The sequence below is a fragment of the Streptomyces spiralis genome (genome assembly GCF_014654675.1).
GTDB lineage: Bacteria > Actinomycetota > Actinomycetes > Streptomycetales > Streptomycetaceae > Streptomyces > Streptomyces spiralis.
This window is the reverse complement of the sequence record NZ_BNBC01000063.1, coordinates 1-49,329: the sequence shown is the minus strand read 5'-3', so window position 1 is coordinate 49,329 and position 49,329 is coordinate 1. Positions and strand designations below refer to the sequence as shown.

At 72.8% G+C, this 49,329-nt stretch carries 45 protein-coding genes and 1 rRNA gene; 11 read left to right on the top strand and 35 right to left on the bottom strand.

All coding sequences use genetic code 11. The annotated features are described in order from the left end of the window. Positions 1-143 precede the first annotated feature (143 nt). Positions 144-1,451: a DUF5685 family protein gene (locus IE318_RS39620; RefSeq protein WP_189907732.1), complete on the bottom strand. Its 1,308-nt coding sequence runs from the start codon at positions 1,449-1,451 to the stop codon at positions 144-146. 289 nt (positions 1,452-1,740) lie between these two features. Between IE318_RS39620 and IE318_RS39615 the strand changes: the two genes are divergently transcribed. Further along, positions 1,741-2,178: a cell division protein SepF gene (locus IE318_RS39615; RefSeq protein WP_030178967.1), complete on the top strand. Its 438-nt coding sequence runs from the start codon at positions 1,741-1,743 to the stop codon at positions 2,176-2,178. A gap of 36 nt (positions 2,179-2,214) precedes the next feature. Here IE318_RS39615 and IE318_RS39610 read toward each other — a convergent pair whose 3' ends face one another. Both IE318_RS39610 and IE318_RS39605 read right to left on the bottom strand, forming a co-directional pair. Continuing rightward, positions 2,215-3,411, bottom strand: a complete 1,197-nt coding sequence (locus IE318_RS39610; RefSeq protein ID WP_030178969.1) for an acyl-CoA dehydrogenase family protein — start codon at positions 3,409-3,411, stop codon at positions 2,215-2,217. 143 nt (positions 3,412-3,554) lie between these two features. Then, complete coding sequence (locus tag IE318_RS39605) at positions 3,555-5,165, bottom strand: MFS transporter (RefSeq protein WP_189907731.1); 1,611 nt, start codon at positions 5,163-5,165, stop codon at positions 3,555-3,557. Positions 5,166-5,424: 259 nt separating this feature from the next. Between IE318_RS39605 and IE318_RS39600 the strand changes: the two genes are divergently transcribed. Then, a complete protein-coding gene (locus IE318_RS39600) occupies positions 5,425-6,699 on the top strand; it encodes a putative hexosyltransferase (RefSeq protein WP_189907730.1) in 1,275 nt (424 codons plus the stop codon). Positions 6,700-6,959: 260 nt separating this feature from the next. Then, a complete protein-coding gene (locus IE318_RS39595) occupies positions 6,960-7,985 on the top strand; it encodes a phosphatase PAP2 family protein (RefSeq protein WP_030178973.1) in 1,026 nt (341 codons plus the stop codon). A gap of 28 nt (positions 7,986-8,013) precedes the next feature. Here IE318_RS39595 and IE318_RS39590 read toward each other — a convergent pair whose 3' ends face one another. Together IE318_RS39590 and IE318_RS39585 are read right to left on the bottom strand one after the other, a co-directional pair. Further along, positions 8,014-8,229 (bottom strand): I78 family peptidase inhibitor, encoded by a 216-nt coding sequence (locus tag IE318_RS39590; protein ID WP_030178976.1) that lies wholly within the window; start codon positions 8,227-8,229, stop codon positions 8,014-8,016. Between the two features lie 386 nt (positions 8,230-8,615). Beyond that, the gene (locus tag IE318_RS39585; protein WP_189907729.1) at positions 8,616-9,365 is read right to left on the bottom strand and encodes a LysM peptidoglycan-binding domain-containing protein; all 750 of its coding nucleotides are present in this window, start codon (positions 9,363-9,365) and stop codon (positions 8,616-8,618) included. Positions 9,366-9,907: 542 nt separating this feature from the next. Between IE318_RS39585 and IE318_RS39580 the strand changes: the two genes are divergently transcribed. Both IE318_RS39580 and IE318_RS39575 read left to right on the top strand, forming a co-directional pair. Then, positions 9,908-10,846, top strand: a complete 939-nt coding sequence (locus IE318_RS39580) for a DUF8842 C-terminal domain-containing protein (RefSeq protein WP_189907728.1) — start codon at positions 9,908-9,910, stop codon at positions 10,844-10,846. A 37-nt stretch (positions 10,847-10,883) separates the two neighbouring features. Next, complete coding sequence (locus IE318_RS39575; RefSeq protein ID WP_030178983.1) at positions 10,884-11,258, top strand: hypothetical protein; 375 nt, start codon at positions 10,884-10,886, stop codon at positions 11,256-11,258. Between the two features lie 96 nt (positions 11,259-11,354). On the opposite strand, the gene der is transcribed toward IE318_RS39575, so the two are convergent. The 5 genes from der to aroH all read right to left on the bottom strand — a co-directional run bounded on the left by der (position 11,355) and on the right by aroH (position 16,015). Beyond that, positions 11,355-12,839, bottom strand: coding sequence for a ribosome biogenesis GTPase Der (gene der, locus IE318_RS39570; protein WP_189907727.1), 1,485 nt, complete (start codon positions 12,837-12,839; stop codon positions 11,355-11,357). 74 nt (positions 12,840-12,913) lie between these two features. Beyond that, positions 12,914-13,597 carry a lysophospholipid acyltransferase family protein gene (locus IE318_RS39565; RefSeq protein WP_189907726.1) on the bottom strand — a complete coding sequence of 228 codons (684 nt, stop codon included), beginning with the start codon at positions 13,595-13,597 and terminating at the stop codon, positions 12,914-12,916. Beyond that, a complete protein-coding gene (cmk, locus tag IE318_RS39560) occupies positions 13,555-14,250 on the bottom strand; it encodes a (d)CMP kinase (RefSeq protein ID WP_189907725.1) in 696 nt (231 codons plus the stop codon). The genes IE318_RS39565 and cmk overlap by 43 nt, the downstream gene beginning before the upstream one ends. A gap of 320 nt (positions 14,251-14,570) precedes the next feature. Beyond that, the gene (locus tag IE318_RS39555) at positions 14,571-15,656 is read right to left on the bottom strand and encodes a prephenate dehydrogenase (RefSeq protein ID WP_189907724.1); all 1,086 of its coding nucleotides are present in this window, start codon (positions 15,654-15,656) and stop codon (positions 14,571-14,573) included. Then, a complete protein-coding gene (aroH, locus tag IE318_RS39550) occupies positions 15,653-16,015 on the bottom strand; it encodes a chorismate mutase (protein ID WP_030179002.1) in 363 nt (120 codons plus the stop codon). Before aroH ends, IE318_RS39555 begins: the two co-directional genes overlap by 4 nt. A 300-nt stretch (positions 16,016-16,315) precedes the next feature. On the opposite strand from aroH, the gene IE318_RS39545 reads away from it, so the two are divergent. Both IE318_RS39545 and IE318_RS39540 read left to right on the top strand, forming a co-directional pair. Next, the gene (locus IE318_RS39545; protein ID WP_189907723.1) at positions 16,316-16,804 is read left to right on the top strand and encodes a Rieske (2Fe-2S) protein; all 489 of its coding nucleotides are present in this window, start codon (positions 16,316-16,318) and stop codon (positions 16,802-16,804) included. Between the two features lie 22 nt (positions 16,805-16,826). Then, positions 16,827-17,552 carry a nucleotidyltransferase domain-containing protein gene (locus IE318_RS39540; RefSeq protein ID WP_189907722.1) on the top strand — a complete coding sequence of 242 codons (726 nt, stop codon included), beginning with the start codon at positions 16,827-16,829 and terminating at the stop codon, positions 17,550-17,552. 13 nt (positions 17,553-17,565) lie between these two features. Here IE318_RS39540 and IE318_RS39535 read toward each other — a convergent pair whose 3' ends face one another. The 12 genes from IE318_RS39535 to pyrG all read right to left on the bottom strand — a co-directional run bounded on the left by IE318_RS39535 (position 17,566) and on the right by pyrG (position 30,794). Then, positions 17,566-18,591: an ADP-ribosylglycohydrolase family protein gene (locus IE318_RS39535; protein WP_189907721.1), complete on the bottom strand. Its 1,026-nt coding sequence runs from the start codon at positions 18,589-18,591 to the stop codon at positions 17,566-17,568. Beyond that, positions 18,588-19,307, bottom strand: a complete 720-nt coding sequence (locus tag IE318_RS39530; RefSeq protein WP_189907720.1) for an NUDIX hydrolase — start codon at positions 19,305-19,307, stop codon at positions 18,588-18,590. Before IE318_RS39530 ends, IE318_RS39535 begins: the two co-directional genes overlap by 4 nt. A gap of 113 nt (positions 19,308-19,420) precedes the next feature. Then, on the bottom strand, positions 19,421-20,488 hold the full coding sequence (locus tag IE318_RS39525) for a pseudouridine synthase (protein WP_030179012.1): 1,068 nt from the start codon (positions 20,486-20,488) through the stop codon (positions 19,421-19,423). After that, positions 20,488-21,189, bottom strand: a complete 702-nt coding sequence (scpB, locus tag IE318_RS39520) for an SMC-Scp complex subunit ScpB (RefSeq protein WP_051844769.1) — start codon at positions 21,187-21,189, stop codon at positions 20,488-20,490. The genes IE318_RS39525 and scpB overlap by 1 nt, the downstream gene beginning before the upstream one ends. After that, entirely contained in the window at positions 21,186-22,211 is a 1,026-nt protein-coding gene (locus IE318_RS39515; RefSeq protein WP_189907719.1) for a segregation and condensation protein A, read from the bottom strand. The genes scpB and IE318_RS39515 overlap by 4 nt, the downstream gene beginning before the upstream one ends. A gap of 18 nt (positions 22,212-22,229) precedes the next feature. Further along, entirely contained in the window at positions 22,230-22,829 is a 600-nt protein-coding gene (locus IE318_RS39510; RefSeq protein WP_078917384.1) for a hypothetical protein, read from the bottom strand. Next, positions 22,814-23,950 (bottom strand): ParA family protein, encoded by a 1,137-nt coding sequence (locus tag IE318_RS39505; RefSeq protein ID WP_078917385.1) that lies wholly within the window; start codon positions 23,948-23,950, stop codon positions 22,814-22,816. Before IE318_RS39505 ends, IE318_RS39510 begins: the two co-directional genes overlap by 16 nt. A 411-nt stretch (positions 23,951-24,361) precedes the next feature. Next, the gene (gene ald / locus IE318_RS39500; protein WP_189907718.1) at positions 24,362-25,486 is read right to left on the bottom strand and encodes an alanine dehydrogenase; all 1,125 of its coding nucleotides are present in this window, start codon (positions 25,484-25,486) and stop codon (positions 24,362-24,364) included. A 134-nt stretch (positions 25,487-25,620) separates the two neighbouring features. Continuing rightward, complete coding sequence (locus IE318_RS39495; protein ID WP_189907717.1) at positions 25,621-27,729, bottom strand: tetratricopeptide repeat protein; 2,109 nt, start codon at positions 27,727-27,729, stop codon at positions 25,621-25,623. Positions 27,730-27,915: 186 nt separating this feature from the next. Next, positions 27,916-28,389, bottom strand: a complete 474-nt coding sequence (locus IE318_RS39490) for a hypothetical protein (protein WP_189907716.1) — start codon at positions 28,387-28,389, stop codon at positions 27,916-27,918. Continuing rightward, complete coding sequence (locus tag IE318_RS39485; protein ID WP_189907715.1) at positions 28,386-29,012, bottom strand: NUDIX domain-containing protein; 627 nt, start codon at positions 29,010-29,012, stop codon at positions 28,386-28,388. Before IE318_RS39485 ends, IE318_RS39490 begins: the two co-directional genes overlap by 4 nt. A 114-nt stretch (positions 29,013-29,126) precedes the next feature. After that, positions 29,127-30,794, bottom strand: a complete 1,668-nt coding sequence (pyrG, locus tag IE318_RS39480; protein ID WP_030179033.1) for a CTP synthase — start codon at positions 30,792-30,794, stop codon at positions 29,127-29,129. Positions 30,795-31,310: 516 nt separating this feature from the next. On the opposite strand from pyrG, the gene IE318_RS39475 reads away from it, so the two are divergent. Beyond that, positions 31,311-33,113: a glycoside hydrolase family 15 protein gene (locus IE318_RS39475; RefSeq protein WP_189907734.1), complete on the top strand. Its 1,803-nt coding sequence runs from the start codon at positions 31,311-31,313 to the stop codon at positions 33,111-33,113. A gap of 59 nt (positions 33,114-33,172) precedes the next feature. Next, entirely contained in the window at positions 33,173-34,804 is a 1,632-nt protein-coding gene (locus IE318_RS39470; RefSeq protein WP_030179038.1) for a PucR family transcriptional regulator, read from the top strand. Between the two features lie 40 nt (positions 34,805-34,844). Here the strand turns inward: IE318_RS39470 and IE318_RS39465 are convergent, their stop codons facing one another. The 6 genes from IE318_RS39465 to IE318_RS39440 all read right to left on the bottom strand — a co-directional run bounded on the left by IE318_RS39465 (position 34,845) and on the right by IE318_RS39440 (position 41,061). Next, complete coding sequence (locus tag IE318_RS39465) at positions 34,845-35,990, bottom strand: glycosyltransferase family 4 protein (protein ID WP_189907714.1); 1,146 nt, start codon at positions 35,988-35,990, stop codon at positions 34,845-34,847. 388 nt (positions 35,991-36,378) lie between these two features. Continuing rightward, positions 36,379-37,131, bottom strand: a complete 753-nt coding sequence (locus IE318_RS39460; RefSeq protein ID WP_189907713.1) for a hypothetical protein — start codon at positions 37,129-37,131, stop codon at positions 36,379-36,381. Between the two features lie 36 nt (positions 37,132-37,167). Beyond that, a complete protein-coding gene (recN, locus tag IE318_RS39455; protein WP_030179050.1) occupies positions 37,168-38,910 on the bottom strand; it encodes a DNA repair protein RecN in 1,743 nt (580 codons plus the stop codon). 39 nt (positions 38,911-38,949) lie between these two features. After that, on the bottom strand, positions 38,950-39,867 hold the full coding sequence (locus tag IE318_RS39450) for an NAD kinase (protein WP_030179052.1): 918 nt from the start codon (positions 39,865-39,867) through the stop codon (positions 38,950-38,952). Then, the gene (locus IE318_RS39445) at positions 39,864-40,679 is read right to left on the bottom strand and encodes a TlyA family RNA methyltransferase (RefSeq protein ID WP_030179054.1); all 816 of its coding nucleotides are present in this window, start codon (positions 40,677-40,679) and stop codon (positions 39,864-39,866) included. The genes IE318_RS39450 and IE318_RS39445 overlap by 4 nt, the downstream gene beginning before the upstream one ends. A 7-nt stretch (positions 40,680-40,686) precedes the next feature. Beyond that, positions 40,687-41,061 carry a hypothetical protein gene (locus IE318_RS39440; protein WP_189907712.1) on the bottom strand — a complete coding sequence of 125 codons (375 nt, stop codon included), beginning with the start codon at positions 41,059-41,061 and terminating at the stop codon, positions 40,687-40,689. Positions 41,062-41,103: 42 nt separating this feature from the next. Between IE318_RS39440 and IE318_RS39435 the strand changes: the two genes are divergently transcribed. After that, entirely contained in the window at positions 41,104-41,451 is a 348-nt protein-coding gene (locus IE318_RS39435; RefSeq protein WP_030179060.1) for an SCP2 sterol-binding domain-containing protein, read from the top strand. Here the strand turns inward: IE318_RS39435 and IE318_RS39430 are convergent. The 4 genes from IE318_RS39430 to IE318_RS39415 all read right to left on the bottom strand — a co-directional run bounded on the left by IE318_RS39430 (position 41,435) and on the right by IE318_RS39415 (position 45,670). Continuing rightward, positions 41,435-42,388: an ABC transporter ATP-binding protein gene (locus IE318_RS39430; RefSeq protein WP_229904064.1), complete on the bottom strand. Its 954-nt coding sequence runs from the start codon at positions 42,386-42,388 to the stop codon at positions 41,435-41,437. The genes IE318_RS39435 and IE318_RS39430 overlap by 17 nt on opposite strands. Further along, positions 42,385-43,458: a FecCD family ABC transporter permease gene (locus IE318_RS39425; protein ID WP_189907733.1), complete on the bottom strand. Its 1,074-nt coding sequence runs from the start codon at positions 43,456-43,458 to the stop codon at positions 42,385-42,387. Before IE318_RS39425 ends, IE318_RS39430 begins: the two co-directional genes overlap by 4 nt. 65 nt (positions 43,459-43,523) lie before the next feature. Continuing rightward, complete coding sequence (locus tag IE318_RS39420) at positions 43,524-44,567, bottom strand: FecCD family ABC transporter permease (RefSeq protein WP_189907711.1); 1,044 nt, start codon at positions 44,565-44,567, stop codon at positions 43,524-43,526. 74 nt (positions 44,568-44,641) lie between these two features. Then, positions 44,642-45,670 carry an HAD-IIA family hydrolase gene (locus IE318_RS39415; RefSeq protein WP_189907710.1) on the bottom strand — a complete coding sequence of 343 codons (1,029 nt, stop codon included), beginning with the start codon at positions 45,668-45,670 and terminating at the stop codon, positions 44,642-44,644. Positions 45,671-45,743: 73 nt separating this feature from the next. Between IE318_RS39415 and IE318_RS39410 the strand changes: the two genes are divergently transcribed. Next, on the top strand, positions 45,744-47,036 hold the full coding sequence (locus IE318_RS39410; RefSeq protein ID WP_189907709.1) for a DUF1015 domain-containing protein: 1,293 nt from the start codon (positions 45,744-45,746) through the stop codon (positions 47,034-47,036). A gap of 96 nt (positions 47,037-47,132) precedes the next feature. Here the strand turns inward: IE318_RS39410 and IE318_RS44625 are convergent, their stop codons facing one another. The 3 genes from IE318_RS44625 to rrf form a co-directional block, all read right to left on the bottom strand. Then, positions 47,133-47,912 (bottom strand): tetratricopeptide repeat protein, encoded by a 780-nt coding sequence (locus tag IE318_RS44625; protein WP_229904065.1) that lies wholly within the window; start codon positions 47,910-47,912, stop codon positions 47,133-47,135. Then, positions 47,804-48,892, bottom strand: a complete 1,089-nt coding sequence (locus IE318_RS46225) for a hypothetical protein (RefSeq protein WP_194717507.1) — start codon at positions 48,890-48,892, stop codon at positions 47,804-47,806. Before IE318_RS46225 ends, IE318_RS44625 begins: the two co-directional genes overlap by 109 nt. 161 nt (positions 48,893-49,053) lie before the next feature. Then, positions 49,054-49,170: ribosomal RNA gene (rrf, locus tag IE318_RS39400) — 5S ribosomal RNA — on the bottom strand. Between the last annotated feature and the right edge of the window lie 159 nt (positions 49,171-49,329).

Genomic DNA, 49,329 nt, shown 5'->3' with positions numbered 1-49,329 from the left:
CACACCGGCATCAGCGGCCAAACACCAGCCAGCCGCGTCACCAACCTGTCCGGCCAGCACACCTAGGGGGTGTCTCGTCGATCAGGCCGGGCTCGCGGCGCCTGGCACCGCTCCCTGATCCGCCCTGATCGACGAGACACCCCCTAGCAATCGCAGCCGCAGTCGCAGCCGTCGCAACTGCAGCAGTTCCCGCAGCAGTCACAGCAGTCGCCGCAGCCGTCGCATCCACTGCAGTCGCAGTCGCAGTTGCTGCACCAGCCCTCACGTCGCCGCCGCGACCACGGCCCCTCGAACTCGTCGGCGCAGCACAGCCGGCAGGTGCAGCACAGCCCGAGGGCGGCCGCGCACCCGGCGAGGAAGCCGCGCTTGCCGGGCCGCGGGGGTTCTCCGCCGAAGGGGTTGCCGCCACCGGGGTGGGGGTGACCCGGGTCGTACGGGGTGTGCGGATCGTGGGGTGCCCTGGGGTCCTGGGGCGCGTACGGACCCTGGGGCGGACCGAAGGCGCCGCGTGCGGCGCCGGCCTCGGCGGCCCCGGGCGTGTGCCCGCACGTCGCGGTTCCGAAGGCGCGGTCCACGGAGCGCGGGAGTTCGTGGGCGAGCAGCAGATGGGCGAGCCGGCCGTCCTCGAACTCCACGTCGCGCAGGGCCAGCCGGATGCCGTGCACCGCGTCGTCGGCGAGCCGGCGGGCCTCGGTGAGCGAGGTGCCGGTCGCGGTGAGCGGGTTCCAGGCCCCGCGGGCGGCGTCGGCCTCGCGGTCCTCCACGGCGTCCAGGAGGTGGGCGAGCCGTCCGAACAGGCGCCCGACCTCGGCGAGCGGTTCGGCGTTGCCCGGCCGGCCGGCGAGGACCGCGGTGTGCGCGAAGGCGGCGGCGGTCGCGGTCTCGGTCGGCTCGGTGACGGTGAGGACCGGGGTGCCGGGCCCGGCCAGCGCCTCGAGGCCGACCTGCCGGTCCACCGCGTCGACCAGGACGGCGGTGTCGAAGCCGACGTCGGCTCCGGTGCGGGCGCCGGCGCGCCCCCAGCTGCCGGCCACCTTGCGCGCGGCGAGCGCCACCGGCCGGCGGGCCAGCAGCCCGTCGCCGTCGGCGACATGGTCGCCCACCTTGGCGGAGGCGAGCACCAGGGAGACGGCCGCGGCGAGCCGTGCGCCCTCACCCTGTGCGACGGACGCGGTGCGCATGCCGCGCAGCGGGCACGGTCCGGCCGTACGCCGCCCCACCCCGCGCCTGCCGTCCTTTCCGCCCTTTCCGCCCCTGCCGTCCTTGTCGGCCGATACGGCCTGAGCCTCCGTCAGAACGGATATGAGAAGGCCGTCGTAGTTCGTCACGACCCGCGCGAACTGGCCGTGGTCGCCGCGCAGCGCCAGGCACAACCCGCACAAGTGCGCCATCCATTGGGCCGCGAGACGGTCACCGAGCCGATGACGGCATGGCCTGACGATTCCGAACACGACGATCCCCCGTGGTGTGTACGACGCTGAGCTGCCGCATCGTATCGGCCGGTTCGTTCACCCGTACGCACTGTCCCTCACCCGTGTGCCGGGGACAATCATATTTCACTCTCAGTCAGCAGCCGTGTGGGTCATGACCCTTGGGGCACAAGGCTCTCGACGGATCCGCTGTGCACCAGTACCGTCACAAACCCCCCGCGCGGCGTCTATCCACTTGGCGCGCCGTCCGCATCATGGATGACCATAGGGACGCGGAAAGCATGAAAGACCGCTGTGAGAGGAGGCGTCCATGGGATCGGTACGCAAGGCGAGTGCGTGGCTCGGCCTCGTCGACGACAACGAAGACGAGCGCTACTACGACGACGACTACTCCGAGGGCACCGAGTCCGGGGACGCCTGGGTCACCGACCCCCGGGTGAAGGTGGCCACGGACACGGCCGAGGAGAAGGGCCGCCGGATCGGCACCGTGACCCCGGACAGCTTCCGGGACGCGCGTGCGATCGGCGAGCTGTTCCGGGAGGGCGTGCCCGTCATCATGAACCTGACGGCGATGGAGGCGGCCGACGCCAAGCGCGTGGTCGACTTCGCGGCCGGGCTCGTCTTCGGCCTGCGCGGCTCCATCGACCGGGTGTCCACCCGGGTGTTCCTGCTCTCGCCCGCCGACACCGAGATCGTCAGCGGTGACCCGGGGGCGCACCGCTCGGACGGCTTCTTCAACCAGAGCTGAGGCAGGGCCGCACGCCGGCCCTGCCCTGCCCGGGCCTCACCGGAAGGCGTCGAGACCGGTGAGCGCCTTGCCCAGCACGAGCTGGTGCATCTCGACGGTGCCCTCGTAGGTGAGCACCGACTCCAGGTTGGTCGCGTGCCGCATCACGGGGTACTCCAGGGAGATCCCGTTGGCGCCGAGGATCGTCCGCGCCGTACGGCAGATCTCGATCGCCTCCCGTACGTTGTTGAGCTTGCCGAAGCTGACCTGCTCGGGACGCAGGCGGCCGGCGTCCATGCGCCGCCCCAGATGGTGGGCGAGCAGAATCCCCTTGTGCAGTTCGACCGCCATGTCGGCGAGCTTGGCCTGGGTGAGCTGGAAACCGCCGATGGGCCTGCCGAACTGTTCCCGCGACCTCGCGTACTCCACGGCGGCCTCGAAGCAGGAGCGGGCCGCGCCCATGGCGCCCCAGACGATGCCGTAGCGGGCGTGGGACAGACAGCTGAGCGGTCCGCGCAGCCCGGTGACCTCGGGCAGTACGGCGTCGGCGGGCAGCCGTACGTCGTCGAGCACGAGTTCGCTGGTGACGCTGGCCCGCAGGGACCACTTGTGCTTGATCTCGGGGGCGGAGAAGCCGGGAGTGTCCGTCGGCACGACGAAACCGCGGATGCCGTCCTCGGTCTGCGCCCAGACGACGGCCACCCCGGCCACGGACCCGTTGGTGATCCACATCTTGCGTCCGTTGAGCACCCAGTCTCCGCCGTCGCGCTTGGCGTGGGTGCGCATGGAGGCGGGGTCGGAGCCGTGGTCGGGCTCGGTGAGGCCGAAGCAGCCGATGACCTCGCCGGCGGCCATACGAGGCAGCCACTGCTGCTTCTGCTCCTCCGAGCCGAAGCGGTGGATGGCGTACATGGCGAGGGAGCCCTGCACGGAGACCAGGGAGCGGATGCCGGAGTCGGCGGCCTCCAGCTCCAGGCAGGCGAGCCCGTACTGCACGGCGGTGGCCCCGGCGCACCCGTACCCGCTCAGCGACATCCCGAGCGCCCCGATGCTCCCGAGCTCACGGGCCAGCTCCCGGATGACCGGCAGTTCGCCCTTCTCGTACCACTCGGCGACGTGGGGCAGTACGCGGTCGGCCGCCCAGTCGCGCACGGTGGCGCGGACCGCGAGGTCCTCCGGGTCCAGCAGATCGTCGATCCCGAGCGGGTCGGTGGGGTCGAAGGGGGGCAACGACGACTTCGGGGACGGGGACATGCGGGCACCCTCCGGAACGGCGACTTAAAACTAGCAGCGCTAGTTATGTGGTTCTGGCCCGACGGTACGACGCGGTGTCCGCCGCGTCCACCCCGCAGGCGATCACGTCCACTGCGCCGGTGATCACATCGGCTTGCCGATGATCACACGGACACGCTCGACCGTGCGGCCTCCCGCTGGGCGGGCAGCTCCACCGCCGCCTCGTCCGCCTCGTCGCACTGCATCACCCGCGGCAGGCGCAGCGCCGCCGCCGCGCCCAGCAGCAACAACGCCGCGCTCACCAGCAGCGTCACATGCAGCCCGTGCACGAAGGAGTCCCGGGCCGCGCGCCGCAGGGACTCCCCCGCCGGCCCGCCGAGCCGCGCGGCGACCTCGTAGGCCTCCCCCAGCGAGTGCGACGCCGCCTCCGACTCCGCCGCCGGAACCCCCGGCACCTGCGCGAGTCCGGGCGCGTAGGCGGCGTTCATCACCGTGCCCAGCAGGGCGATGCCGATGCCCGCGCCGAGCTGGTAGGACGTCTCGCCGATCGCCGCCGCCCCGCCGGCCCGCTCGGCCGGCGCCTCGCTCAGCATCGACTCGTACGCCCCGAACAGGGTCGTCTCCAGGCCGAAGCCCAGCAGCACGAAGCCGGACAGCAGCAACCCGGCGTCGTCCCGGCCGCCCATCGCGGTCAGCACCACCACCGCGGCGGCCGTCAGGCAGAACCCGGCGCACACCATCAGCCGCGGCCCGAACCGCCGCAGGATCCGCGCCCCCAGCAGCCCGGCCGCCATCGCGGCGAACGTCAGCGGCAGCAGCCGCAGTCCCGTCTTCAGCGGGGACAGCCCCAGCACCAGTTGCAGATACTGCGCCGCGATCAGCTCCAGGCCGACCAGCGCCAGCATCGCCAGCACGATGCAGCCCACCGCCGTGCTGAACGCGGGCCGCGCGAACATCCCGAGGTCCACCAGCGGATGCGTCCGGCGCCGCTGCCGCCGGACGAACGCCACCAGCAGCACCACGCCCACCACCAGCGGTCCCAGGGTGAGCACGCTCAGCGCCGGTTCGTCGCCGCCGAGCCGCTTCACCCCCAGCACCGTCCCGAACAGCCCGGCCGCCGCCATCAGCGCGCCGACCACGTCCCAGGGCCCGTCCCGCTCGCCCGTCGACTCGGGCAGCAGCAGCCGGCCCACCGGCAGGCTCACCAGCATCAGGGGGATGTTGACGAGAAAGACCGAACCCCACCAGAAGTGCTCCAGCAGGAAGCCGCCGAGCAGCGGCCCGACCGCCGCGCCCACCGCCGCGACCGCGCTCCAGACGCCGATCGCCAGCGCCCGCTCGCGCCGGTCGGGGAAGACCTGCCGCAGGATCGACAGCGTGGCCGGCATGATCATGGCGCCGCCGACCCCGAGCAGCGCCCGGGCGAAGATCAGCGTCTGGGGGTTGGGCGAGAAGGCCGCCACGGCGGAGGCGACGCCGAATAGGGCGTAGCCGAGCAGCAGGATCCGTCTGCGGCCCACCCGGTCGCCCAGCGTGCCGAACAGGATCAGCAGCGACGCGCAGACGAGGGGGTAGGTGTCGACGATCCAGAGCAGTTCGATGGCGCCGGGCCTGAGGTCCTCGGTGACGGCGGGCACCGCCACGTGCAGGACGGTGGCGTCCACCGCGACCAGCAGCAGGCTGACGCAGAGCACGACCAGGACGACCCAGCGGTTGGCACCGGCCCCGGCCGCCCGACGGCGCAGCCGAGCGGCGGCCGCGGTCGTCCCGGACATGTACGTACCTCCCAGATGAACCCTCGCCGTCGGCGGGCCCGCGGGGTGGGGACTCCCCGCGGCGCGGCCGGAGAGGAGCGGTGGTCTCCGGCCCGCGCGACGATGTGCGAGTGACTCGTCAGCGTACGCCAGTCCGATCCGGTGCCGCGTGGCCCACCTCTCAGACTTCGCGGCCAACCCGTGTGGCGTACGCCACTGCCCTCCCGGCCGCCAGGGCCGGTTGTCCGATGCGCCGGGCGCCCGGTCGATAATCGAGTCCGTGACCGATCTTGCAACACGCGTGGCGGTGGCCCGTCCCACGGCCCTGCGCCGGGCCGCCCCGGCGCTCCTCGGGTACGCGGCCGTCCGCGCCCTGGGCCTCGTGGCCCTGGCCGTCTGGAGCGCGGCGCGCGGCAAGAGCGCGTACACCCTGCTGACCGCCCGCTGGGACTCCCTCTGGTACGCGAGGGTCGCCGGGGGCGGCTACGGCTACGAGGTGCGGCTGCCCAACGGCGACGTCCACTCCGACCTGGCCTTCTTCCCGCTGCTGCCGTGGCTGGAGCGGCTGCTCGCCTCGGTGGGGCCGCTGTCGTACGCGGACGCGGGCTTCGTGGTGAGCCTGCTCACCTCGCTCGCCGCGGCCTGGGGGATCTTCGCGGTGGTCGACCATGTGTACGGCCGAAAAGAAGAAGGCGCGAAGCACGGCCTTGGAAGGGCGGTGGCGGGAGACGGGCGGGCCGGAATGTGGGCGGTGCTGCTGTGGGCGGTGCTGCCGGTCGGGATCGTGCAGTCGATGGCGTACAGCGAGTCGCTGTTCACGGCGCTCGCCGCCTGGTCGCTGTACTGCGTGCTGACCGGGCGCTGGGTGACCGCGGGTGGCCTGGCGCTGCTGGCGGGGCTGACCCGGCCGGTCGGACTCGCCGTCGTGGCCGCGGTGTGGGCGGCCGCCGTCACCACGTTCGTGTGCAACCGGAGCACGTCCGTGCGCAACCGGAGTACGACGGCGGCGAACGGCGCACAGCAGGCAGCACACGCCCCCGCTGTCCCCGGCCACGCTCCCTCCCGTCTCCTCCTCGGCATGCTGCTCGCGCCGCTCGGCGCCGCCGGTTACGTCCTGTGGGTGGGTCACCGCACCGGCGGGGGCGTGCTCGGTTATCTCGATGTGCAGGCCGGCTGGCGCAACGGCTTCGACGGCGGATACGCCTTCGCCCGCTTCGTCGCCGACAAGTTCACCTCCTTTCCCTCTGCCTTGGCGGGGCTCGGGCTGATCATCGGGGTGGCCGCGGTGATCTGGCTGTACGTCATCGGCGTACGGCAGGGACAGCCGCTGCCGCTCCTGGTGTACTCGGGCGTCGTCACCGCGCTCGCGCTGTGCGCGTCCAGCTACTTCGGTTCCAAGCCGCGCCTGCTGCTGCCCGCCTTTCCCTTGCTGCTGCCCCTGGCCCTCGCGCTCGCCCGGGCACGGGCCTCACGGTCGGCGCTGGTGGTCGGCGCGGTCGCGGTGGCCTCGGCGCTCTACGGAGCGTTCTGGCTGAACGGCTCCGGCCCCCCGTGAACCGCCGCCGATCGCCCACCGGGTCGCCCGCTCGTCCGATGAGCAGATGGGTAATTACATCCGAGCTTCCGGTTAACGAATTCATAAGCGCGATATAAGCAACTGCCGGAATGATCAGAGCTAATGTGCTCCGGAAGGGGTCCCCGGATTGCGTAATCCGTGGAAATAAAGGCCCGTTGAGAGCAATCCCACATCACATCGTCATCACAAACCCCGTGATTCGTCAGGGAACTGAGCTCACCCGCTGTAACGTCGATTAGGTGCGTACCGAAGGAACCCTCACCCGCCTGGACCGGGTGTTCGCCAGGCTGGACCGTGAGCAGCAGCGGCCGGCGCACATCGACATGCCGAGAATGAGCAGGCACCGGGTCGTGCTCTTCTCGGCGACCCTGGCCTTCTACCTGGCGATCGTCTGGGCCGTGGTGACCACCTCCTGGCTGGTCCGCCTGGACTGGCAGGTCATGTTCTTCCGGCCGTACCAGCAGTGGCCGCAGATCCACGCGTTCCTCGACTACTACGTGGTGCTGGGCCAGCGCGGCCCCACCGCCGTGATGGTCGCCTCCTGGCTGGGCTGGCGCTCCTGGCGGCAGCACACCCTGCGCCCGCTGCTCACCCTCGCCGCCTCGCTGCTGCTGCTGAACCTCACGGTCGGCGCCGCGAAGCTCGGCATGGGGCGCCTCGGACCGCACTACGCCACCGTCATCGGCTCCAACGAGATGGGCCTGGGCGGCGATATATTCCCCAGCGGCCACACCGCCAACGCCGTGGTGACCTGGGGCATCCTGGCCTATCTGGCCTCCACCCCGAGAGCGCGCCGCTGGCTGTCCGCCCTGTCCGCGGTGACCGCGCTCGGGGTCGGCCTCACCACCGTCTACCTGGGCACGCACTGGCTCAGCGACGTGCTCCTCGGCTGGGCCGCCGGTGTGCTCATCATGCTGGCGCTGCCGTGGTTCGAGCCGCTGATCGCCAGGGTCGAGACGGCCCTGTTCGACCTGCGCGACCGCTGGCGCGCCCGCCGTGGCCGCCCCGCCCCGGTGCCCGTACCGGCCCACCCCGTGGGTTCCCCGGTGCTGCTCAAGCCGCGTGCCACCGCCGCGGACGAAACCGCCGCGGCCCGCGAGCCGGTCGGCGCGAGCCGCTCGGGCTCGCGGAGCCCGGTCCACCTCGCCCCGGGCCGCCCGCACCTGACCCGCTCGGAGCGCACACCGGTCACCCCGGCCGGCAGCCGCCGTCCGCCGCACCCCGAGCGTGTGCCCCGCGGCACGACCTCGGCGGCCCGCCCCTGACGGTCACGACGGCGCCCCGGCCGCCGCGTCAGCCCTTCCAGGCGCGGGCCACCCGGCCGTCCACCACCTCGAAGTTCAGCCGCCCGAACCGGTACTCCATGGTGATGATCGCGCCCGGCGACAGGGACCTGACCGTCGACCAGCCGCGTTCCCGCGCGAGTTGCTCGGCCCGCCCGGCCTCGAGGCCGACGTACGTCTCCGGATTGTCCTGGGGCTCCGCGGGCGGAGTGGGAATCGGTGCCATACGGCCACGCTAGGCGCCCGCCCCCGGCCGCGGAAGCCCAGGATGGCGGTAACAGCCACCTACGTCACTCCTGTCACATTTCTGTCACAGGATCACGACGGCCGGACGGAGGAACTCCGTCACCCTCAAGGGCGGTTCCGTTCCGCTTCCACAGGCATTCGAACGCAATTCCCGCGGGCTCGGCCGACGTCCGGAAAACCCCGGCGGAAAGCGCCACGACAACGGCCGCGGGTCCGCCCCCGGCACGCCCGGTAAGGATCCCGGAAGGCCATTCCCACCCCATTCGGGACCGGTGCGCGAGGGCCGCGGAGACACAGGCATTTCACAGCGAACGGCCCCGTCCGGTCGGTCGACCGGACGGGGCCGTCGCCTGGACGGGCCGTGGCTCACAGCGCGAGGCGCTGCCCGGGCACGATCAGGTCGGGGTCGTCCCCGACGACGGACGTGTTGAGGGCGTAGAGACGCTGCCAGGTGGTGCCGTGCCGGGCGGCGATGCCGCTCAGGGTGTCGCCCGCGCGGACGGTGTACGCGCCGCGTGAGGCACCGCGGTCAGTGTGCTCCGTCTCGCGGTCCGGCGCGGCGTTCCGCGCCTTGTGCTGTGCCGAGTCCTGCGCCGATCCGTGAGCCGACTCGTAGGACGAGCGGGACTTGTGGGACTCGGGGGCCTTGTAGGTCTTGTGCTCCGTGTGCGCCGACCCGCTCCCGGCCGGGCCCGCGCCCGGCGCGCCGCCGGACGCTCCGGCGCGGGCCGAGCAGACCGGCCACGCGCCCCAGCCCTGGGCCTGCTGGACCCGGGTGGCCACGGCGATCTGCTGGGCACGTGAGGCCTGGTCGGCGGTGGGCGCGTAGGCCGTGCCGCCGTAGGCGCGCCAGGTGCCGGCGGCGAACTGGAGCCCGCCGTAGTAGCCGTTGCCGGTGTTGATGTGCCAGTTGCCGCCGCTCTCGCACTGCGCGATGCGGTCCCACACCCCGCCGTCCGCCGCCCGGGCCTCGCCACTCGCGGCCAGCAGACCGAGGGGGGCGAGCAGGGCCGCCCCGGCGAGGGCCGCCGTCGTCCGGGCCCTACAGGCTCCGTCGCGCTTGGTGTCGGCGGGTGAGACGTGGGAAGCGGCGTAGGTATCGGCACATTCGGACATGGACATCCCTCTCGACGGACCCGGGGTCCCCCAGGGCGGGGCGCGCCTCCCACGCATGGACGCGGTCGGCGCGCTCGCCCCGTCCGCCGGTCGGGGTCGTGCTGGGTGCTGCTGGGATGGTGCGGTCGGCGGACGTGCCCGGGTGGTGCTCTGTGCACACGGCCGAGGAATGTAGGGAGCATGACCAGCGCGGATCAACCAATTGCCTGTTCTGGCAGGCCAGTTGCCAGTTACCGCGGGTATCGACTTTTTTCGGCCACCCACTTCATTCGCTGATTTCCTGATTTGTCGACCAAGGACACGGTCGGCGTGTGACTCACTTCACCCCGTCAACACCCCTTGACTTTTGGCGAGTTGACGGGGAGTGCCGGATTCCGCACCGGTCGTGACCGTGTGCGCAGGATGGTTCGATTCCGTTCTCCGGAAGGCGTGACTCCCGCCACAGATCGTCCGTTGTCTTCTTCATGAGCCGGGGGCCCTCCCGGTTCCCGGGCCGGGAGCCACCCGGTCCCGTCACGTACCGCATCCCCAGGGAGCCACCCGTGCCGCGCATGCTCGACGTCAGCGACGCCGTACGCGCCGAGATCGGCGACGAAGAAGCCGACCGGCTGCTCGCCGGAGAGAACGCCCCGGGCAGTTACGACTGCACGTCCTGCCGCACCCCCGGCGACTGCGAACAGGAGCGGACCAGCACCGTCCTGTTCGTCGGGGACGAGACCGCCGTCCTCGCCTTCGCCCACGCCACCTGCCTGCCCTCGCAGGTCGTCCAGGTCACCGAGGAACAGCTGCGGGGCGCGGTCCGCTCCATCAACGCCGACACGAGCGCCTTCGGCGGAGTGCCCGCGCAGGGCGCGCCGCAGCAGGGCGAACCCCAGCAGGCGGGGATCCAGGAGAACGGGTTCCAGCAGAACGGGTTCCAGCAGAACGGGTTCCAGGAGAACGGCTTCCGGGAGAACGGCTTCCAGGAGTCCGGGATCCAGCAGGGCGCGCCCCCGAACGTGGTGCCCGAGCAGGCGGTGCTGGGCGTGACCAGCGGACTGGTCCTGATCGCCGGCGAGTTGCACCCCGCCCTGGTCGTCGAGCCGACCGCGCCCATCGTGCGCCCGGGGACGACCGGCCCCGGCGACGACTTCCTGACGCTGCTCGTCGAGCAGGGCTACCGGCCCGTGGCCGACCTCGACTCCGTACCGCAGGTGCTGCACGGCTGGTCGGTGCTGCTTGCCATGGGCCAGCTGCACGCGGTCCTCCAGCCGGGCGGTGGCGCCGGCCGGCCGACGGCCTGGTGGCAGGCGCACCAGCCGCTCCAGGTCAGCGACGGCTGGCGGGCCGCCGCCAACAAGCACCAGCAGGTGCTCCTGTTCGCGGCGCCGGTCGGTTCCATCGGACGCCAGCCGCGGGAGGACCTGCTGCGCGACGCCCTGGACAAGGCCGCGGCCGCGGGCCGGCTGGTGGCGGCCACGCTGCCGCTGGCCGGGACCTGAGCCGCATCCCTTCCGGTCCGGGGTCGTTTGCACATACGTGCACGCATATGACGTTCCCCGCCGCCAGTCCTACTCGACGATCCGGTCCGCGCGGCCGGTCCAGGACCCCCATGGCGGCCCATCGGCCACGCCGATCTACGACGCGCTCTACGCCGAGTACGTCAAGTCCTACCGAGCGCTGCCGGGTGACCGCAGCGGCGAGGAGGATCTGGGCTTCGTCGCGTTCGGGAACCTCCCGCACAGTACGGGCTCCCAGGCGTACATCGCCTACAGCGCCGGGGCCTACAGCACCCGGCACGGCACCGGCCAGCAGCAGGCGCAGTGGCAGCGTGTGGGCGCGATCGGGCGGCAGGAGAACGGGACGCACCACGTCCCGGCGGCACTGCCGCCCGCCCCGCGCCGCGGCCTGTGAGAGCCGGCGGGCCCCACGCACCGGAAAGGGCGGCCCCCCTGACAGGGCCGCCCTTTCCGCCGTCTCCACCGCTGCCGGGTTTCCCCGGACCGACCGCTACTTCTTCTTCGAGCCGCGCTTCTCGCGCACCCGCACCGAGATGTGGATCGGCGTGCCCTCGAAGCCGAACTCCTCGCGCAGCCGGCGCTCGATGAAGCGCCGATAGCCCGCCTCGATGAACCCGGAGGCGAACAGGACGAACCGCGGCGGCTTGGTGCCGGCCTGGGTGCCGAAGAGGATGCGCGGCTGCTTGCCGCCCCGGATCGGGTGCGGATGGGCGGCGACCAGCTCGCCCAGGAAGGCGTTGAGGCGGCCGGTCGGCACCCGGGTCTCCCAGCCGGCCAGGGCGGTCTCGATGGCCGGGACCAGCTTCTCCATGTGCCGTCCGGTGCGCGCCGAGACGTTCACGCGCGGGGCCCAGGAGATCTGCGCGAGATCGGTCTCGATCTCCCGCTCCAGGTAGTAGCGGCGCTCCTCGTCGAGCGTGTCCCACTTGTTGTAGGCGACGACGAGCGCACGGCCCGCCTCGACGGCCATGGTGATGATCCGCTGGTCCTGCACCGAGACGGACTCGGAGGCGTCGATCAGTACGACGGCGACCTCGGCCTTCTCCACGGCTGCGGCGGTGCGCAGCGAGGCGTAGTAGTCGGCGCCCTGCTGGAGGTGGACACGCTTGCGGATGCCGGCGGTGTCGACGAACTTCCAGGTCACACCGCCCAGTTCGATCAGCTCGTCGACCGGGTCGCGGGTGGTGCCGGCCAGCTCGTTGACCACGACGCGCTCCTCGCCGGCCACCTTGTTCAGCAGCGAGGACTTGCCGACGTTGGGGCGGCCGATGAGGGCCACCCGGCGCGGGCCGCCGACGCCGGTCCCGCCGAACGTCTCCCGCGGCGCCTCGGGCAGCACCTCCAGGACGCGGTCCAGCATGTCGCCGGTGCCGCGGCCGTGCAGCGCCGAAACCGGGTGCGGCTCGCCGAGGCCGAGCGACCACAGGTACGCGGCGTCGGCCTCGCCGCTCGGGCCGTCCACCTTGTTGGCGCACAGCACCACCGGCTTGCCGGCCTTGCGCAGCAGCCGTACGACGGCCTCGTCGGTGTCGGTGGCGCCGACCTTGGCGTCGACGACGAAGACGACCGCGTCGGCGGCCTCGATGGCGTACTCGGCCTGGGCGGCCACGGAGGCGTCGATGCCGAGGACGTCCTGCTCCCAGCCGCCGGTGTCGACGACCTTGAAGCGGCGGCCCGCCCACTCGGCCTCGTAGGTGACCCGGTCGCGGGTGACGCCCGGCTTGTCCTCGACGACCGCCTCACGGCGGCCGATGATGCGGTTCACCAGGGTCGACTTGCCGACATTGGGGCGGCCGACGACGGCGAGGACGGGCAGCGGGCCGTGCCCGGCCGCCTCGATGGCGCCCTCGACGTCCTCGACGTCGAAGCCCTCTTCCGCGGCGAGCTCCATGAACTCCGCGTACTCGGCGTCGCCGAGCGCCCCGTGGTCGTACTCGTGCTCGGCCGAGCCCTCGGGCTGGATGTCGTCGTTCATGAAGTCCGTACCTCGTCGTTCGTGGTGATCGGTGGAGCGCCACGGTCCGTGGTGATCCACTACTCGAGTGTCGCTCAGCGCCCGGTCAGGCGCCTGGCGTTTTCCAGGTGGGCGGTGAGCTGCTTCTGGATGCGCTCGGTGGCCTCGTCCAGCGCCCGGCGCGTACGCCGTCCGCTGCCGTCGCCCGCGTCGAAGGGGTCGCCGAAGACGACGTCGATGCGCGAGCGCAGCGGGGGCAGTCCCTCTATCAACCGTCCGCGCCGCTCGGAACTTCCCAGCACGGCCACCGGGACGACCGGCGCCCCGCTGCGGACCGCGAAGTAGGCGAGCCCGGCGCGCAGGGAGGCGAAGTCGCCCTCGCCTCGGGTGCCCTCGGGGAAGATGCCGAGGACACCGCCCGCGTCCAGTACGCCGAGGGCGCGGGTGATCGCCGTGCGGTCGGTGGTGTGCCGGTCCACCTGGAGCTGGCCGATCCCGGTCAGGAACGGGCCGAGCGGGCCGACGAACGCCTCCTTCTTGATCAGGAAGTGCGTCGGCCGGGGCGCCACGCCCATGACCATCGGGCCGTCGATGTTGTGGGAGTGGTTCACGGCGAGGATCGCCGGGCCGGTCGCCGGGACCCGCCAGGCGCCGAGCACGCGCGGCCGCCACAGCCCGTGCATCAGGCCGACGCCGATGCGCCGCCCGACCTCGGCGCCCCGCTCGGACGGAAGGCTCACCTCGCGGCCCGCTTCTCCTCGACGAGGGTGACGACGCACTCGATGACCTGCGACAGCGTCAGGTCGGTGGTGTCCACCTCGACCGCGTCGCCGGCCTTGGCCAGCGGGGAGGTCTTGCGGCTGGAGTCGGCCGCGTCCCGCTTGATCAGGGCCTCGCGGGTGGTGTGCAGGTCGGCGCCCTTGAGCTCGCCGCTGCGGCGGGCGGCGCGGGCCTCCGGGGAGGCGGTGAGGAAGATCTTCAGGTCGGCGTCCGGCAGCACGGTGGTGCCGATGTCGCGGCCCTCGACGACTATCCCCGTCTCGGCCGAGGCGGCCAGGGAGCGCTGCAGCTCGGTGATCCGGGCCCGCACCTCCGGCACGGCGCTGACCGCGCTGACCTTGGAGGTGACCTCCTGGGTGCGGATCGGGCCGGCCACGTCCACACCGTCGACGGTGATCGTCGGGTGGGCCGGGTCGGTGCCGGAGACGATGTCGGCCTTGCCCGCCACGGCGGCGATCGCGGTGGGGTCGTCGATGTCGATCCCGTTGGTCACCATCCACCAGGTGATCGCCCGGTACTGGGCGCCGGTGTCCAGGTAGCTCAGGCCGAGCTGCGCGGCGACGGCCTTCGACGTGCTCGACTTGCCCGTGCCGGAGGGGCCGTCGATGGCGACAATCACGGGCTGGGCGGTCCGGGCGGCGCCGTTCTCCACAGCGGGGCACCTTCCTGGGTGAAGAGTGGTGGGTACACGGGACGCCGAATCCTCACAGCGCCCCGCACAAGGTTACTGGCTTCCCGGACCCCTCCATACGAGTGAGGCCCCGCCCCCGACAAGACGGCCGGGCACCCGCCCCGGCACGACAACCGAGGGGCCCGCCCCGGCACGACGGGCGAGGACCCGGCCCCGACATCCGGCCCCGTCGAGACGGACGGACGTCCGACCCCCGCGCCCCAGCCGCAGGCGCCTGGCCCCGGGGGGCCGTGCCCCGGCGAGGGCCGGGTTCCCGCACCGCGTGCGCGACGGGGCAGCCGCTACTGGCGGATGGCCCAGCCTCGCTCGCGCAGGGCGGCAGTGAGGACCGGGGCCGCCTTCGGTTCGACCATCAGTTGGACCAGGCCCGCCTGCTGGCCGGTCGCGTGCTCGATGCGGACGTCCTCGATGTTGACGCCGGCCATCCCCGCGTCCGCGAAGATCCGGGCCAGCTGGCCGGGCTGGTCGTCGATGAGGACGGCGACGACCTCGTACGTCCGCGGCGCGGAGCCGTGCTTGCCGGGGACGCGGACCTGGCCCGCGTTGCCCCGCCGCAGCACGTCCTCGATGCCCACGCTGCCCTCGCGGCGCTTGGACTCGTCGGAGGACTGCAGCGCGCGCAGGGCGCGCACCGCCTCGTCCAGGTCGGTGGCGACGTCGGAGAGGAGGTCGGCGACCGGCCCCGGGTTGGCGGACAGGATGTCGATCCACATCCGCGGGTCGGACGCGGCGATCCGGGTCACGTCCCGGATGCCCTGTCCGCACAGCCTTACGGCCGACTCCTCGGCGTGCTCCAGGCGCGCGGCGACCACGCTGGAGACCAGGTGGGGCATGTGGGAGACCAGGGCCACGGCACGGTCGTGGGCGTCGGCGTCCATGACGACCGGGACCGCACGGCAGTGCGAGACCAGCTCCAGGGCGAGGTTCAGCACCTCGGTGTCGGTGTCCCGGGTGGGGGTGAGCACCCACGGGCGGCCCTCGAAGAGGTCGCCGGTCGCGGCCAGCGGCCCGGACTTCTCGCGGCCCGACATGGGATGGGTGCCGATGTAGCGGTCCAGGTCCAGGCCGAGCGACTCCAGCTCACGGCGCGGGCCGCCCTTGACGCTGGCCACGTCCACATAGCCGCGGGCCGCCTCCCGGCGCATGGCGTCGGCGAGCACCCCGGCCACGTGCGCCGGCGGGGCGGCCACGATGGCGAGGTCGACGGGCCCGTCCGGGGCCTCGTCCGTGCCCGCGCCCAGTGCCGCGGCCGTACGGGCCTGCTGCGGGTCGTGGTCGGCCAGGTGCACGGTCACGCCGCGCTGGACCAGGGCCAGGGCGGCGGAGGTGCCGATGAGCCCGGTTCCGATGACAAGTGCGGTCCTCATTGGGCGATGTCCTTGCGCAGGGCGGCAGCCGCACCGAGGTAGACATGGGCGATCTCGGCGCGCGGCTTGTCGGACTCGATGTGCGCGAGGATGCGGACGACGCGGGGCATCGCGCCCTCGATGTCCAGCTCCTGCGCGCAGATCAGCGGTACGTCGACGATGCCGAGCCTGCGGGCGGCGGCCGCCGGGAAGTCGCTGTGCAGGTCGGGCGTGGCGGTGAACCAGATGCTGATCAGGTCGTCGGTGGTCAGGCCGTTCCGCTCCAGGACGGCGGTGAGCAGGGCCTCGACCTGCTCGCTCATGTGTCCGGCCTCGTCCCGTTCCAGCTGGACGGCCCCCCGGACCGCTCGTACCGCCACGGCGCTGCTCCTCGCTGACGTGCTGATCTGTCTCGCTGTCGACGTGTGTGTCGCTTCTCGGGCGTCCAGCCTAGTCAGAGCACGTACGAGGGGCGTGCGACCGCTCGCTCACTGAGACGGGGAGGCAGTGGACGGCACCAATCAGCGATGACGAGTACGCACAGAAAAACACCTTTTACAGCACTCACCCCCGATTTGCTTCGTCTTGATGCTCTTCGATGCGAAGATGCTCTTGCTTGCTCCGCCCCGGAGCTCGCCGCCTCTCCCATCCCCTTCCTCGGCAACCCCTGGAGTGATCCCATGACCCACGGCTCGACGCGGCGCACGGTTCTCGCCACGGGTGCGGCGGCACTCACGGCCACGGGGTGCGGCACCACGGGCAGCGGAACCGAGAACTCCACGGACGCGTCCCCGGCGGCCGAGACCACTCCCCCCGCCCAGGCCGAGGCGTCCCCTTCCTCCCACCCCGAGGCCGACGCCTCCCTCAGCGCCTCCGAAGTGGCGCAGGACCTGACGAGCACCAGTGACATCCCGGTGGGCGGCGGCAAGGTCTTCGCGGAGCAGAAGGTGGTGGTCACCCAGCCGGCGAAGGGCCGGTTCAAGGCCTTCTCGGCGGTCTGCACCCACCAGGGCTGCACGGTCGCCAAGGTCGCGGAGGGCACCATCGACTGCCCCTGCCACGGCAGCCGTTTCCGCATCACCGACGGCTCGGTGGCCGGCGGCCCGGCGACCCGGCCGCTGGCCGCCCGGAAGATCGAGGTGCACGGAAATTCGATCCGTCTGACGTGAGGATCCGCGTACCCTCCCGGGCATGCAGCCCGAGGACCCCGGCCACCGCCTGGTACGCGATCACACGATCTTCGCCTGTGTCATGGGCTCACGGGCCTTCGGGCTGGCGACGGACGGCAGCGACACGGACCGCCGGGGCGTCTTCGTCGCCCCCACCGAGCTGTTCTGGCGGTTCGACAAGCCGCCGACGCATGTGGACGGACCCCTGTCCGAACAGTTCAGCTGGGAGCTGGAACGCTTCTGCGAACTGGCGCTGCGCGGGAACCCGAACATCCTGGAGTGCCTGCACTCCCCGCTCGTGGAGTACGCCGACGACACCGGTCGCGAACTCCTCGCCCTGCGCCGGACGTTCCTCTCCCGCCGGGTCCATGCCACCTTCACCGGCTACGCCCTCGGCCAGCGCCGCAAGCTCGACGCCGACCTGCGCACCCACGGCGCCCCGCGCTGGAAGCACGCCATGCACCTGCTCCGCCTCCTGACGAGCGCCCGTGACCTGCTGCGCACCGGCGAGCTGACCCTCGACGTCGGCGACCAGCGGGAGCCCCTGCTGGCGGTGAAGCGCGGCGAGGTCCCCTGGTCCGAGGTGGAGTCCTGGATGGCCCGCCTGGCCACCGAGACCGAACAGGCCACCCACCGCACCCCCCTCCCCGAGGAACCGGACCGCCGGTGCGTCGAGGACTTCCTCATCCGCGTCCGCCGCGCCTCGGCACTCCCGAGGACGCCCGTGAGCAGTACCCGCGACGCGTAGAGCGGTGGCTCGGTCAGGCGTCCCAGAGGGCCCCGAGCGACAGCAGGTCGGTCCGGTACTCGATCCGGTCCGCCCATGCGGCCGGCCAGGCATCGGCGCCGAGGTGGGCTCCCGCGAAGGCGCCCGTCAGACAGGCGATCGAGTCGGAGTCGCCGGAGGTGCAGGCGGCCCGGCGCAGCGCCGTGAGCGGGTCGTCGACGAAGAGCAGGAAGCACAGCAGCCTGGTCGCCAGGGCTTCCTCGGCGACCCAGCCCGCGCCGGTGGCCAGGCACGGGTCGGTCTCCGGCGAGACGGTGCGCACGGCGTCCCGCAGCCGGCCGAGAACGTCCAGGCACTCGTCCCAGCCGCGCGCGATGAAGTGTTCCGGTGTCGGGTCCTGGGCGCGGGTCCACAGGTCGCCGAGCCACTGGTGGTGGTAGCGGGTGCGGTTGTCGTACGCGTACGAGCGCAACAGCCCGACCAGTCCCGTGGGCTCGGTGCCCCGGGCGAGCAGACGTACGGCGTGCGCCGTGAGGTCGGAGGCGGCCAGCGCCGTCGGGTGGCCGTGGGTGAGCGCGGCCTGCAGCTGTGCGGCGCCGGCCCGCTGTTCGTCGCTCAGCCCGGGGACGAGCCCGAGGGGCGCCACGCGCATGTTGGCCCCGCAGCCCTTGGAGCCGACCTGGCTGGCCTCCTGCCAGGGCCGGCGTTCCGACTTCAGGAGGCTGCAGGCGACCATGCAGGTGCGGCCGGGCGCCCGGTTGTTCTGCGGTGACCGGTACCAGTCCACGAACTCCTCGCGCACCGGCCGCTCCAGCCGCTTCGGTGTGAGCAGCCCCCGGTCCATGGCCGTCCGGAGCCCGCGCCCCAGCGCCAGCGTCATCTGCGTGTCGTCGGTGACGATCGCCGGCCGCGGCAGCTCCATCTCGCGCCAGGGCCCGCACTTGGCGAGGATCGAGGGGACGTCGTTGAACTCGGTCGGAAAACCGAGCGCGTCGCCGAGGGCCAGGCCCACCAGGGCCCCGGTGGCGGCGCGCTTGCGGACGGTCGTGGTGGTCGTCATTCGGGGCGTCCTTCCCGGGAAGGGCGGAGCAGGGGCGGCTGGAGGGCGGTGGCGGTGCCCGCTCGGTAGAGCGCGGCCGGTTTGCCGCGGCCGCCGGTGAGACGGGCGGCGCCCGGGACCGGCTCGACGAAGCCGGGGCTGGCGAGGACCTTGCGGCGGAAGTTGGGGCGGTCGAGTGCGATGCCCCAGACGGTCTCGTAGACCTGTTGCAGCTCGCCGAGGGTGAACTCGGGCGGGCAGAACGCGGTGGCCAGGCAGCTGTTCTCCAGCTGGGCGCCGATCCGGTCGTGGGCGTCGGCGAGGATCCGGTCGTGGTCGAAGGCGAGCGGCCCCGCGGAGTCGTACGGCAGCCAGCGGGCCTCGGCCGCGTCGCCGCCGCCACGTGGTTCGGGCGCGTCGGGCAGCAGCGCGGTGAACGCCACCGACACGACCCGCATCCGGGGGTCGCGGCCGGGCTCGCTGTAGGTGCGCAGCTGCTCCAGGTGGAGTCCGGAGACGTCCGACAGCCCGGTCTCCTCGGCGAGTTCGCGCCGCGCGGCCGTCTCCGCGGACTCGTCCGGCAGCACGAAACCGCCGGGCAGCGCCCAGTGTCCGGCGTACGGCTCCTGCCCGCGCTCGACGAGCAGCACGTGCAGGGCGCCCGCGCGGATGGTGAGGACGGCGAGGTCGACGGTGACGGCGAAGGGTTCGAAGGCGTACTTGTCGTAGCCCTGCATGCGCGCACCCACCCCCTTTTAGAGTCATCTCGACTATAAAAGGGGGTGGGTGCGGGTCACAAGCCCTGGGCGGCCCCTCGGACCGCCTCTTGGAGCGGACTCCCGACGGCCTCCTAGAGGTCGACCTCCTTCATCAGCATGCCGACCTCGGTGTTGGACAGGCGGCGGAGCCAGCCGGACTTCTGGTCGCCGAGGGTGATCGGGCCGAAGGCGGTGCGGACCAACTTGTCGACCGGGAAGCCGGCCTCCGCGAGCATGCGGCGGACGATGTGCTTGCGGCCCTCGTGGAGGGTGACCTCGACCAGGTAGTTCTTGCCGGTCTGCTCGACGACCCGGAAGTGGTCCGCGCGGGCGTAGCCGTCCTCCAGCTGGATGCCGTCCTTCAGGCGCTTGCCCAGGTCGCGCGGGATCGGGCCGACGATGGCGGCGAGATAGGTCTTCTTCACGCCGTACCTGGGGTGGGTCAGGCGGTGCGCCAGCTCGCCGTGGTTGGTGAGCAGGATGACGCCCTCGGTCTCGGTGTCGAGCCGGCCGACGTGGAAGAGCCGCGTCTCGCGGTTCGTGACGTAGTCGCCGAGGCACTGCCGGCCCTCGGGGTCCTCCATCGTGGAGACGACGCCCGCGGGCTTGTTCAGCGAGAAGAACTGGTACGACTGCGTGGCGACCGTCAGGCCGTCGACCTTGACCTCGTCCTTCTCCGGGTCGACGCGGCGGCCCTGCTCCAGGACGATCTCGCCGTTGACCTCGACCCGGGCCTGCTCGATCAGCTCCTCGCAGGCACGCCGGGAGCCGTAGCCGGCGCGCGCGAGGACCTTCTGCAGCCGCTCGCCCTCCTGCTCGGCGCCCGGGAAGGTCTTCGGCAGCTTGATGTCCTTCTTGCCGGCGTACCGCTCGCGGTTGCGCTCCTCGGCGCGCGCCTCGTACTCGCGGGAGCGCGCGGGGGCCGTACGCCCGCGACCGCCCTGCTGGGGCTGCTTGGGGCCGCCCTTGGCGCCGCCGCGGGCCGCGCCGCCGCGCCCCGACTTCGGGCCGTCCTTGGTGGCGCCGGGGCCGACGTCGTAGCGGCGCTCCTCGGGGCGGGGCTTGCGGGGGCGGCCCTGCCCCTGCTTCTGGTCCCTGTCGTTGCCGGCACCGCGGTAGTTACCGCGCCCGCCGCTCTTGCCGCTGCCGCTGCTTCGCATCAAAGTTCCGTCGTCGTCGTGTCAGTCGTCGTGTAGGTCGTCGTCGTGTCGGTCGTACGCGTCCCGGGACCGTCGTCCGGGTCCGGGGCGTCCGGGTCGAACGACGGCACGCCTTCCTGCGTCTCGGCCTCGATCGCGTCCGCCTCCGGGAGGAAGGGCGCGAGCTCCGGGAGCTCGTCCAGACCGCGCAGGCCCATCCGCTCCAGGAAGTAGTTCGTCGTCCTGTACAGGATCGCACCTGTTTCGGGTTCCGTGCCCGCCTCCTCGACCAGCCCGCGCTGCAGCAGGGTGCGCATCACGCCGTCGCAGTTCACTCCGCGCACGGCGGAGACCCGGCTGCGGCTGACCGGCTGGCGGTAGGCGACCACCGCCAGGGTCTCCAGCGCGGCCTGGGTGAGCCGGGCGGTCTGGCCGTCCAGGACCAGCCGCTCGACGGCGGACGCGTACGCGGCCCGGGTGTAGAAGCGCCAGCCGCCCGCGACGAACCGCAGCTCGAAGCCGCGTCCCTGCACGGTGTACTCGTCGGCCAGCTCGCGCAGCGCGTCCGCGATCTGCCGCTTCGGCCGTTCGAGGATCTTGGCCAGATGGTCCTCGGTGGCGGGTTCGTCCACGACCATGAGGACGGCCTCCAGGGCGGGCCTGAGGTCCAGGTCGGCGACGGTGCCCGGCCCTGCCGGAACCTCAATGGTGTCCTCGCTCACGGCTTCCTCTCCTCCTTGGGCTCCTCGGGCGGCCGGTCGAACTCGTCGGTGACCATCGGTGCCGCGTCCTCGTCCCCGCCGGTCCAGCGCACCATCAGCTCGCCGAGCGCCGCCTCCTGCTCCAGGGCGACGGCCTTCTCCCGGTACAGCTCCAGCAGCGCGAGGAAGCGGGCCACGACGGTGAGGGTGTCGTCGGTGTCCTCCACCAGCGCCCGGAAGCTGGCCTCGCCCAGCTCCTTCAGCCGCGCGACCACGATCCCGGCCTGCTCCCGCACGCTGACCAGCGGGGCGTGGATGTGGTCGACGTACACCTGCGGCTTGGGCTTGGGCTGCATCGCCTTGACCGCCAGCCTGGCGAAGCCCTCGGGTCCGATGCTGATGACGACCTCGGGCAGCAGCTCGGCGTGCTCGGGTTCCAGTCCGACGGTACGGGGGTATCGACGGGCCTCCTCGTCGATGCGCTCGTTGAAGATCTCCGCGATCTGTTTGTACGCGCGGTACTGCAGCAGCCGCGCGAACAGCAGGTCCCGGGCCTCCAGCAGCGCCAGGTCGGCCTCGTCCTCCACCTCGGCTGCGGGCAGCAGCCGGGCCGCCTTCAGATCCAGCAGCGTCGCCGCCACCACCAGGAACTCGGTGGTCTGATCCAGGTCCCAGTCCGGCCCCATGGCCCGGATGTGCGCCATGAACTCGTCGGTGACCTTGGAGAGCGCCACCTCGGTGACGTCCAGCTTGTGCTTGGAGATCAACTGGAGGAGCAGATCGAAGGGACCCTCGAAGTTGGAGAGCCGCACCTTGAAGACGCCGTCGGAGGATCCGTTCTCCTCCGGGACCTCCGGTGGTGTCTTCTCCGGAACCTCCGGTGCGGCGGGAACCTCGGCCGGGGGCTCGGGGTCCGGAACCTCCGCAGGAGGCGGGTCGACCGGTTCTACCGGCGGAGCCGGTCGCGGCACCCCCGGCCCCCGCCCCAACGCACGCCGACGGCCGGCGTCTGCGCCGGGAGCGGGTACGTCGTTCGAGGTCATGGCCCCCGCAGGCTACCGCTACCGCCCGCGCAGCCGGCGCACGAGGATGCTGGCGTCCCCGCGGGTCTCCAGGTCGGCGAGGACGACCGCCACCGCCTCCCGGACGATCCGGCCGCGGTCGACGGCGAGACCGTGCTCGCCCCGGAGCACCAGGCGGGCGTGCTCCAGGTCCATCAGTTCCTCGGCGGACACGTACACCGTGATCTTCTCGTCGTGCCGTTCCCGGCCGCTGGGCCGGCGTGACGCGGCCCGGCCGCGCTTGCGCGGCTGCGCGGCGGCGGCATTCGCGGAACCGTTCGCGGCGGGACCCTCCTGCGCTGCCTGGCGCCGCGTGGAGCGCTCCCCCGGGCCCGCCGTGCCCCGGCTGCGGGACTCTCCGGCCTCGGCCGGTTCGGCGTCGGCCGCCACGTGCTCCGCGCCCGCGCCGTCGCCGCCCTGCGCGGGCACCGACTGCGGGGCGTCCTCGGCCGCGGCAGCCGCCGGGTCGCTCTCCCCCGAGGGGGCGGGCACCCTGGCCTCGCCGCCCGGCTGGCGCCGGGGAGTGGACGCCTGGAGCGCCGTCCCCCCTGTCGTACGGAACAGTTCGTCGGCCCCCGGCAGACTCACTCGGCGTGACACCGGGCGAGCACCTCCCTGGCGAGCTGGCGGTAGGCGGCGGCACCGACGGAGTTGGAGGCGTACGTGGTGATGGGCTCACCGGCGACCGTGGTCTCCGGGAAGCGGACCGTGCGCCCGATGACCGTGTGGTACACGTGGTCGTCGAACGCCTCGACGACCCGCGCGAGCACCTCGCGGCTGTGCACGGTGCGCGAGTCGTACATCGTGGCGAGGATTCCGTCGAGCTCCAGGTCCGGGTTGAGGCGCTCCTGGACCTTCTCGATGGTCTCGGTCAGCAGCGCGACACCGCGCAGCGCGAAGAACTCGCACTCCAGCGGCACGATCACCTTGTGCGCGGCCGTCAGGGCGTTGACGGTGAGCAGGCCGAGCGAGGGCTGGCAGTCGATGACGATGTAGTCGTAGTCGTCCATCAGCGGCTTGAGCGCGCGCTGCAGCGTCGACTCGCGCGCGACCTCGCTCACCAACTGGACCTCGGCGGCCGACAGGTCGATGTTGCTGGGCAGCAGGTCCATGTTGGGGACCGCCGTCTTCAGCAGGACCTCGTCCGCCGACATGCCCCGCTCCATGAGCAGGTTGTAGACGGTGAGGTCGAGCTCCATGGGGTTGACGCCGAGACCCACCGACAGCGCGCCCTGCGGGTCGAAGTCCACGAGCAGCACGCGCCGGCCGTACTCCGCGAGCGCGGCACCCAGGTTGATGGTCGACGTCGTCTTGCCGACGCCGCCCTTCTGGTTGCACATCGCGATGATCTTCGCGGGGCCGTGGTCGGTCAGCGGGCCCGGGATGGGGAAGTACGGCAGCGGGCGTCCGGTCGGGCCGATGCGCTCGCGGCGCTGGCGGGCCGCGTCGGGCGCCAGCGTGGCCGCGTACTCGGGGTCGGGCTCGTACTCGGCGTCGGGGTCGTAGAAGTGCCCCTCGGGCAGTTCGTCGTAGTCGGCGAAGTGGTTGTGGGGCGCGCCACTTCCGTCGCCGGCCATGGCGTTCACGTGATGGCCATCCATGCTCTGGTGTGCTGGCTGGGTCACCCCTTGCATCCGGTGACCCTGGTGGGCTGCGAAGGTGCGCACAGCAACGGAGCCGACAGCCTCGAGCCCCGCGGGGCCCTGGCCCCGCGCAGGCATTCCTGGTTGACCACCCCCGGGAGAAAATGTCGACTCATTCACAAGTCGTCTTACCTCCTTGGTGACCAGGAAACTTCTAGACAGGTCAGCGTGGCACCATGCCGACGGTTGGCGACTCTATGGCGTGTCGGCGGTCCGCAGCAACACAATCAGCCGGACCCGGCCTGATGTGTCGGCAATGAAACATCCCTCTGTCAAGGGCGTACGACCGTCGCACGGCAGGTTTCACCGGTGCGTGAATCGGTCGAACGGTTGCTTTCGAGGCGAGTTGACCGAGTGCGGCGAAGTGACCATACACACATCCGGCCGGACCTTGTGGGGCAAGGTCCGGCCGGTTGCGTGGCGTTGACGACACGTGTTGACGTATCGCCTTTTACTCCAAGGTGACTTGACGACCGCTTCGCCGCGGGCTCAGCCGAGCAGGGTCTCCAGCTCGACGTGCTCCAGGCCGTGCGCCTCGGCGACCTCCTTGTAAACCACCTTGCCGTCATGGGTGTTGAGACCCTTGGCCAGCGCGGCGTCGCGGCGCAGCGCCTCCACCCAGCCGTTGTTGGCCAGCGAGACGATGTACGGCAGCGTGGCGTTGGTCAGCGCGTAGGTGGAGGTGTTGGGTACCGCGCCGGGCATGTTGGCCACGCAGTAGAAGACCGAGTTGTGGACCCGGAAAGTCGGCTCGGCGTGCGTGGTCGGGTGGGAGTCCTCGAAGCAGCCGCCCTGGTCGATCGCGATGTCGACAAGGACACTTCCCGCCTTCATCCGGGACACCAGCTCGTTGGTGACCAGCTTGGGGGCCTTGGCGCCCGGGATGAGGACCGCGCCGATGACGAGGTCGGCGTCCAGGCAGGCCTTCTCCAGCTCGAAGGCGTTGGAGACGACGGTCTGGATCTTCGTACCGAAGATCTTGTCGGCCTCCTTGAGCTTGTTGATGTCCTTGTCGAGCAGGGTCACGTGGAAGCCCAGGCCGATGGCGATCTGCGCGGCGTTCCAGCCGGAGACGCCGCCGCCGATGATGACGGCCTTGCCGGCCGGCACGCCCGGGACACCGCCGGGCAGCACACCGCGGCCGCCGTTGGCGGCCATCAGGTGGTAGGCGCCGACCTGCGGGGCCAGCCGGCCCGCGACCTCGGACATCGGGGCGAGCAGCGGCAGCGCGCGGTTGGAGAGCTCGACGGTCTCGTAGGCGATCGCCGTGGTGCCGGACTCCAGCAGGGCGTCCGTGCACTCCTTGGAGGCGGCCAGGTGCAGATAGGTGAAGAGGATCTGGTCCTTGCGGAGGCGGTGGTACTCCTCGGCGATGGGCTCCTTGACCTTCAGCAGCAGGTCGGCGGTGGCCCAGACCTCGTCGGCGGTGTCCAGGATCTGGGCGCCGGCCGCCACGTACTCCTCGTTCGGGATCGAGGAGCCGACGCCGGCGTTCCGCTCGACGACGACCTGGTGGCCGTTGCGCACCAGCTCGTGCACGCCGGCGGGGGTGATGGCCACCCGGAACTCGTTGTTCTTGACCTCGCGGGGGATGCCGACCTTCACGTCGATCACGGTCCTTGGCTCAGGGAATGTGGGGCAATAGTGACGTACCCCGGCATGCGGGGGCATACCAGGAGACACCGCAGGAGAACGAGCGGCAGAGCCAGTCTAATGAAGGCGTTCGCGCTGTCTAGCCTTTCATTGCATCAATCTTCGCCGGATGTGCTGCGGATTTCGCAGGCATCAGCAGCATGTTCCCGTGGTGTGTCGTCCGTGTCGTCCGGCTCCTCGCCCGCCGGGGGCCCGCCGTCCGGCCGGATCTCGCCGGTGAGCATGCGCTCGGCCGCGCCGCGGTGCAGTGCCGCGGCGGTCGGGTCACCGAGCCGCTCCAGGGTGTCGGCGAGCCGCAGTTGGAGCGCGGCCTGCAGCCGTACGTCCCCGGCGCGGCGGGCCCACTCGACGGCCTCCTGGCAGGTGCGCAGGCACTCCTCGGGCCGGCCCGCGTACTCCTGGACGCGGGCCAGCTCGCTCAAGGCACGGGCGTGGGCCGCCACATCGCCGGTCCTGCGGTGCGCGGCGACGGCGGCCCGCCAGTTGCGCAGCGCCTCGCCGTAGCGGCCCGCGTAGGTGTGCGCGGTGGCGATCCGGCCGTACAGCCGGGCGGCGTCGGCGTGTTCGCCGCGCGCCAGCCGCTGGGCGAGCGCCCGGCCGTACCAGTCGGCCGCCCGGTCGTGGTCGCCGAGCTCCTGATGGGCACTGCCTACGGATTCCATCGCGCGGCCGGTCGCGTAGGGGTCGTTCGCCGCGCGTCCGGCGTCCAGCGCGGCCCGGTAGCGGGCCAGCGCCTGGGCCGTACGGCCGGTGCGGGCGTCCAGGTCGGCGAGGTTCAGCAGGGCGGCGGCCTGCTCCCGGGGCAGGTTCTGCCGCTCGGCTACGTCCAGGACCAGGCGGTGGATGCCGTAGAGGTCACCGGCGGCTGCCTGGGTGCCCAGGTGGGCGACCATGGCCCGCACCAGCTGCGACATCAGCCGGCGGGCCAGGGTGTCGAGCTCGCCGTCGGCGACCGCGAGGCGGGCGGCGGCGAGCAGCGCGGGCCGGCGGGCGAGCAGCCAGTCCTCGGCGGCCCTCGGGGTGGCGAAGCGCAGCGCGGGCGGCAGGCTCTTGAGCCGCTCGCGGGTCTCGGGGCTGTCGGTCTCGGTGATCGCGCGGCAGGACTGGAGCAGCCGCACGGTCCGCTCCAGCATCCGGGCCCGGGCCAGCTGGAGCTCGGCGGGCCGGTCGTGGCGGTCGGCGAGGGACATCAGCAGCGGATGCAGACAGCCGGGCACCTCGTAGCGCGGCAGCGGTGCCGGCACGGTCCGCACCAGGCCGAGCGCGGCGAAGTCGTCGAGCAGCTCACGGGCCCCGTCGAGCGAGCAGCCGGCGAGCGCGGAGGCGGTGTGCGGGTCGATGTCACCGGCCGGGGCGAGGGCGAGCAGGCGCAGCATCCGGGCGGCGGAGCCGGGCAGGGCGGCGTGCACGATCCGCAGGACGCGGCCGAGCGGGTCGCCCTCCTCCGGGTCGGCGTGCAGCTGCTTGGCGAGATCGGAGACGGCCGCCTTGGGGCTGGCGGCGAGCCAGCCGCCGGCCAGGGCGAGAGCGGCCGGATGGCCCTGGCACACCTCGACGAGATGCTCGGCGGCGCGCGGGTCGACGGTGATGCGCACCGGGTCGATGGTGTGGCCCAGCAGCTCCACCCCGGACTTGGTGTCCAGTCCGCCCAGGGTGCAGGGGCGGACGTCGGCGATGCCGGTGAGCGGGCCGCGGGCGACCGCGACGAGCAGGCAGTCGGCGTTGTCCGGCAGCAGCGCGTCGACCTGGTCGGCGCCGGCCGCGTCGTCGAGCAGGAGCAGGACGCGGCGCTCGGCGAGGGCGTCCCGCAGGGTCTTCGCCAGGTCGTCCTCGGCCGCGCCGGGCGGGGTGGGCAGGCCGAGCGCGGTGAGCAGGTCGCGGGCGGCGCGTTCGACCGGCACCGGCGTGCCGCCGGGCTCGGTGAGCCGGGCGCGCAGCACGCCGTCGGGGTAACGGTGGGCGACCTGCCGGACCAGCTTCTCGGCGAGCGCCGTACGGCCGGAGCCGGGCCGGCCCGCGATGAGGAGCACGCGCGCGCGGGGGGCCTTGCGGCCGGAGATGGTGTCGAGGCCGGCCCGCTCGATGTCGGCGCGCAGCTCCTTCAACTCCCGTGTGCGGCCCAGGAAGAGGCGTGTCATGGGCGCCGGCGACCGGTCGTCTCCCGACAGGTTCATGCCGCCTGCGTCCACCGCCTGATCCGTCACGGGCCACACTCCGTCCCACCGCAACGCGCAAGCCCGCCGGGACTCCGGTGCGGGCCATTGAAGAGCCTAGTTCACTCTCTGCGACGTTCCGGGAGGTGCACGGCGGGCACGGCGGGCACATCGCCCGATCGGATCAGGCGATGGTCACACCGGACGGCGACACGTCGTGTGCCGGGCCCGCACGGCTCATCCGGGAGCCCGGCGCAGCAGCAGGTCGCACAGCACTCCCGGGGACTGCGACTCCACGCACAGATGCGTGGCACCCCTGGTCTCCACGACGCCCAGACCGAGGTCGTCCGGCTCCGTGCCGGAGGCACCGTCCGGCTCCGTACCGCGGGCGTCGTCCGGCGCCAGGGCCACGCGGCCGCCATGGGGGCTCAGGAACCAGGTGCCGGTGGTGCTCGTCGTCCCGTCGGTCCATGGGCCGGGGGTGACGATCCCGGCGGGCACGTCCGTGGCCCGGAAGCGGCCGTCCGCGTCGAGATGGAGCCGGCCCCCTCCCTCCTCCACCTCCCAGGTGCCGACGAGCGCGGAGCGGGAGGGGACCGTCGCCACGTGCACCTGCCGGCTCTTCAGGGCGGCGACCGCCCAGGTGCCGGCCGCCGCCGTCACCGCCAGGACGAGCGCGCCCAGCGCGAGGCGCCGGCGCGCCGGCGTCACGACTCGAAGGGGCGGGCCGGCCAGGGCGCCTCCGCCGGGCGCAGCGCGTCCAGTCCGTCGCCCTGCCGTGCCGCGACCAGCGCCAGGACGCCCACGACCAGGCAGTTGTTGTGCAGCTTGCCCGCGAGCACGTCACGCACCAGGTCCGCGACGGGCACCCGGGCCAACTCCATGTCGGTCTCCTCGTGCTCGGCCGCGAAGCGCTCGCCCTCCGCCTCGGACAGCTCGCGGGCGAGGAAGATCCGTACGGCCTCGTCGCAGCCGCCGGGAGTGGTGTAGAGGTCGGTCAGCACCCGCCAGTCCTCGGCCTTGACGTGCGCCTCCTCGTACAGCTCGCGCCGGGCGGCGTGCAGCGGGTTCTCGCCGGGCACGTCGAGCAGGCCGGCCGGGATCTCCCACAGCCGCTGCCGCACGGGGTGGCGGTACTGGCGGATGACCAGGACCCGGTCCTCGGAGTCCAGGGCGAGGACGGCCACGGAGCCGGGGTGGACCTGGTAGTCGCGCGTGGCCACGGAGCCGTCGGGCATGACCACGTCGTCGGTCCGGACCGAGGTCTTGGCCCCGGTGAACGGGGTCCGCGTCGCCCGGATCTCCCACTCCTCGGGAGTGTCCTTGATCGTCATGCCCTGCCCTTCCCCAGACGTACCCACATGTACCTCGCACGTACCCGCGTACACAAAAAACCGGGGTGCCCGCCTTTGAGGGTGGGCACCCCGGCAACCGTACAACCGGGTGTGCTACTTCGAGTTCTTCCGCTCGACCGCGGCCTTCACCAGGCCCGCGAACAGCGGGTGCGGGCGGGTCGGGCGCGAGCGCAGCTCCGGGTGCGCCTGGGTGGCGACCAGGTAGGGGTGGACGTCCCGCGGGTACTCCACGTACTCGACGAGCTTGCCGTCCGGGGAGGTGCCGGAGAAGACGATGCCCGCCTTCTTCTCCAGCTCCGCGCGGTAGGCGTTGTTCACCTCGTAGCGGTGGCGGTGGCGCTCCTCGACGTACTCCCTGTCGTCGTAGACCTCGCGCACGATCGAGCCCTCGGCCAGCTTGGCCGGGTACATGCCCAGCCGCATGGTGCCGCCCATGTCGCCCTCACCGGCGACGATGTCGAGCTGCTCGGCCATGGTGGAGATCACCGGGTGGGCGGTGGCGGGGTCGAACTCGGTGGAGTTGGCGTCGGAGATGTCGGCGAGGCTGCGCGCGGCCTCGATCACGATGCACTGCAGGCCCAGGCACAGACCCAGCAGCGGGATCTTGTTCTCGCGGGCGTAGCGGATGGCGCCGACCTTGCCGAGCACACCGCGGTCGCCGAAGCCGCCCGGGATGCAGATGCCGTCGACGTCACCGAGCTGCGCCTTGGCGCCGGCCGGGGTCTTGCAGTCGTCGGAGGTGACCCACTTGATCTTCACCCGGGCCTTGTTGGCGAAGCCGCCCGCACGCAACGCCTCGGTCACCGACAGGTAGGCGTCGGGCAGGTCGATGTACTTGCCGACCAGCGCGAGGGTGATCTCGTGGTCGGGGTTGTGGACGCGGTCCAGCAGGTCGTCCCAGGTCGTCCAGTCCACGTCGCGGAAGGGCAGGTCCAGCTTGCGCACCACGTACGCGTCCAGGCCCTCGGAGTGCACGACCTTCGGGATGTCGTAGATCGAGCGGGCGTCGGGACAGGCCACGACCGCGGCCTCGTCGACGTCGCACATCAGGGAGATCTTGCGCTTGATCGCGGTCGGCACCTCGCGGTCGCAGCGCAGCACGATGGCGTCCGGCTGGATACCGATGTTGCGCAGGGCGGCGACCGAGTGCTGGGTCGGCTTGGTCTTCAGCTCGCCGGAGGGGCCGATGTACGGCAGGAGCGAGATGTGCACCACGAAGACGTTGTCGCGGCCGACCTCGTGGCGGACCTGGCGGACGGTCTCCAGGAACGGCAGCGACTCGATGTCGCCGACCGTGCCGCCGACCTCGGTGATGACGACATCCACCTCGTCGGTGGCCATGCGCCGGATGCGGTGCTTGATCTCGTTGGTGATGTGCGGGATGACCTGCACCGTGTCGCCGAGGTACTCGCCACGCCGCTCCTTGGCGATCACCGTGGAGTACACCTGGCCTGTAGTGACATTGGCGGTGCCGTCCAGGTCACGGTCGAGGAAGCGCTCGTAGTGTCCGATGTCCAGGTCGGTCTCGGCACCGTCGTTGGTGACGAACACCTCACCGTGCTGGAAGGGGTTCATCGTGCCCGGGTCCACGTTCAGGTACGGGTCGAGCTTCTGCATCACGACGCGCAGGCCACGGGCCTTGAGCAGCATGCCCAGGCTGGAGGCGGTGAGGCCCTTGCCGAGCGAGGAGGCGACACCCCCGGTGACGAAGATGTGCTTGGTCGTCGTGGCTGTGCTGTTCCGGAAAACAGTGGGCGGCATGGCCAAGAGGGGGCTCCCGTGGTCGCGGTCTGTCGTGCGGTACGGCGGTCCGGCCCGGGGAACCCGGGTTGTCCGGCTGGGGTGCCGTCGCTGCGGTTCGGGGGTTTCGAGCCCACCGGTCCACGGGCTACCAGGGTATCAGCGCCGGAGGGCGATGGCTTCCGGCCACGCTCCGCACACATCCCGACACGGGCGTCCACCGCTTACAGTTTCCTCACCCGTGGCTCACCCGTTCGGCGCATGCGGGTTGCCGGGAGCGGCGCGCGGATCATGTACGTGCGTCGTATCCTGCTCGGACACTCGCTGCCGAGCACGGCCGGCAACACGGCACACCCCAGCCCGTATACACCGGAACAACAAGAGCTCGTCAGTTCGTTGAGCGAAGGTTGTCGTTCTGCCCCCAGGGCCGACCGGCGGTCGTTCCACCGCTCAGCGACGCTTTACAACCACCCCTTGACCGCACTAGCGACAGCCCCTTTCGTGGGGTGTGACGTGGCCGTTCGACTGGAGTTGCACGTGGCCGGGCGCATCGAAGACTACGCACTCATCGGAGACATGCAGACCGCCGCCCTGGTCTGCCGGGACGGGACGGTCGACTGGCTGTGCCTGCCCCGCTTCGACTCGCATGCCATCTTCGCCGGTCTGCTGGGCACCGAGGAGCACGGCTTCTGGCGGCTCGGCCCCGCCCATCAGGCCGACGCGAAGCCGCCGACGGCGGCCCGGCGCAGCTACCGCGGCGACTCACTGATCCTGGAGTCGGAGTGGGACACCCCGCGCGGCACGGTCCGGGTGACCGATTTCATGCCCCCGCGTGACGGCGCCCCGCAGCTGATCCGCATCGTCGAGGGCGTCACGGGCCGGGTCCCGATGCGCTCGGCGCTGCGCATGCGCTTCTCCTACGGCCGGGTGGTGCCGTGGGTGCACCGGCACGAGACCCGCACGGTGGCGGTGGCCGGCCCGGACTCCGTGTGGTTCGACACGGAGGTGGAGACCTACGGCGAGTCGCTGACCACGTACGCGGACTTCACCGTCGCCCCCGGTGACCGGGTCGCGTTCACGATCTCCTGGCAGCCCTCGCACAAGGAGCCGCCGCCGCTGCCGGAGCCCGAGCAGTCGCTGGAGGCGACCGAGGACTTCTGGCGCGAGTGGGTCGCGCACTGCACGTACCACGGGCCCTACCGCGAGGCCGTGATCCGCTCCCTGATCACGCTGAAGGCGCTGACGTACGCCCCGACCGGCGGCATCGTCGCGGCACCCACCACGTCCCTTCCGGAGGACATCGGCGGCGTGCGCAACTGGGACTACCGCTACACCTGGCTGCGGGACGCGGCGATCACCCTGTCCTCCCTGCTGCGCACCGGCTATCGCGAGGAGGCGCGCGCCTGGCGCGAGTGGCTGCTGCGGGCGGTCGCCGGCGACCCCGACAACCTGCAGATCATGTACGGCATCGCCGGTGAGCGTGAACTCGGCGAGGCGGAACTGGACTGGCTCCCCGGCTACGAGAACTCCGCGCCGGTCCGGGTGGGCAACGGCGCCGCGCACCAGCTCCAGCTCGACGTCTACGGCGAGGTCACCGAGGCACTGCACCTGGGCAACATGACGGGCCTGGCCCGCAACGACTACGCCTCCCTGCTCCAGCTCAAGCTGATCCGCTACCTGGAGAAGCACTGGCAGGAGCCGGACGAGGGCATCTGGGAGGTGCGCGGGCCGCGCCGCCACTTCGTGCACTCAAAGGTCATGGCGTGGGTCGCCGTGGACCGCACGATCAAGCTGCTGGAGTCCGGCGACGTCGACGGCCCGCTGGAGCGGTGGAAGGAACTGCGCGACGAGATCCACCGGGACGTGTGCGAGAAGGGCTACGACAAGGAGCGCAACACCTTCACGCAGTCCTACGGCTCGCGTGAGCTGGACGCCTCCCTGCTGCTCATCCCGCAGATGGGCTTCCTGCCGCCGGACGACAAGCGGGTCATCGGCACCATCGAGGCGATCCAGCGCGAGCTGTCCACGCCGGACGGCTTCATCCTGCGCTACCCGACCGACGGCGAGCACCGCGGCGTCGACGGCCTCCCCGGCGACGAGGGCGCCTTCCTCGCCTGCTCCTTCTGGATGGCGGACGACCTGGCGATGATCGGCCGCGTCGACGAGGCGCGCAAGCTCTTCGAGAAGCTTCTGTCGCTCCGCAACGACCTGGGCCTCCTGGCCGAGGAATGGGACCCGCGCCTGCAGCGCCAGGTCGGCAATTTCCCCCAGGCCTTCAGCCACGTCCCCCTGATCGACACGGCCCTGAGGCTGACGGCGAGCGGCGCGTACGGAGGCTAGGTACGCAGGTGGCTGCGGGCGTGCCCGCCTGCAGCCGCGGGGGGGTACCGTCCGATTTCATGGACCGCAGTCTCGACACCGAGGGCGCAGGCATCACCGTCCAACGCGCCCTCGACCTCCCCGGCCTCCGCAGCGGCCTCCCGGAGGTCCTCGCCGGCGCCGACCGCCTCACCCGCACCGTCCGCTGGGTGCACGCCGGCGAGGTCCCCAACATCGCCTCCCTCCTCAAGGGCGGCGAGCTCCTGCTGACCACCGGCTACGGCCTGGGCACCCGCCCCGCCGACCAGCGCGCGTTCGTCCGCACCCTCGCCGAGCGCGGCATCGCGGCACTGGTCGTCGAGCTGGGCCCGCGCTTCGCGCGTCTGCCCGCCGCCCTCGTCGAGACGGCACGCACCGCCGGTCTCCCGCTCGTCCAGCTGCACCGCGAGGTGCCGTTCGTGACGGTCACCGAGGAGATCCACACCGAGATCGTCAACGGCCACTACGCGCTGCTCCAGCGCGCCGAGGAGGTGCACCGCCGCTGTACCGAGGCGCTGCTCGGCGGCGGCGGAGTGCCGCAGGTCCTCGGCATCCTGGCCGACTTCGGCGACAACCCGGTGTTCCTGGAGACCCCGGAGGGCCGGCTGCTGTACGCGGCCGGCTCCGGACCGGAGGGAGCCGATCCGCTCCAGGTCTGGGAGGGGTTGCGCGGCCAGCACAAGGACGTCCCGCCCCCGGCCGGCTCGGTCCTGGTGGACGTGCCCGGTGGCGGCCCCGGCTCGGGATCGGTCCGCGCGCGGCTCGTGCTGCTGCCGGTCCGCTCACCGCTCGCGCCGGTGCACCGCATGGCCGCGGAGCGGGCGGCGGGCATCCTGGCCGTCGTGCTGATGCAGGCCCGCCAGGAGGAGGAGCTGGCGGCCCGCGGGCGCGGCGACTTCCTCACCGATCTCGCCGAGGGCCGTGTCACCGCCGAGGACGCGCCCGCGCAGGCCCGCGTCCTCGGGTTCAAGCCGGGCGGCAGTCCGCTGCTGCCCGTGGTCATGCGGCTGGGCGACGCCCTCGCCCCGGGCGGGGGCTGGGCGGTGCTGGCGCGCGCGGTCGCCGAGGAACTGGCGGCGGTGGGCGTGCCGGTGCTGCTGGGCGTGCGGCCGGTCGAGGGCCGGGTGCCGCTGCTGGTCGGGCTGCGTTCGGAGGCGGAGCGGGCGGCGGTCGCCGGCCGGGTCGCCGGGGCGCTGCGGGCCGGGGTGGAGCGGGCCGGGATGCGGCGGCCGGGCGGGCAGCCGCCGGTGGTGGTCGTCGGGGTGGCGGGGGGCTGGGCGGCCGCCTCGGCGGGCCTGCGGCACGCGGCGGAGACGGCGGCGGCGGCGCTGGGGCTGCCGGAGCGGGACTGGTACGACGCCCGCCGCCTCGACATCGACCTGCTGCTGTGGCGGCTGCGCGACCACCCGGACCTGGCGGCCTTCGTGGACCGGGCGATCGGCCCGCTGCTGGACCACGACCGGCGTTCCAAGCCGCCGCTGCTGCCCACCCTTCAGACGTATCTGGCGCACGCGGGCCGCAAGGCGGAGACGGCCCGCGAGCTGCATCTGAACCGGCAGACCCTCTACAACCGCCTCGCACGCATCGGTGAGTTGCTGGGCACCGACCTCGACGACCCGCAGACGGTCCTGGCGTTGAGCCTCGCCCTGCGCGCCCGCCGTCACGTTCCCTGACGGCTCCGCGCGCCCCCGGCTCCCCGGCCGCCTCCGGAGTTCAGTAGCCCCGGCCGAGCGGCCTCGGTTGTGGCTGGGTCAACTCGTCGTAGATGCTCAGAACTTGAGCGACGGTCTCGTCCTCGGTGGGCCAGGTGGCCGCCTGCAGGGCACCCAGGTCCCGTAGCGCCTGGCGGCGTTCGGGGTCGCCGAGCAGCCGCAGCACGGCGGCGGCGAACGCGTCCGGGTCCCGGTGGGGCACGAGTTCGGCCGCCTCGCCCACGAGTTCGCCGATGCCGCCGGTCCGCGCGGCGACGAGCGGCACGCGCGCGTGCAGGGCCTCCTGCGCGAGCACGGAGCGGGCCTCCTGGCTGCCGGGCAGCAGCGCCACGTCGGCGGCGGCGAGCAGTTCGCCCACGTCGTCGCGGCGGCCGACGAGCCGTACCGGGAGCTGCTCGTCCTCGATCCGTCGTTGCAGCAGGGCGCGCAGCGGCCCCTCCCCCGCGATCACGACCAGCGGCACGGGGTCCGCCAGGCGCCAGGCGCGGGCGGCGTCCAGCAGCAGCTCGTGGCCGCGGTGCGGGTCCAGGGAGGCGACGGAGAGGAGCAACGGCCTTCCGGTGGCGCCGAGTTCGGCCCGCACCTTGGAGCGGGGCCGCTCGGGGTGCTCGTAGCCGGTGCGCGGCCGGGGCAGGGCGACCGCGGCGAGCCGGGCGTCCCGCGCGCCCCGGTGGCGGGCCCGGTCCACCAGCTCGGAGGTGGTGCCCAGGACCAGGGTGGCCGACTTGACCACCCGTCGCTCCAGCACGCGCAGCAGCTGCCCGCGCGGCCCCTCGGCGTGGGCGTGGTTGTGCCAGGTGACGACGAGCGGGGTGCGGCGGCCGCTGAGGGCGAGCGCCGCCCGGAAGGAGGCGTGCAGCCCGTGCGCGTGCACCAGGTCGGCGCCCGCGCAGGCCGTGCGCAGCGCGGCCACGGACACCGGGTCGCTGCTGCGCGGCACGGGGACGTGCTCGGCGCCGACCGCGGTGAATCCGTAGGCGCGGTCGGTCTCGGCCGGGGCGCACACCGTGACCCGTACGCCCCGCGCGACCAGCCCCGCGGTCAGCGACCGCACGTGCACGCTGCTGCCGGCGTTGCCGCCGCCCAGCACCTGCACGGTGCGCAGCGTCGACTGACCGTGCGGTACGCGGCTGTTCACGGGGCTCACGCGGCCGGGGCTCCTGGTTCGGCGTCGGGCGGTCACGGGGAATCGCGGGGGAACGTACAGAAGGTATCGAGCCGGGGGCCGAACCGCGCGCGCCCGCTCCGCGTGCTGCCCCCGGCTCAAGGATGCCAGTACGTACGGGTGTTCCGGACACGCCGGGGCCCGGCGAACGCGTCGCCACGCCCCGACCCGACAACCCGGCGTCACTCACACGAGTGAATCTGACAGGCCCATGCCGACGCCGGATCCCCTGGCCGCACCACCTCCGACCGCCCCGGCCCGGACGACCCACCCCCAGCGCGCGCTCCGCCCCGGCGACCCCGTCGCCCCGGACCACGCGACACACCCCGACCGACGGACTCGCCCCACCGCAAGCGACCCGCCGGGCGCCTCACCAGGCGGCGGCCGCCCACCGGCTGACCCGGTCGCCGTAGACGGCCGCGGCCACGACCGCGGCGGCGTGGGCGGCCAGTCCGGTACGTCCGTTGCACAGGACGGCGGCGGTGCCGAGGGTCGCCCCCAGGGCGTGCGCCCCCGTGTCGCCGAGCATCGTGCGCTCCCCGAGGTCGTCGGGCAGCACCGCGGCGGCGGTTCCCGTCGCGGCGGCGGCCAGTTCGGCGCCCGGTGCCCGCCGCAGCATTCCGGGTGCGGCGAGCGCGAGCACCGCGCAGGCGGCGCGGCCGGGGCGTACGTCCACGAGGTTGACGGCGTGGGCGGCCCCGGCGATCACCACGCCCGCGAGCACCTTGTCGGCCGGCCGCTCCTTCAGCAGCGAACCGGCGAGGAGTCCGGCCGCTCCGATCCCGAACAGCTTGACCGCCCCGCTGGTGATCTCGCCGTGCCGCAGGGCGGTGAGGTGGGCGCGGAACCCGCGCCGCGGGTCACCGGCGCCGGCGATGTCGTCGTAGGCGCCGCAGGCCCCGGCGGCCAGCACCGCGAGCCCGGCGGCGGGCCGCACCCGCGCGGCGGCGACCGCGGCCGCCAGGGCCGTGGCGGGCCCGGCGTACAGGTCGACCGTGCGGCCCGCGTGGTTCGTCCGTTCCCAGCGCCGGCGGCCGCCGGGCGCGGTGGCGCGGAGGGCGGCGGTCATGGTGCGGCCCAGACCCGCGGCCAGGGCGAAGGAGGTGGCGAGACGGGAGATCATCCCGCCACCCTACGCACGGCTGCTCACACGCCGTGCCTAACGATCCGCACGGGCGGTGGCGAGCAGTTCCTCGGCGTGCGCGCGGGCCGTCTCGGAGTCCTCCTGGCCGGCCAGCATCCGGGAGAGTTCGCGGATGCGGTCCTCGCCCTCCAGGACCTTCACGCCGGAGCGGGTCACCGACCCGTCGTTCGTCTTCTCCACCAGCAGCTGCCGGTCGGCGAATGCGGCGACCTGGGGCAGGTGGGTGACCACGACGACCTGCGCCGTCCTGGCCAGCTTCGCCAGCCGCCTGCCGATCTCCACGGCCGCCTTGCCGCCGACACCGGCGTCCACCTCGTCGAAGAGGTACGTCGGCACCGGATCCGTCCCGGCGAAGACGACCTCGACGGCCAGCATCACGCGCGACAGCTCACCGCCGGAGGCGCCCTTGGCGATCGGCCGGGGCGGCGCGCCCGGGTGCGGAGCGAGCAGCAGCTCCACCTCGTCCACCCCGGACGGCCCGTAGGCGACGGTGCGGCCGTCCACCTCCACGCCGTCCGGGTCCTCGGTCTGCCGGATGTCGAACGACACGCGCGCGTGCGGCATGGCGAGCGAGGCCAGCTCGGCGGTCACGGCGGCGGCGAACCGCTCGGCGGCCTCCGTCCGGGCGTCGGTCAGCGCCTGGGCGAGACCGCCCAGCTCGGTGCGCAGCGCGTCCCGCTCGGCGGTCAGCTCCCCGATCCGCTCGTCGTCGGAGTCCAGTTCCGTCAGCCGGGCGGCGCTCCGCTCGGCCCAGGCGAGCACGGCGGCGACGTCATCGCCGTACTTGCGGGTCAGCGCGGTCAGCGCGGCCCGCCGCTCCTCGACGGCCGCCAGCCGCAGCGGGTCGGCGTCCAGGTCGTCGGCGTACCCGGCCAGCTCCCCGGCCACGTCACCCAGGAGGATCCCGATCTCGCCGATCCGGTCGGCGAGCGCGGCCAGCGCCGGGTCGTGCGCCCGCACGGCCTCCAGGGCCCGCTGTGCGCCCGCGACGAGGGTGGCCGCGTCGATGCCCTCGGGGTCCTCCGGATTGCCCGCGAGAGCGGCGTGCGCGGCCGTCGCGGCCGACGACAGGGCCTCGGCGTGCCCGAGCCGCTCGGCCTCCTCGGCCAGCTCGACGTCCTCCCCGGCACGCGGTTCCACGGCGGCGATCTCGTCCAGGCCGTAGCGGAGCATGTCGGCCTCCTGGGCCCGCTCCCGTGCGCGTGTGGTGATCTCCTCCAGCTCGGCGGAGACCGCCCGCAGCCGCCGGTAGGCCTCGGTGTACTTGGCCAGCGGCACGGCGACGGCGTCGCCCGCGTACCGGTCCAGCGCCTGCCGTTGCCGGGACAGCTTCAGCAGGCCCTGCTGGTCGGTCTGCCCGTGCACGGCCACCAGGTCGTCGGCGAGCTCGGCGAGCAGCCCGACGGGCACGCTCCGGCCGCCCAGGTGCGCCCGCGAGCGCCCTTCGGCGGAAACGGTACGGCTGATCAGCAGCGCCCCGTCGTCGAGTTCGGCACCGGCCTCCTCGGCGCGTACGACGGCGGCGGCGTCCCCGGCCACGGTGACCCGCCCCTCGACGACCGCCTTGTCCGCTCCGATCCGCACGAGCGCCGCGTCGGCCCGCCCGCCGAGCAACAGCCCGAGGCTGGTGACGACCATGGTCTTGCCCGCGCCCGTCTCACCGGTGACGGCCGTGAACCCGGGCGACAGCTCGACGACCGCGTCATCGATGACTCCGAGCGACCGTATCCGCATCTCTTCCAGCACGCACAAGACCATACGAGGTCCGGGGCGGCGAGTGCGACCGCCCCGCCCTTGTCACTCCGGCGAGTGGTGCGGCGCCCCCCGCCAGCCGGTGGTCGGCAACGCGAACTTCGCCACCAGCCGGTCGGTGAAGGACGCGTGGTGCAGCCGCGCCAGCCGCACCGGCACGGCCCCGCGCCGCACCTCCACCCGCGCCCCGGGCGGCAGCTCGATGGTCCGCCGGCCGTCGCACCACAGGACCCCGGGCTGGATGTGCGGCAGCACCTCCACGGCGAGCACCGAGTCCGGCGAGGTGACCAGCGGCTTCGCGAACAGCGCGTGCGCGCTGATCGGCACCATCAGCAGGGCCTCCACCTCGGGCCACACCACCGGCCCTCCGGCGGAGAACGCGTACGCCGTGGAACCCGTGGGCGTCGACAGAACGACCCCGTCGCAGCCGAACCCCGTCACCGGACGCCCGTCGATCTCCAGGACGACTTCCAGCAGCTTCTCGGCGCCGGCCTTCTGCACGGCCGCCTCGTTCAGCGCCCAGTCGGTGTGCACGATGTCCCCGTTGCGGTGCACGACGACATCGACGGTCATCCGCTCCTCGACCTCGTAGGACCGGGCCACCACCCGGTCGACCACCCGATCGAGGTCGTCCCGTTCGGCCTCCGCGAGGAACCCGACGCGCCCGAGGTTGACGCCGAGCATCGGCACCCCGGAGGCCCGCGCGAACTCGGCGCCGCGCAGCAGCGTGCCGTCGCCGCCGAGCACGATCAGCAGCTCGCACCCGTCCAGGCACTGCGGGGTCGCCTCCTTGACCAGCCGCACCTCCTCGGGCAGCGGCAGGTCGCGCGCCTCGTCCTCCAGGACCCGCACCCCGATGCCGTGCCGCAGCAGGCCCTTCACCACGAGTTCCGCGCTGCGGATCGCGGCGGGCCGCCCGGTGTGGGCGAGCAGGAAAACAGTTCGCGCTCGGTTCTGTGTCAACGCGGCCCCTCCGCCACTGCTCGGTCGACGTCGGCCGGGTCCAGAGCGGGCGCCCCGGCGCGCAGCCAGAGAAAGTACTCGACGTTCCCGGACGGCCCGGGCAGCGGGCTGGCGGTGACACCGTTCACCCCGAGCCCCAGCTCCCACGCCTTGTCCGCCACACCTCGCACGGCCTCCGCGCGCAGCTGCGGACTCCGTACGACACCCCCGCTGCCCAGCCGCTCCTTCCCCACCTCGAACTGCGGCTTGACCATCATCACCAGGTCGGCGTCCGGCGTCACGCACCGCGCCAGGGCGGGCAGCACCAGGCCGAGCGGGATGAAGGACAGATCCCCCACGACAAGATCCACAGGTTCCCCATCGATCGCCTCGAGCGTCAACTCGCGTACGTTCGTACGGTCCTTGACGGTGACGCGTTCATCGCTCTGCAGCGACCAGGCGAGTTGCCCGTAGCCGACGTCGACGGCGACGACGTGTGCGGCGCCCGCCCGCAGCAGGACGTCGGTGAAGCCGCCGGTGGAGGCGCCGGCGTCCAGCGCGCGCCGTCCCTCGACGACGAGCCCCCGGGGGACGAACGCCTCGAGCGCGCCGGCGAGCTTGTGGCCGCCCCGCGAGACGTAGTCGGGGTCGCTGTCGTCGGAGGCGACCACGATGGCGGCGGCGGTCTCCACCTGCGTGGCGGGCTTGGTCGCGACGGTCTTGCCGACGGTGACCCGCCCGGCGGCGATCAGCTGGCTGGCGTGCTCACGCGAGCGCGCGAGCTTCCGGCGGACCAGCTCCGCGTCCAGACGGCGGCGTGCGACTCCTGCCACGTTCGGTTCAGCTCCTGTGTCGGTACGGCTGTGGGTGCGCCGGTGAGGGCGCGGGGGGCGCCGGAGGTCCCGGGCGGGCGTCGAGCGCGGTGAGCGCGTCGCGCAGCGCCCCGTGTACATCCTCGTACACCTCCACGTGGCCGTCGGTGGCGAGGTGGTCCACGTCGCCGAGGCGCTCCAGGGCCGCGTCCACGTCGGCGTTGCCGGTGGGGGTGCGGGGGACGTCCAGGGGGGTGGGGTCGTCGGCGGCCAGGGGGTCGTCAGCGGGTTCCGCCGGGGCGTGCGCGGGTTCCGCGGCGGGGGCGTGCGCGGGGGTCCCGGTGTCCTGGTCCTCGGCCGCCGCTCCGGCCGGGGTCTCCGTCTCGGGCGCAGAGTCGCTCATGCCCAGACGCTACCTCGCGGCGCTGGGGTACCGTCGGTCGCGATGGCCACGATCGAGGAGTGCCGCAGAGCACTCGAGAAGCTCTCCGACAACATGGCGAGCGCGGAAGGGGACGTCCGTGAGGCGGCGGCTCTGGACCGCTCGGTGAGCTGCCACATCAAGGACCTCGACGTCAGCTTCGTGGGTCGTATGACGGCCGGCCGGATCGAGGTGCGGGACACCGTCCAGGGGCCGCCGCCCGAGAAGGCCCAGATCCGGCTCGCGATGGCCGGCGACGACCTGGTCGCGCTGGTGGGCGGGGAGCTGAACTTCGCCACGGCCTGGGGCTCGGGCCGGGTGAAGCTGGAGGCGGGCCTGCTGGACCTGTTCCGGCTCAGGAAGCTTCTGTAGCGCCGGTACCGCGCCCGGCCCCCACCCGTGGTGCCGCCGTGCGGGCCCGTGCCGCGCGCGCCGCCGGCACCACCAGCGGGGTTCCCGTCTCGGGGTCCTCGATGACCTGGCAGCGCAGCCCGAACACCTCCCGCACCAGCTCGGCCGTGACGACGTCGTTCGGCGCGCCCTGGGCGACGACCCGCCCGGCGCGCAGCGCGATCAGGTGGGTGGCGTAGCGGGCGGCGTGGTTGAGGTCGTGCAGCACGGCGACAAGGGTGCGCCCCTGCTCCTCGTGCAGCTCGGCGCACAGGTCGAGGACGTCGATCTGGTGCTGGATGTCCAGATACGTCGTCGGCTCGTCGAGCAGCAGCAGCGGTGTCTGCTGGGCGAGGGCCATGGCGATCCACACGCGCTGCCGCTGACCGCCCGACAGCTCGTCGACGTACCGCTCGGCGAGCTCGGCGACGCCCGTCCGCTCCATGGACTCCCGTACGACCCGTTCGTCCTCGGCCGACCACTGCCGCAGGATGCCCTGGTGCGGGTAGCGGCCGCGGCCCACCAGGTCACCGACGGTGATCCCGTCGGGCGCGATCGACGACTGCGGCAGCAGGCCGAGCGTCCGGGCGACCTTCTTGGCGGGCATCGACTGGATGACCTGCCCGTCGAGCAGCACCCTCCCCTGAGTGGGCTTGAGCATCCGGGACAGCGCCCGCAGCAGCGTGGACTTGCCGCACGCGTTCGGGCCGACGATCACCGTGAAGGAGTTGTCGGGTATCTCCACCGACAGCTGCTCGGCGATGACGCGCTGGTCGTAGGCGAGGGTGACGTTGTCGGCGGACAGACGGTTCACGGTGCTCCTCTTGCTGTTCTCGTGCTGCTCGCTGACGGAGTCGTGGCCGGGCTGATGGCCGGGCTCGTGTCCGGGTGCGTGTCCGGGCTCGTGGCGGGTGGTCATATCCGGCCCTTCCTGCGCTCGGCGACCAGCAGCCAGAGCAGGTACACGCCGCCGAGCACGCCGGTGACCACGCCGACGGGCAGCTGGTCCGCGCCGAAGGCGCGCTGCGAGGCCCAGTCGGCGGTGACCAGAAGGGCAGCGCCCATGCACATGGACGGCAACAGGTTCGGGCCGGGCATGGGGGCACCTCCCGCGCCGTTGAGGCAGCGGGGGAGGGTCAGGCGCCGGGCGAGCTGCGGGGCGGTCAGGGCGACGAAGGCGACCGGACCGGCCGCGGCGGTGGCGGCCGCGGTGAGCAGGACGGCCGAGGCCATCAGCAGCAGCCGTACGCGCTCCACGCGCACGCCGAGGGCGTACGCCGTGTCGTCGCCCATCTCCAGCATCCGCAGCCCGCGCGCGTTGCCGAGGACGAGCGGGAGGAGCACGGCGCACAGGATCAGCAGCGGCCGGACCTGACTCCAGTCGCGTCCGTTGAGCGAGCCCGCCATCCAGACGACCGCGCGGGCCGCGTCGACGAAGTCGGCCTTGGTGATCAGGTAGCCGTTGACCGCGGTGGCGACCGCGTTGACGCCGATGCCGACCAGGACCAGCCGGTAGCCGTGCACGCCCCGCTTCCAGGCGAGGAGGTAGACGGCGAGCCCGGTCACCAGGCCGCCGGCGAGCGCGCCGAAGGTGACCGCGGTGGCGCCGCCGGAGAACAGGACGATCACCATGAGCGCCCCGGCCGTCGCACCCTGGGACAGGCCGAGGACGTCGGGGCTGCCCAGCGGGTTGCGCGAGACGGACTGGAACAGCGCCCCGCCCAGTCCGAGGCAGGCGCCGACCAGCAGCCCGACGAGGACGCGCGGCAGCCGCAGTTCACGGACGATGAACTCCTGGCCCGGGTTGCCCTGCCCGAACAGCGTCTTCAGCACGTCCGAGGCCGGGATCGGGAAGTCGCCGGTGCCGATCAGCACGACGCTCGCGGCGAGCGCGGCCAGCGCCAGCAGGACCACGACGGTCAGCGCCCGGACGTCCAGACGGAAGGACAGCCCGCCCGGGGTGCGGACGGCCCGTGCGGTGCCCGGCACCGGGGCGGTACGAGAAGCGCGGGCGGGACCGGCGGCAGGGGTGCGGGTGGTGGTGCGGGTCGTCTTCACAGCTGGGCCGTCCTCCGCCGCCGTACGAGCAGGATGAACACCGGGCCGCCGATGATCGCGGTGACGACCCCCACCTGCACCTCGGCGGGCCGGGCGACGAGCCGTCCGACGACGTCGGCGCCGAGCAGCAGCACGGGCGACAGGATCGTGGCGTAGGGCAGGATCCAGCGCAGGTCGGGCCCGGTGAAGGAGCGGACGACGTGCGGGACCATCAGCCCGACGAAGACGATCGGCCCGCAGGCGGCGGTCGCGGCCCCGCACAGCACGGTCGCGGCGAGCATGGCGAGCGCCCGGGTGCGGTTGAGGTTCACGCCGAGGGCGCGGGCGGTGTCGTCGCCCATCGCGACGGCGTTGAGCGGCCGGGCGAGCAGCAGCGCGAGGACCGTGCCGGCCAGGCAGAACGGCAGCACCTGGACGATGGTCGCGTCGGTGGCGGAGGCCAGGGACCCCACGGTCCAGAAGCGCATCTTCCCCAGCGCCGCGTCATCCATGATCATCACGGCCTGGAGATAGCCGTAGAGCGCGGCGCCGATCGCGGTTCCGGCGAGCGCGAGCCGTACGGGCGTGGCGCCCCGGCCGCCGCCGAGGAACCACACCAGCGCGCCCACGGCGGCGGCGCCGAGGAAGGCGAACCAGACGTACCCGCTCAGGCTGGTGACACCGAAATAGGTGATCGCGGTGACGACGGCGGCCGAAGCGCCCGCGTTGATGCCGAGGATCCCGGGGTCGGCCAGTGGATTGCGGGTCAGCGCCTGCAACACGGCCCCGGACAGCCCGAGCGCGGCCCCGGCGAGCAGACCGAGGAGGGTCCGGGACAGCCGCTCGCCGACCACGACGTCGCCGTAGGTCCCCGAGTCCTGGAACAGGCCGTGCCAGACCTGGTCCAGGGAGAGCTCCTTCGCTCCGACCGCGATGCTCGCCAGGGCGACGAGCACCAGGATCACGGCGGAGAGAAGGAGCCCAAGGGCTCGCGCCCCACGACGGGTCGGTGGCGCGGCGGCCACCGCCGCGCGCTCTTCCGGAGGACTGTCGACCAACACGGGGTTAGGTTAGCCTACCCTCGCTACCGCCTCGACAGGGCGTCAGCGTATGTGCCGGAGCGTCAGCCGCCGCTTCACAGCCCCAGCCGCGCCAGTGCCTTCCCCCCGTCCAGCTCGCACGCGCTCTCGCCGCCCGCCGTCCACGCCGCCGCGCACAGCGCGCGCAGCCCGTCCAGCGACTCCCCGTCGCCGGTCAGCTCCACCCGCTCCGCACCGGCCGTCGCCGTCCACCCACCGCACCGGAAACCCTCACCCTCCCGGGTGATCTTCGGCTGCCCGGTGAGCAGCCCGCGCAGATCCGCGTCCACATACGTCGGCCGGTGCTGCGGCGGCGCGGCGAGCAGCCGCGCCCCGTCGGTGACCCCGGTCAGCACCAGCAGCGAGTCGACCCCGCCGTTGAAGGCGCCCTCGATGTCCGTGTCCAGCCGGTCCCCGACCACCAGGGGCCGCCGCGCGCCCGTGCGCAGGATCGTCTCGCGGTGCATCGGCGGCAGCGGCTTGCCCGCCACCTGCGGCTCCGCGCCCGTCGCGATCCGCACGACCTCCACCGCCGCGCCGTTGCCGGGCGCGATGCCCCGCGCGCTCGGGATCGTCAGATCGGTGTTGGAAGCGAACCACGGCACCCCGCGCGCGATCGCGTAGCAGGCCTCCGCGAAACGCCCCCACGGCAGCTCCGGCCCGCCGAAGCCCTGCACCACCGCCACCGGGTCGTCGTCGGCGGACTCCACCGGCTCGAGCCCGCGCTCGCGCAGCGCCACCCGCAGCCCTTCGCCACCGATGACCAGCACCCGCGCTCCCTGCGGCACCTGGTCGGCGATCAGCCGGGCCACCGCCTGCGCCGACGTGACGACATCGGACGCCTGAGCCGGTATGCCCAGCTCGGTGAGGTGCGCGGCCACCGCGTCCGGGGGACGCAGCGCGTTGTTGGTGACGTACGCCAGGTGCATCCCGCCCGCGCGGGCGGCGGCCAGCGAGTCCACCGCGTGCGCGATCGCACTGCCCCCCGCGTACACCACCCCGTCCAGGTCGAGCAGGGCCGTGTCGTACGCCTCGCTCAGGGCCTGCCCACTGCCCTCGGGCCTCGTCCTGACGCCCTGGCTCATTCCGCATCGCTCCTCGTGATACCGGCTTTCCCCCGATCATCCCTCATGCCACTGACACACGTACGATGCCGGGATGAACACAGCAGGTCACTCACCGGCACCAACGCGCCGGGGCCTCGAACTCACCCCGTTCCGAGGCCTTCGCTACGACCCCGAACGGGTCGGCAGCCTCGCCGCCGTGACGTCCCCGCCGTACGACGTCGTCGTACGCCCCGACGGCCTGCACCACCTCCAGTCCGCCGACCCCCACAACATCGTCCGCCTGATCCTCCCCCAGGCCGGCACGCCCTCCGCCCGCAACGAGCAGGCGGCCGACACCCTGCGCCGCTGGCTGTCCGAGGGCGTCCTGACCGCCGATCCCGAACCGGGCCTGTACGTCTACGAACAGCGCGACGGCGACGGGATGCTGCAACGCGGACTGATCGGCGCGCTGCGCCTGTCGGACCCGGAGGACGGCGTGGTACTGCCGCACGAGGACGTGATGCCGCACGTCGTCGCGGACCGCGCGGCCCTGATGCGGGCCACCCGCACCAACCTCGAACCCCTGCTGCTCACCTACCGCGGCAACGGCTCCACCGCGGCCACCGCCGTCGTCGTGGAACGCACCGCCGCCCAGCCTCCCCTGCTGGCGACGACCACCGAGGACGGCTTCCGCCACCGCCTGTGGGCCGTCACCGACCCCACCGACCTGGCCGCCATCGGCGACGACCTGGCCGGGTACCAGGCGCTGATCGCCGACGGCCACCACCGCTGGGCGACCTACCGGCGGCTGCGCGCCGAGCACCTCTCCCCCAGCGCCTGGGACTACGGCCTGGTCCTCCTCGTCGACACCGCCCGCTACCCCCTCAGGGTCCGCGCCATCCACCGCCTGCTGCACGGCGTGCCGGTCGCCGACGCGCTGTCCGCGCTGGACGGCCTGTTCCGCGTACGGCGACTGGAGGTGCCCCTGACCGAGGCCCTGGCGGTCCTCGCGGACGCGGCCTGCGCGGGCAACGCCTTCCTGCTCGCGGGCGACGGCGCCTTCCACCTCGTGGACCACCCGGACCCCGCCCTGCTGGCCCGCACGGTTCCGTCCGACCGCCCGGCGGCCTGGCGCACGCTGGACGCGACCGTCCTGCACGCCGCGCTCCTCCAGCACGTCTGGCACATCCCCGAGGACGATCCGACCCGTATCGCGTACATCCACGACACGGCCGCCACCGTGGCCAAGGCCGAACGCGACGGCGGTACGGCCGTCCTGCTGCACCCTGTCCGCGAGGAGGTCGTCCGCGACCTGGCCCGCCAGGGCGTCACGATGCCCCGCAAGTCGACGTCGTTCGGCCCGAAGCCGGCGTCGGGGCTTGTGCTGCGGGCGCTGGACCTGTGACACAGAAGACCAGAAGAGGGGTGGTCCCGACCGCGAAACCGGTCGGGACCACCCCTCTTCTGTTTCTGTCTCACAGCGGCTGTCTCACAGCCGGAGTCAGACCTCGCGGTCGTCCTCGCCGCTCTTCGAGCTCTGCTCGGAGGCATCCTCGGACGGGCCCTCGGACCCGCGCTCGGACCCGTCCGCGCCCTCGTTCTCGTCGAGCGCGTCGGTGAACTCCACGCCGTCCAGCTCGGCCAGCCGGTCCGAGGCGTCGGTGCTGCCGTCCCGGTCGGCCTCGACGGCCTTGGCGAACCACTCCCGCGCCTCGGCCTCCCGGCCGACGGCCAGCAGCGCGTCGGCGTAGGCGTACCGCAGCCGCGCGGTCCAGGGCTGCACGGAGTTGGACGCCAGCTCGGGGCTCTGCAGCGTCACGATGGCCGCGTCCAGCTGCCCCATGTCCCGCCGCGCACCGGCCGCGACGAGCCGCATCTCCACCTGCCCGGCCTTGTCGAGTTTGTGCACCTCCGGCGCCCCGGCCATGTCCAGCGCCTTCTCCGGCCGCCCGAGCCCACGCTCGCAGTCGGCCATGACCGGCCACAGCTCGACGTTGCCGGTCATCCGCCGGGCGGCCCGGAACTCGGCGAGCGCCTCGGCGTACTTCTGGCTCGCGTACGCCGCGAAGCCGGCCGCCTCCCGTACGGCGGCGACACGCGACGCCAGCCGCAGGGCGACCCTGGAGTAGCCGTAGGCGGCCTCGGGGTCCTCGTCGATGAGCCGCGCGACCATCACCAGGTTCCTGGCGACATCCTCGGCGAGCGTCTTGGGCAGGCTCTGCAGCTCCTGCCGTACGTCCTTGTCGATCTCCTCGCCGGTGACCTCCTGCGGGATCGGCAGCCGCTTGATCGGCTCCCGGTCGCGGTCACGGTCACGGTCGCGACCCCGGTCCCGGTCCCGGTCGTCACGGAAGCGGCCGCCGCCACGGCGGTCGTCGCGACGGTCGTCACGGCCGCGGAAGCCGCCGGGGCGCCCGCCGCGGTCGTCACGACGAGGGCCGCGTCCACCGCGGTCGTCACGCCCCCGGTCGTCCCGCCCGCGGAAGCCACCGCGCTCCCCGCGCTCGCCCCGCTCACTCCGGTCGTCGCGCCGCTCGTCCCTGCGGTCGTCGCGGCGGTAGGAGGGGCGGTCGTCGCGGCGGAAGCCGCCACGGTCACGGTCACGATCGCGGTCATGACGCCGGCCGTAGCCACCACGGTCGCCATCGCGCCGATCATCACGACGGTCGTCCCGCCGATCATCGCGGCGGTCGTCCCGCCGGTCGTCCCGCCGGTCATCGCGGCGGTCGTCCCGACGGAAGCCGCCGCGGTCGGAGCGGTCGTCACGGCGGCCGTAACCACGGTCTTCCTCACGGCGGCCGTAACCACGGTCGTCGTCACGCCGGCCGTAACCGCCACGGTCGTCGTCACGGCGGAAGCCGCGCCGGTCGTCCCTGCGGTCGTCGCGGCGGTCGTCCCTGCGGTCATCGCGCCGGTAGGAGGGGCGGTCGTCCCTACGGTCGTCGCGCCGCTCGTCCCTGCGGTCATCGCGGCGGTAGGAGGGGCGGTCGTCGCGGCGGAAACCGCCACGGTCACGATCACGATCGCGGTCATCACGCCGGCCGTAGCCACCACGGTCGCCATCGCGCCGATCATCACGACGGTCGTCCCGCCGATCATCACGACGGTCGTCCCTGCGGTCGTCCCGCCGGTCATCGCGGCGGTCGTCCCGACGGAAGCCGCCACGGTCGCCGCGCTCGGCGCCTCGGCGGTCGTCCCGACGGCCGTAGCCACCACGGTCGTTGGCGCGGCGCGGACCACCGCGGTGTCCGCCACGGTCACCGCGTTCGCCACCGTCCCGGCGGCGCTGATCACGCTCCGGACGCTCATCGGGAGAGTTGGTGGACATCGGTGACTCCTGTCTTCGGTACCGCAAGCATTGTAAAAACGAAAGGACCCCTGGTCCCAGCTGAACGCTGGTGACCAGGGGTCCTCCAAAGATTGTTCGGCGGTGTCCTACTCTCCCACAGGGTCCCCCCTGCAGTACCATCGGCGCTGTGAGGCTTAGCTTCCGGGTTCGGAATGTAACCGGGCGTTTCCCTCACGCTATGACCACCGAAACCCTAATGGTTTCGAGCGAACAAGCACACTCTTCTGTTGTGAGTTCAGCTCTAAGCCGGCAACGGTCGTTGCCTCAGAACTAACACAGTGGACGCGAGCAACTGAGGACAAGCCCTCGGCCTATTAGTACCGGTCACCTCCACACCTTACGGTGCTTC

What these genes read in the sequence shown, in the direction of transcription:
- IE318_RS39530 (WP_189907720.1), bottom strand. Translation starts at nt 19,307, where the DNA reads ATGCAGGGCTACGACAAGTACGCCTTCGAACCCTTCGCCGTCACCGTC.
- IE318_RS39460 (WP_189907713.1), bottom strand. Translation starts at nt 37,131, where the DNA reads ATGATCTCCCGTCTCGCCACCTCCTTCGCCCTGGCCGCGGGTCTGGGC.
- pyrG (WP_030179033.1), bottom strand. Translation starts at nt 30,794, where the DNA reads ATGCCGCCCACTGTTTTCCGGAACAGCACAGCCACGACGACCAAGCAC.
- IE318_RS39410 (WP_189907709.1), top strand. Translation starts at nt 45,744, where the DNA reads ATGAACACAGCAGGTCACTCACCGGCACCAACGCGCCGGGGCCTCGAA.
- IE318_RS39415 (WP_189907710.1), bottom strand. Translation starts at nt 45,670, where the DNA reads ATGAGCCAGGGCGTCAGGACGAGGCCCGAGGGCAGTGGGCAGGCCCTG.
- IE318_RS39515 (WP_189907719.1), bottom strand. Translation starts at nt 22,211, where the DNA reads ATGACCTCGAACGACGTACCCGCTCCCGGCGCAGACGCCGGCCGTCGG.
- IE318_RS39610 (WP_030178969.1), bottom strand. Translation starts at nt 3,411, where the DNA reads ATGTCCCCGTCCCCGAAGTCGTCGTTGCCCCCCTTCGACCCCACCGAC.
- IE318_RS39440 (WP_189907712.1), bottom strand. Translation starts at nt 41,061, where the DNA reads ATGAGCGACTCTGCGCCCGAGACGGAGACCCCGGCCGGAGCGGCGGCC.
- IE318_RS39585 (WP_189907729.1), bottom strand. Translation starts at nt 9,365, where the DNA reads ATGTCCGAATGTGCCGATACCTACGCCGCTTCCCACGTCTCACCCGCC.
- IE318_RS39525 (WP_030179012.1), bottom strand. Translation starts at nt 20,488, where the DNA reads ATGCGAAGCAGCGGCAGCGGCAAGAGCGGCGGGCGCGGTAACTACCGC.
- der (WP_189907727.1), bottom strand. Translation starts at nt 12,839, where the DNA reads ATGAACGACGACATCCAGCCCGAGGGCTCGGCCGAGCACGAGTACGAC.
- IE318_RS39555 (WP_189907724.1), bottom strand. Translation starts at nt 15,656, where the DNA reads ATGAGGACCGCACTTGTCATCGGAACCGGGCTCATCGGCACCTCCGCC.
- IE318_RS39615 (WP_030178967.1), top strand. Translation starts at nt 1,741, where the DNA reads ATGGGATCGGTACGCAAGGCGAGTGCGTGGCTCGGCCTCGTCGACGAC.
- IE318_RS39535 (WP_189907721.1), bottom strand. Translation starts at nt 18,591, where the DNA reads ATGACGACCACCACGACCGTCCGCAAGCGCGCCGCCACCGGGGCCCTG.
- IE318_RS39435 (WP_030179060.1), top strand. Translation starts at nt 41,104, where the DNA reads ATGGCCACGATCGAGGAGTGCCGCAGAGCACTCGAGAAGCTCTCCGAC.
- IE318_RS39545 (WP_189907723.1), top strand. Translation starts at nt 16,316, where the DNA reads ATGACCCACGGCTCGACGCGGCGCACGGTTCTCGCCACGGGTGCGGCG.
- IE318_RS39540 (WP_189907722.1), top strand. Translation starts at nt 16,827, where the DNA reads ATGCAGCCCGAGGACCCCGGCCACCGCCTGGTACGCGATCACACGATC.
- IE318_RS39505 (WP_078917385.1), bottom strand. Translation starts at nt 23,950, where the DNA reads ATGCCTGCGCGGGGCCAGGGCCCCGCGGGGCTCGAGGCTGTCGGCTCC.
- recN (WP_030179050.1), bottom strand. Translation starts at nt 38,910, where the DNA reads ATGGTCTTGTGCGTGCTGGAAGAGATGCGGATACGGTCGCTCGGAGTC.
- IE318_RS39430 (WP_229904064.1), bottom strand. Translation starts at nt 42,388, where the DNA reads ATGACCACCCGCCACGAGCCCGGACACGCACCCGGACACGAGCCCGGC.
- IE318_RS39485 (WP_189907715.1), bottom strand. Translation starts at nt 29,012, where the DNA reads ATGACGATCAAGGACACTCCCGAGGAGTGGGAGATCCGGGCGACGCGG.
- IE318_RS39590 (WP_030178976.1), bottom strand. Translation starts at nt 8,229, where the DNA reads ATGGCACCGATTCCCACTCCGCCCGCGGAGCCCCAGGACAATCCGGAG.
- IE318_RS39605 (WP_189907731.1), bottom strand. Translation starts at nt 5,165, where the DNA reads ATGTCCGGGACGACCGCGGCCGCCGCTCGGCTGCGCCGTCGGGCGGCC.
- IE318_RS39470 (WP_030179038.1), top strand. Translation starts at nt 33,173, where the DNA reads ATGGACCGCAGTCTCGACACCGAGGGCGCAGGCATCACCGTCCAACGC.